The sequence below is a fragment of the Nonomuraea pusilla genome (assembly GCF_900109355.1).
GTDB lineage: Bacteria > Actinomycetota > Actinomycetes > Streptosporangiales > Streptosporangiaceae > Nonomuraea > Nonomuraea pusilla.
Window position 1 is genome coordinate 57,672 of record NZ_FOBF01000021.1, and the last position, 54,847, is coordinate 112,518.

A 54,847-nucleotide genomic window follows, 5' to 3' on the forward strand; every position below is an offset into this window, starting at 1 on the left:
GCCGAGGCCGCCATGTTCACGCCGTCGGCGGTGTCCCAGCAGCTCAGCGCGCTCGAACGGGAGGCCGGCGTGCCCCTGCTCGAACGCACCGGCCGCACGGTGACGCTCACGCCCGCCGGGCGCCTCCTGGTCGAGCACGCGAACGCCGTGCTCGGAGAGCTCGACCGGGCCGCCGCCGCGCTCGCCGCCGCGCGCGGCGGACCGTCGGGGCCGGTGCGCATCGGCGCGTTCCCGACGGCAGCGCGCGTGCTGCTGCCTCCCGCGCTGGCCGAGCTGACCGCCGCGCATCCCGGGCTGGAGCCGATGGTCTCCGAGATCGACCCGGCGGACGTCTCGGCCGCCCTGCGCGCCGGCGGGCTGGACGTCGCGCTCGTCCACGAGTACGACTTCGTGCCGCCCGTCACCGACGCGGCCGTCGAGACCGAGCCGCTGTTCAGCGAGGCCATGTACCTGACCGACCGGCCCAGCGTCGAGGCCGCCCGCGACGACGCCTGGATCACCAGCAAGCCCGGCACCCTCTGCCACACGATGGCGATCAGGGCCTGCCAGGCGGCCGGGTTCGAGCCACGGGTGCGCCACCACGTCGACGACTTCGACACCGTCCTCGCCTTCGCCGCCGCGGGGCTCGGGGTCGCGCTCGTGCCCCGGCTCGCGGCCACGGCCCCGCCGCCGGGGGTGACGCTGACCCGCCTGCCGCTCAGCCGCCACACGCTGGCCGCCTTCCGCAGGGGGTACGGCGACCACCCGGCGATCCGCGCCGCCGTGGCCGCCTTCCGCACCGCCCTCCCGGCCCTGACCCTGTAATCGCCCGCCGCGCACCACCCCGGCCGCGTCGATCCCGCCCGGCCGGTCGGGCGGGCGCGACGGGCCGCTTCCGAGGTGGCCGCGGCCGGGCGCTCAGGCGCTAACCGTCGCTCCGCCCTTCCTCTCCCAGGAGGGCTCTGACCAGGGTGGCGAAGGCGGCGGCGAGGCGCTCCGGCCGCCCCGCGCGCAGCTGGGCGGCGATGGGCTCCATGTGGAGCGTGCCGAGGAGCATGTGCGCGATCTCCTCGGCGTCGACGTCGGGCCGGGCCTGCGCGATCAGCCCCGAGACGTGCCGGTGCCAGGACAGGTAGATCGGGTTCTCCTGCCTGGGCTGCTCGGGCGCCTTCCTGGTGGCCACGGCGTGCTCGTGGGCGGCGATCAGGTTGCCGTTGCGGGCCGCCAGCCGGGCCACCGCGTCGAGGAAGGCGGCCAGCCGGTCGGCGGGGGCCGCGCCGGGCCCGAGGGGCGGCGGCCCTTCCGCGACGGCCTGCTCCAGCTCCCGCACCCGCTCGGCCATGAGCTCCCGCATGAGCCCGGTACGGCTGCCGAACCGGTGGAAGACGGTGCCCTTGCCCACACCCGCCGCGGCAGCCACCCGCTCGACGGAGACCTGCTCGGGCGGGTGCATGCGCAGCAGCTCCTCGGCCGCCCGCAGGATCGCCCGCCTGTTGCGCGCGGCGTCGGCCCGCTCTCGACGCTCCATCCGGCCATCTTCCCCCATGGACAAAGTTGACCAGTGGTCCATATATTAACTGGACCACAGGTCAAGTTACTGGAGGAAGAAGTGCGCGCGATCGTGATGCACCGGACGGGCGGCCCCGAGACGCTCGGCGTGGAGGACGTCCCGCGGCCCACGGCAGGGGCGGGCCAGGTGGTCGTCAGAGTCCTCGCCATCGCGGCGAGCTACACCGAGACGCGGGTGCGCGCGGGCGTGCTGCCGTTCCCGCTGTCGCTGCCGGTCGTCCCCGGGGCCGAGGTCGCGGGCGAGGTCGTCGAGATCGGCGAAGGCGCCGACCCGGGCCTCCTCGGCCGCCTCGTCGTGGGCGTCACGGGCGGCGTCGGGGCGTACGCCGAGTACGCCGCCATGCCCGCCGCCATGGCCTGCCCCGTGCCGGAGGGGGTGCGCCCCGAGGAGGCCGTGGCCGCGGCGGCGCCCGCCGCGCTCGCCCACGCCCTCCTGCACCGCGCCCGCCTCAGGCCAGGACACCCGGGCGGCGAGAGCACGCCGCCCCCGGCGGGCGGGGAGCCGGTGCCCGGCGAGACGGCTGGGGAGTCCGGCAGGACCGCCGGGGAGCCCTTGCCCGGCGGCGCCGGTGGGGAGACCGTGCTGGTCGAGGCGGGTGGCGGGTCGGTGGGCGGGTACCTCGTGCTGCACGCCAAGGAGTTCGGCGCCGGCACGGTCGTGGCCACCGCCGGGGCGGAGCCGAAGCGGCGCAGGGCCGCCGAGCTGGGCGCCGACGTCGTCCTCGACCACGGCGACCCCGGCTGGCCCGAGGCGCTGCCGCCCGTGGACGTCGTGTTCGACTCGATCGGCGGCGCGACGGCCGCCCGGGTGCTGGAGTCGGTCACCCCCGGCACCGGCCGGATCCTCTCGTACGGGCTGCTGAGCGGCGAACCGGCGGCCGTCACCGGCGCGGACCTCGTGCGCACCGGCGTGACCCTGGCCGGTTGCGGCGGCCCTGCCTGGGCCGCCGAGGTGTTCGGCACGCACTACCCGGCGGCGCTGGTCCGGCTCGGGGAGGGCCGCACCCGCGCCTTCGTCGAGGACGCGCTGCCGCTGGAGCAGGCCGCCGAGGCCCACCGCCGCCTGGAGAGCCGCACGCCCCTGGGCCGCCTCCTGCTCATCCCCTGACGCACCCGGCGGCCCGGGGGCTCACCTCCCCAGGACGGCGTCCAGCACGGCCGTGGCGCTGCCCTGGCCCTCGTCGTACTCGCCGGCCGTCACCGCCACCACCAGGTCCTCCTCGGGCGACACCAGCAGCCGCTGACCGCCGTTGCCGATGGCCTCGACCCACGGGCGCCCGCCGGTGGAGACGTACCACTGGTAGCCGTACCAGAAGCCGTCGGCGATCTCGACGCGCGGGCGGCCCAGCTCGCGCACCCAGGCGGCGGGCACCAGGTCGCCGCCGCCGTCGAGCACGAGGCGGCCGAGGGCGGCGAGGTCCACCGGCCGCAGCCGCAGCCCGGACGCGGCCATCGCCACGCCGTCGTCGCCCTTCGACCACTCGTACGCGGGGAAGCCGAGCGGTTCGAACAGCTCGGTCGCCGCGTACTCCTCCAGCGGCCTGCCGGTGCCGCGCGCGATGAGCGCGCCGAGCAGCGCGCTCGCGCCGCCGCAGTAGCGCCACCGCGTCCCGGCCTCCTCCACGACGGGACGTTCCAGGATGAACCGGTACCGGTCGGGGGCGAGCTCCATCGCGACCTCGCTGTTGTCCGGGCCGGTGTAGGGCACGTCCTCGTTCCAGTCGAGGCCGAGCGTCATGGTCAGCGCGTGGCCGACGGTGAGGTGGGCGCGCGCGGGGTCGTCCACGAGGTCGCGGTACTCGGGGAACTGCGGCAGGAGCGGCTCCCCGGGCTCGGGCACCAGGCCGCGGCCCAGCGCGACGCCGTACAGCAGGGCCACGACGCTCTTCGACACCGACCGCACGTCGTGCAGGGTGTCGCGGTCGAACACGACGTGGCCGAGCGGCTCGCCGAGCCGGTGGTCGGGGCCCTCGCCGTACCGTTCCGCCACGATCCGGCCGCCGCTGACGACCACGAGCCCGTGCAGCGCGGGGGCCTTCCCCTCGTGCAGCACCTCGTCGACCCGCTCGATCATTCCCATCGCGTCCTCCTCGTCGTCGCGCACCCCGGGATACCGCCTCACACGGTGTCAGGGTCAAGCGGCTGAGAGGCTACCCAACGGCTTCAGGCGGGCTTCGGCGCACCCGCCGATGTCAGGGGGGCGGCGATGGCCTCCAGGCCCTTGCGTTCCGCCTTGACGCCGAGGAACAGCTCGACCAGGCCCGCGCAGATCATCACCACGCCGCCGATGGTGAACGCCAGCGCGGTGTCCGCCGCGACGCCCGTCTGGACGAGGCCGGAGAAGACCAGCGGGCCCGCGATGCCGCCGACCGCCGTGCCGATCGCGAAGAAGAACGCGATGGCCAGCGCCCGCGTCTCCATCGGGAAGATCTCGCTCACCGTCAGGTACGCGGAGCTGGCCCCGGCGGAGGCCACGAAGAGCACCGCCGACCAGCAGGCCGTCAGCGTGACCGCCGTCAGCATCCCCTGATCGAACAGCCACGCCGTGCCCAGCAGGAGCAGCCCGGAGCCGACGTACGTCGCCGTGATCATGGGGATCCTGCCGATGGTGTCGAAGAGCCTGCCGAGCAGCAGCGGCCCGAGGAAGTTGCCCACGGCGATCACCGCGAAGTAGTACCCGGCATGCGTGTCGATCTTGTAGAAGGTGGTCAGGATCTGGGCGTAGCCGAACGTGATGGCGTTGTAGAGGAACGCCTGCCCGACGAAGAGCGACAGCCCGAGGATCGTACGTTTCGGGTAGAGCGCCACCATCGTGTGCGCGATGCGGAGGAACCCGATCGACTTGCGCTGGTGGATCGTCATCGACCCCTCGGGCTCGGGCAGCTCGTCCCCGCCGCGCCGGGCGCCGATCTGGTGCTCGATGTCGTCCACGATCCGCTCGGCCTCCCTGTCGCGGCCGTGGATGAACAGCCAGCGCGGGCTCTCGGGGACGTGGCGGCGGACGAACAGGATGCCGATGCCGAGCACCACGCCCAGGCCGAACGCGACGCGCCAGCCGACGTTCACCGGCAGGTCGCCGAGCAGCGGAACCGTCAGCAGCGCTCCGCCCGCCGCCCCCAGCCAGTAGCTGCCGTTGATCATGATGTCGATGCGCCCGCGGTGCTGGCTTGGGATCAGCTCGTCGATGGCCGAGTTGATCGCCGCGTACTCGCCGCCGATGCCGAAGCCCGTCATGAACCGGAACAGGAAGAACCACCACGCCTCGAAGGAGAACGCCGTCAGCAGCGTCGCCACGAGGTACACGACGAGGGTGACCAGGAAGAGCTTCTTCCTGCCGAACCTGTCGGTGAGCCAGCCGAAGAACAGGGCGCCCACGCAGGCGCCCGCGACGTAGAGCGCGGCGGCCGGGCCCGCCACCTGGGCCTGCGTGATGTCCAGGCCGCTGCCCGGCTTGGCGAGCTGCGCCGACAGGTTGCCGACGATCGTGACCTCCAGCCCGTCGAGTATCCAGACGGTGCCGAGGCCGATGACGATCATCCAGTGCCACCGTGACCACGGCAACCGGTCAAGCCGTGCGGGCACCTTGGTGGTAATCGTGCCGGTTTCCACGTCGCTCATAGGGGCATCCCGATACCCGGGAAACGACGGTTTAGCCGGAGGGCTTCCTGGCCTCCAGCATCACGGTGCGGAACCAGGGCCCGCCGTACCAGAACCGCCACCCCAGGTCGCGCCGGCGCACGTCGACGACGCCCAGCTCGCGCAGCGTCTCCTCGTACGCCGGGGTGTGCTGGAAGTCGGCGACCAGCATGAGACCGCCGGGTCTCAACACCCGGTGCGCCTCGCGCACGGCCTGCGCGCGGTCCTCGGAACGGGGGATGTTGTGGATGGCGAGACTCGACACGACCACGTCGTAGGAGGCGTCCTCGAACGGCAGCTCGCGCAGGTCGCCCGTGACCAGCTCGACCCGGTCAGCGACGCCTTCGGCCGCGGCGTTGGCCCTGGTGACCGCCTCGTCGTTGCCCGACTGGTCCACCGAGCGCCACAGGTCGATCCCGGTGGCGGAGCCGCCCGCGACGAGGCGGCGCGCGGCGAGGAGCAGCACCGCGCCTCTGCCGCAGCCCAGGTCGAGCACCCGCTCGCCGCCGTTCAGCCGGGCCAGCTCCCCTTCCCAGACCACGAACTTGCCCCATCGGGTGGTGTAGAGGTAGCTGGTGGCGCTGGCCAGCGTGTAGAGGCCGCCGAGCAGGAACGCCACACCCGCCAAGGGGATGTCGGCGGCGAAGGAGGCGGCGCTCAGCGCCAGGAGGACGAGCGCCCCGAAGGTCAGCCCGGAGAGCGCGAGGGGTGCGTCGAACCCGTAACCGCCGCGTCGATCGCTCACGATCACGTTATAACGCAAGACCCCCTTGACTGTGAATTGACCCGACACGACCGGTCCACCCCCTCCGCAGCGCGGCGGCCCGTTACTACGGTGAGGGAACTGCAGGGACAATGGGGGTTCGACCAGGCATGACGGGCAGGGAACGCGACTTCGGTCCGGGCGCGAGCATCGCGCTGACGATGGCGTCGGCACTGCTGTGGGGCGTGGCGCATCTGGCCGTCGACCGCAGGAAGACCGGGCTCGCGCTCATGACGGCCCACGTCCTGATGTTCGCCGCCGTGCTGACCATGCTCACCGCGTTCAGCGCCAACCTGCTCTCCCTGGCCGTCAGGCCCGCCTGGCTCACCGCCCTCACCGTCGTACTCGTCCTGGTCGCCCTCGCCTGGAGCGGGGTCATCATCTGGTCGTTCCTGCTGGTGCGTCCCGACCGGTCCCACAGCGTGGGCCGCCTGCTCACCACGACGCTCGCCGTGGCGCTCTGCGCGCTCGTCCTCGCCCCCACCGCGTACGCCACCCGCCTGGTCTACCTCTCGCGCGACGTCGTCACCACGATCTTCCCGACGAACACGGCGCCGATCGTGGCACAGGACCCGTGGAACGGCGCCGAGCGGGTCAACTTCCTGCTCATCGGCGCGGACGCCGCGCCCAGCAGGCCCGGCGTGCGTACCGACAGCATGACCGTCGCCAGCGTCGACACCGCCACCGGCGCCACCGTCCTGTTCGGGCTGCCGCGCAACCTGCAGCGCGTCAGGCTGCCCGAAGGCCCCGCCAGGGACCGGTTCCCGTACGGCTTCACCGGCGAGGGCCCCGAGACGCCCGGCCTGCTCAACGAGATCTTCCAGTACGCCGAGGACCACGCGGAGGTCGTGCCCGGCGTCCCGAAGGGCAAGCGCGGCCCCCACCTGCTCAAGCGCACCATCAGCGACATCCTCGGCATCCCCGTGAGCTACTACGCGATGGTGGACATGAAGGGCTTCGCCGAGATCATCGACGCGATGGGCGGCGTCCGCGTCAAGATCAAGGAGCCGATCGTCTACGGCAAGTACCGCGAGGGGCTCCTCCCCGCCGGCATCCGCAGGCTCTCCGGCGAGGAAGCCCTCTGGTACGGCCGCTCCCGCACCGACAGCGACGACTACGTCCGCATGGGCCGCCAGAAGTGCCTGCTCAACGCCGTGGCCAAGCAGGCCGACCCGGGCACCGTGCTCAACCGCTTCGAGCGCCTGGCCGACGCCACCAAGCGGGCCATCTCCACCGACATCCCGCAGGACCTGCTGCCCGCCCTCATCGACCTGTCCCAGAAGGTCAAAGCCACCAAGATCAAGAGCTTGAGCTTCGTCCCGCCGCTGATCAGCACCGCGTACCCGGACTGGAGCCTCATCAGGCACAAGGTCAGCCAGGCGCTCAGCGAGCGCCCGCCGAGCCGCTCCGCCACCGTCCCGCACGGCCCGTCCAGACCGGCCCCCCAGCAGACCGACTCCCCAGTCAACCTGGACGCCACCTGCACCTGACGCCGAACACCTGCCACCGGAGCCCAGACCCGGACGCCCGACGCCGGAGAACCGGGGACAGCCGCCACGGGAACTCCGGGGCGGCCGACGCGGGAGAGCCAGGGACAGCCGCCACGGGAACTCCGGAGCGGCCGACGCGGGAGAGCCAGGGACAGCCGCCACGGGAACTCCGGAGCGGCCAGCGGGTGGAGGCCAGACGGCGGCGTTCCCCGGCGGGGCCGTCCTGACGCGGCGCCCGCAGCATGGCCGCAACGAGCACGCCGACCAACGCGAGCCCGGCCGCCACACCCGGCCACGCGCAGCCCGGCACGAGCGCCACAGCGACCACCACGCGCGCCCACCCCCCTCCTGCGACCGCGCAGAATCGACCGGCCCCCTCCCGCAGCCGGGGCAGCCCGAGGGCCCGCCACCCGGCTCCCCTCCTGGGGCCGCGCGCCTGCCACCGGCTCCCTCCTGGGGCCCGGCAGTCCGCGGGCCCGCCGACCGACTGCCCTCCCGCGGCCCGGCAGTCCCGGGCCCACCGACCGGCTGCCCTCCCGCAGCCGGGGCAGCCCGAGGGGCCGCCACTCGGCTCCCCTCCTGGGGCCGCGCGCCTGCCACCGGCTCCCTCCTGGGGCCCGGCAGTCCGCGGGCCCACCGACCGGCTGCCCTCCCGCGGCCCGGCAGTCCCCGGGCCCACCGACCGACTGCCCTCCCGCGGCACGGCAGTCCCCGGGCCCGCCGACCGGCTGTCCTCCTGGGGCGGGCAGTGCGGGGGGCTGCCGGCCGGTCCCTTCTGGGGTGGGAGGTGGGGTGAGGGGCGTGTCCAGCACGTCCCCCCAAGGCCGATGGGGCTGGGGGCGCGGGACGTCGCCGGGCAGGGGCCGGGGTGCGAACAGGAGCTGTTGCGGGAATTCCCGGATGCCGGCCGTTCCCTGTGGCATGATGGTCCCGTCCAAGCGGAAATGATTTTCATCCCCAGCAGGAGTGCGCGCGTGAGAGTGGCGTTCGTCGGAAAGGGCGGCAGCGGCAAGACCACCATGTCGGCGCTGTTCGCGAGGTACGTGGCGAGCCAGGGCGGCCCCGTCGTCGCCATGGACGCCGACATCAACCAGCACCTGGCCCTCGTGCTCGGCCTCGACCGGCAGCCCGAGCCGCTGGGCGCGCACCTCACCGAGATCAAGGACCACCTGCGCGGCGACAACCCACGCATCCCCTCCGCCGAGGCCATGGTGAAGACCACGCCGCCCGGCCGCGGCTCCCGGCTCCTCGGCTTCGACGACCTCGCCGGCGGCGAGTACGCCCTGACCACCTCCGAAGGCATCCGCCTGATGGCCACCGGCCCGTTCAGCGAGGACGACCTCGGCGTGGCCTGCTACCACTCCAAGGTCGGCGCCGTGGAGCTGCTGCTCAACCACCTGGTCGACGGCCAGGGCGAGTACGTCGTGGTCGACATGACCGCCGGGGCCGACTCCTTCGCCTCCGGGCTGTTCACCCGCTTCGACCTGACCTTCCTCGTCGCCGAGCCCACGCGGCAGGGCGTCGGCGTCTACCACCAGTACCGTGAGCACGCCTCCCGCTACGACGTTGCGCTCGCGGTGGTCGGCAACAAGGTCCACGGCCCGTCCGACGTCGACTTCCTGCGCGACCAGGTGGGCGACGACCTGCTCACCTGGATGGAGCACTCGGCGGCCGTCCGGGCGATGGAGCAGGGCCGCCCGTTCACGCTCGACGACCTGGAGCCGGCCAACGCCGACGCCCTGGCCCTGCTGCGCAAGCGGCTCGACGAGCAGGAGAAGGACTGGGAGCGGTTCGGACGGCAGGCGGAGGAGTTCCACCTGCGCAACGCCCGCGCCTGGGCCAACGCCAGGACGGGCCTCGACCTGGAGGCCCAAATCGATCCCGAGTTCGTCTACGGCCGCCGCTGACCTGCGCGGCGAGGGCGATCACGCGAGTGTCGCCCTCCGGCCATATGGAGCCTTCTCCGGCGCCGACCTAGCGTCGGATTCGTTCCCTTCGAGAGGAGACAGCATGTCGCTGACCGTTCCGAACGAGCTGCTCGACCAGGCGAGGGCGGGGGACGTCGACGACGCGGCGTTCGTCGCCTGCGTACGCGACTCGTTGCCGTACGCGTGGTCGCTGATCAGCGGGCTCGCCGAGCAGCGCGAGACGACCGGCGCCGAGTTCGCCGACAACCAGACGCCGCCGCCGTCGGAGGAGGCGCGCGGCCAGCTCCTGCGCTGTCTGGCGAGCGACGCGATGCGCGGCGCGCTGGAGCGCCACTTCGGCGTGCGGCTGGCGTTCCAGAACTGCCACCGGGTGGCGGTGTTCGACCCGGCGGCGGAGAAGGCACTGCGCGAGTTCGTCACTCCGCGCGCGCAGCTCCTGAACCAGACGCCGGAACTGGTGGACTGCTGAATCCCACCGGATCCCGTCAGTTCCCGCCGAGACCGCCAGACGGCCGGCGGGCCGCTGGATCGCTGTAATGGCGCGTGCGGGCCGGCCCCCGGCCCGCACGTCCTCCCTGTTCCAGAACCTGGAACCACACGCTCCCGGCGGCATCCGGGTCAGCCGGTCGTGGGCGTAGGAGCGCCTGTGGCCCCGCCCCTCCTGAGCAGTGGGAGCACCTCCGCGCCCAGTCTGCGGACGTTCTCCAGCACCCTGCGGGGCTCTCCCGCGCCCTCGACCAGCAGGATGAACCGGTCGATCCCGGTCTCGCGGGCCGTGCGCAGCAGCGTCTCCGCGCAGTGCTCGGGCGAGCCGACCGGGTGGACGCGTGTCAGGAAGTCGACGTAGGCGGCGACGTCGCGCGGGGCGCGCGGACGGCCGTCCACCGGCACGTACCCGGCGAGTCCCGGCTCCAGCCACGCGGGCATCGCCGCCTTCAGCTCCTTCACGGCGGCGGCCGTGGAGTCGGCCACGTGCCCGACCGCGGCGGCCACATGCCCCGCGCCGGCCGCCCCGCCCCCTCCTGGTCCCGACAGGGCGGCGTACTCCGTGACCAGTGCCGCCTTGGCGGCGTCGTCGATGTGCATGCCGAGGAGCATCGGCAGCCCCCGCGCCGCCGCCAGGGCGATCGTCGGCGAGGAGGTGCAGGCCACCACGGGACGCAGCGGCGCGCGCGGCACCAGCTCGACCTCCCTGAAGCGGAAGAACTCGCCCCGTCCTGTGGCCCGCCCGGTGGCGAAGGCGGCGAGCAGCAGGTCGAGCGTCTCGGCGAAGCCGCGGTCGAAGCGCTCGATCCCCGTGCCGAACACCTCCAGGTCCACCCAGGGCCCGCCCCTGCCGACGCCGAGCGTGAACCGTCCGCCCGACAGGTGGTGCAGCATCGCGGCCTGTTCGGCCAGCGCCACGGGGTGCTGGGTGGACAGCACGCTGACGGCGGTGCCGAGCCCGAGGCGGCGCGTCCTGCCCGCCGCGGCGGCGAGGAGCGTCAGGGGCGACGGGCAGACGCCGTACGACATGAAGTGGTGCTCGGCGACCCAGGCGTCGTCGAACCCGGCCTCCTCGGCCGCGACGATCAACTCAAGGGTGTCGCGCAGCACCAGGCCGGGATCCCGCCCGGGAAACCCGGCCGCGACGAGGAAGACGCCGACACGCACGCCTCCACTATCGCCGACGGAGCCCGGCAGCCGAAGGGCGTCAGCCGAACAGGGTGGCCTGCCCCTCGCCGGCGAGCGGGTCGCGGTGCCGTTTCATGTGCCGCCACTGCGGCAGGTCGTCCAGGTACGACCAGGAGAGCCGGTGATGCTCGGTGGGCCCGAGCCTGGCCAGCGCCTCCTGGTGCGGCGGTGACGGGTACCCGGCGTTGTCGGCGAAGCCGTACGCGTCGTGGCCGAGCCCGGCCATGTAGGCGTCGCGCCGGACCTTGGCGAGCACGGACGCCGCCGCCACCGACACGCTCGCCGCGTCGCCCTTGACCTCCAGCCGCACCCGCCAGGGGGCGCCGATGTAGTCGTGGTTGCCGTCGAGGATCACCGCGTCGGGCCGGACGGGGAGCGCCTCCAGGGCGCGGCGGGCGGCCCTGCGCAGCGCCTCCGTCATGCCGAGCGTGTCGATCTCGTCGTGGCCCGCCTCGCCGTAGCCGATGCCGGTCGCCCAGGAGGCGAGCTCTCCGGCGAGCGCGGCCCGCTTGGACGGCGAGAGCCGCTTGGAGTCGGTGAGCCCGGCGGGCGGCTCGGACAGGTCGGTGACGACGGCGCACACGCCCACGGGCCCGGCCCAGGCGCCTCTGCCGACCTCGTCCACGCCGGCGACCAGGCGGATGCTCGGCTGGGACAGCAGGAGCCGTTCGATGTCGTACGTGGGGGCCATAGCCGCTGACGTTATCGCTCGGCGGGGCGTACGGGTTCCAGATCGGCGGCGATGTACCGGGCGGCGACGTGGATGGCCCGCAGGGTGACGGAGACGGACGGCCGGTGGACGCTGGAGCCGCGGGCGACGGCGTGGACGTCCCGGCCGACGGGGTTGCCGGGGAACTGCCTGACGGCGAGGCCGCGCACGCCGGCGGCGAGCGCGAGCGCGGGGACGGCGGCGATGCCGATGCCTTTGGCGACGAGCGACAGGATCGTCCCGAGCCCTTCGAACTCCCACGGGGTGGGCCTGGTGCCTCCGACGTCGACGAACAGCCGGTCCACGGCGAGCCGCGACGGTTCGCCGTCGGGGGTGGCCATCCACGGCTCGTCGCGCAGTTCGTGCAGGTCGAGGGGCACGGCGGGGTCGGCGAGGCGGTGCCTGCGCGGCACCACGAGGACGAGCGGGTCGTGCAGCAGGGGGAAGACGCGCAGGTTCTCGTTGTCGCGCACGCGCCCGTACCAGTCGTCCACGAGGGCGATGTCCACCTCGCCCGACTGCACCTCGCGCAGGCCCCGTCCCGACCTGCTCTGGCGCATCCGGAGGGTGAGGCCGGTGTGGCGGCGCAGGGTGCGGGCGAGCGCGGGCGCGAATGCGACGGCCGCCGTGGGGAAGGCGGTGAGCACGACCCTTCCCGCGGGGGTGCCGGCGTGGGCGGACAGGTCGGACTCGGCCTCCTCCACCATCGCCAGGATCCGTTCGGCGTGGGCGACGAGCCTGCGCCCGGCGTCGGTGAGTTCGGCGCTGCGCGCGGTCCTGTCGATGAGTGCGGTGCCGGTCTCGCGTTCCAGCGCCGCGAGTTGCTGCGACACGGCCGACGGGCTGTAGCCCAGCGAGGCCGCGGCGGCGGCGATGCTGCCCCTCCGTGCGAACTCACAAATCAACGTCAGACGCCGCAAATCGAGCATCGGAATTCCTTACGCCTACCCACAAAAAGCCTCGCTTGTGCTGATGCCTTCATCCAACCACCCTGGGAACGTGACAACCATGACCGTGACGCTGTCCGCCACGCTGGCGGCCAACGAGGACATCGAACGAAGACGACGCGCCGGGGAACGCGTGCTGCACCTCGCGTTCGGCGAAGCGGGTCTGCCGGTGCACCCGGCGCTGCGCGACAGGCTGGCCGCCGCCTCCGCGCGCAACGGCTACGGCCCCGTCGCCGGAGCGCCGGACCTGCGCGAGGCGGCGGCGGGCTACTGGCACCGGCGCGGGCTCCCCACCGACCCCGACCTGGTCGTCTGCGGCCCCGGCAGCAAGTCACTCCTGTACGGTCTGCTCCTCGCGATCGGCGGCGACGTCGTCCTGCCCATGCCGAGCTGGGTCAGCTACGCGGCGCAGGCCGACCTGGTCGGCTCCCGCCCGATCCTGGTACCGGTGCCCCGCGGCGAGGGCGGGGTGCCCGACCCCGGGCAGGTGGCCACCGCGGTGCGGCGGGCCAGGGCCGACGGCAGGACCGTCAGCTCGCTGCTGGTGACGCTGCCCGACAACCCGACGGGCCGCATGGCGTCGCCCGAGCTGATCGCCCGCCTGGTGGACGTCGCCCGCGAGCTCGACCTGATCGTCATCTCCGACGAGATCTACCGCGACCTGCTGCACGACGGGTCGCTCCCGTACACCTCGCCCGCCGACCTCGCGCCCGAGCGCACCGTCATCACGACCGGGCTGAGCAAGAGCCTGGCGCTGGGCGGCTGGCGCATCGGCGCGGCCAGGCTTCCCGAGGGCGCGTACGACCTGCGGGCCAGGCTGCTCGCCGTGGCCAGCGAGATCTGGTCGGCCCCCGCGGCGCCGGTGCAGGAGGCCGCCGCGTACGCGTTCACCGAGCCGCGCGAGCTGGCCGAGCGGGTGGCGCGCAGCCGCGTGCTGCACGGGACGGTGGCCCGCGCCGTGCACCGGTGCTTCGAGGAGATCGGGGCCGAGACCCCGGCGCCGCAGGGCGGCTTCTACCTCTACCCCGACCTGGGCCATCTCCGGCTGGGCGGCTCCGCCGAACTCACCAAGATCCTGCTCGACGACCACGGCATCGGGGTGCTGCCCGGGCACGCCTTCGGCGACGACCCGGCGGCGGCCCGCGTGAGGGTGGCGGTGAGCCTGCTGTACGGGGAGACCCCGGAGCAGCGCCTGACCGCTCTGACCAGCCCCGATCCGCTCGGGCTGCCGTGGATCTCGGCCAGTCTCGACCATCTGGCGACGGGCCTGAAGGATCTTTCGCGAGGCCGCCGGGAACCCGGGCGTTAACGCCGCCGGGCGGCCGTCCCGCCGCCATGTCACGGTTAGGCGAATCTTTCCCCAAGAGCGGGTTCGCCGCCCCCCAAATCAAGGCCCTGACCTGCGAAAACACCGCAGTCGCAGAAACCCGCGGAAGATGACCATGACGGCGTGGTTACACCTGCGCCAAGCAGCCCTCATCATGTGCTCATGCCCGCTCTTGTCACCTTGTCCGGGCGCCTCGTGCGCCTGGAACCTCTCAGCCTCGCGGCGATCGACGACCTCGTCGCCGCGGCGAGTGAAGACCGTTCCACGTACGCCTTCACTCGCGTCCCGCATGGGCGGGACGAGATGGTCTCCTATGTGGAGGCCGCCCTGGCTGAGCAGGCGGAGGGCCGCACGTTGCCCTTCGCCATCCGGTGGCTGCACACCGACCGTCTGGTCGGTGCCACCCGTCTCATGAACCTGGAGTACTGGCAGGGCCCCATGCCCTGGCCTCCGGGCGCACGGGGTGCGGTGGGCGAGGTCCCGTCCGTGGCGGACATCGGTTACACCTGGCTGGGCGCCTCCGCCCAGGGCACGGGTGTCAACAGGGAGAGCAAGTTCCTCATGCTCTCCCACGCCTTCGAGACCTGGAACGTCCACCGCATCACACTGAAGGCCGACGTACGCAACGTCAGATCCCGGGCCGCCATCGAGGCCCTCGGCGCACACTTCGACGGGGTGCGGCGAGCGGAAAGCCGAGGCGCCGACGACACGGTCCGAGATACCGCGTACTACTCGATACTCAACGCCGAGTGGCCGGCCGTGCGCGAACGGCTGGCCCTGCGGCTCGGACTGGTCGAGGCAGCGTAGGAATCGTCGGCTGAAGGCCCCGCCCGGAAGAAGATTCTGGGCGGGGCCTGTATTTTTCCGTGGCCCGGCCGGCTCTGCATGACACGCCCCCGCGTTGGAATCATGCCGAACCTGACTCCAGCCTCCGGGGGCGGGCTCAACACCTGATCAACGGCCGATCAACGCGGAGGTTGACGATCGGTCCGGGTCCGGGTGGGGAGCAGCCAGGGATCTATCATTTGGTCACAAAACGTGCCATTGAACATGGAGACAGACGGCATGGCTGGTCAAGGCGTCGAAGGCGGGCTGCGATTCGCCGTGCTCGGTCCCGTCCGGGCGTGGCGTGACGGCCGGGAGCTCGACCTGGGGACGCCGCTCCAGCGCTCGATCCTCGCCATGCTGCTCCTGCGCGAGGGCCGCGCCGTCACTCCCAACGAGATGATCGACGGCGTCTGGGGCGAGGACGCGCCGCCGCGCGCGCTCGGGGCGCTGCGTACGTACGTCTCGCGGCTGCGGACCGTGCTGGAGCCGGACCGGCCGGCCCGCTCGCGGCCCGAGCTGCTCACCTCCATCGGCAGGGGCTACGCGCTGCGCCTGCCCGACGGCGCGCTCGACCTGACCCGTTTCCAGCGGGACGCGCAGCAGGCCGAGGCCTCCCGCAGGTCGGGCAGGCTCGACGCCGCCGCCGAGTCGCTGCGCGGCGCGCTCGGGCTGTTCGCCGGCGAGCCGCTGGCCGGGGCGGTCGGCCCGTACGCCGAGCACCAGCGCGACCGGCTGGTCGAGCGCCGCATCAGCCTCGTCGAGGCCCTCATGGACGTGGACCTGGAGCTGGGCCGCCACGCCGAGGTGGTGTCGGAGCTGATCGCGCTGACCGCCGAGCACCCGCTGCGCGAGCGCCTGCGCGCCCAGCTCATGCTGGCCTACTACCGCTGCGGCAGGCAGGGCGACGCGCTCGCCGTCTTCACCGAGACCCGCGAGGCCCTCGTGGACGAACTGGGCGTCGAGCCCGGCCCGGAGCTGGCCGGGCTGCACCAGCGGATCCTGTCGGCCGACCCGTCGCTGACGCCCTCGGGCCCGGCGCCGGCCGCCGCGCACGGCGACGAGCAGGAGCGCGAGGAGGACACCCAGCCCGCGCCCGAGCTGCCCAGGCCCGCCCAGCTCCCCGCCGCCGTCACCGACTTCACCGGCCGCAGGGACGTCGCGGCGCGGCTGCGCTCCATGCTGGCGGCCCGCTCCGCGGGCGACGGCGTGCCCGTGGCGGTGATCTGCGGCATCGGCGGCGTCGGCAAGACCACGCTGGCCGTGCACGCCGCCCACGCCGCCGCCGACCTCTTCCCCGACGGCCAGCTCTACGCCGACCTGCGCGGACACAGCGACGAGCCGACCGCGCCCGAGTCGGCGCTCGGCGGGTTCCTGCGCGCCCTCGGCGTGCCGCCGGACGTGATCCCCGACGGGCTTCACGAGCGCTCCGCCTTGTACCGCTCCATCCTGGCCGAGCGCCGCATCCTCGTCCTGCTGGACAACGCCCGCGACGCCGAGCAGGTCGGCCCGCTGCTGCCCGGCTCGCCCGGCTGCGCCGCCCTGGTGACGAGCCGCGCCAAGCTGGCCGACCTGCCGTCGGCCCGGCTGATCGACCTCGACGTGATGGAGCCCGACGAGGCGCTGTCGCTGTTCGCGGCCGTGGCCGGCCCCGAGCGGGTGGCGGCCGAGCACGGCGCCGCCATGGACGCCGTCGCCGCCTGCGGGTTCCTGCCGCTGGCCGTGCGGATCCTGGCCGCCAGGCTCGCGGCCCGGCCCACCTGGACGGTCGCGTCGCTGGTGCCGCGCCTGGCCGACGAGCGGCGCAGGCTGGACGAGCTGCGCGTGGGCAACCTGGCGGTCGAGGCGACGTTCGCGCTCGGCTACGGGCAGCTCGACGCCGGGCAGGCGCGGGCGTTCCGCCTGCTGTCGCTGCCCACCGGCCCCGACGTCTCGCTGGGCGCCGCCGCGGCCGTGCTGTCGATGCGCGAGTTCGAGGCGGAGGACGTGCTGGAGTCGCTGGTGGACGCGAGCCTGCTGGAGGCCCCGGGCCCCGGCCGGTACCGCTTCCACGACCTGCTGAAGCTGTTCGCCAGGCGGGAGCTCGACAGGTCGGAGCCCGCGGAGGCCACGGCGACGGCGCTGCGCCGCCTGCTGGGCTTCTACCTGGCCTCCGCGCAGTCGGCGCACCGGCTCGCGTACGAGGGCAGCATGATCGCCGACAACCTGGCGGCCGTCGGCGAGGGACGCTCGTTCGCGTCGGCCGACGACGCGGTGGCCTGGCTGATCTCCGAGGGCGACTCCCTGTTCGCGGCCGTCCACCAGGCCGCCGCCTCCGCCCGCGCCGCCGACGAGCTCCTGCCCGCCGCCGACCTGCTTCTCGCCATGGAGCCGCTGCTGGAGTCGGGGACGCACACCCGCGAGTTCGACCAGAGCACCCGGGCCGTGCTGGCCGCCGCCACGCCACTCGGCGACCGGGCGGGCGAGCTGCGCGCCCGGTACGTGCTCGGGAGGGTCCTGTTCGCCGGCAACCGGCTCACGGACGCCGAGGAGCACTTCAGGACCGTGTACGAGCTCTCGACCGCGCGCGGCGAGAAGATCGTGACCGGCGAGGTGATGAACGCGCTGGCCGTGGTCGTCGGCCGGCAGCGCCGCCACACCGAGGCGCTGGCCTGGTTCGACGAGGCGATGCGCTACTACAGGGAGAACGGCGTGCCCGCGGGCGAGGCGCTCGTGCTCAGCTACTCGGCCCGCGACCACCTGGGCCTCGGCCGCGCCGAGGACGCGGTCGCCGCGGCGGAGAAGGGCCTCGCCCTGTTCACGGAGATCGGCAGCGGGGCCGGCACCGCGCGCGCCCGCTACCACCTCGGCATCGTCCTGTCGCGTGTCGGCCGGCTCGCCGAGGCCGTCCACCACCACGCCGAGTGCCTGGCGTTCTTCAGGGCGAGCAAGCAGCGGGTGTGGGAGCAGCGGGTCTGCTCGCGGCTGGCCGAGACGCTCATCGCCGCGGGACGGCACGCCGACGCGGCCCGCCACGCCGAGCAGGCGCTCACGGTGGCCAGGGAGATCGCCCACCCGTACGGGGAGGCGCTGTCGCTGGCCGTGCTGGGCAGGGCGCTGCGCGGACTCGGCGACGAGGCGCGGAGCGGCGACTGCCTACGCCAGGCGCTGGACGTCTTCACCAGGATCGGCGCCCCCGAGGCCGGAGACCTCAAGCTCCTGCTCGACGGCTCCCCCGCCGTCGGCTCCCCCGCCGGCCCAGCGCAGAAGTCCGGGCCCGTCCCCGTCGTCGAGTCCTGAGTACAGCTCGTCGTCCAGACGTGTCATCCACACATGGTTGATCAAGGCTGTCCTTAGGGTGTCCAGGTAAGGCAGCCCGGCCGGTCATCCTCGACCGCCACGCGTCGCCAGGGGGCCCGGTCATCGGGTTGCTCCACGCGGCGGCTAGCCGCCTCACACGGACGACCGGCCGGACCTGACGCCGCCCTCGAACCCCCCGGGCCGCGCGTCGTGCCAGCAGCGTGCACCCCGGCGGTCAACGTCGGATCAACACCGGATCAAAGGAGGAAGTACCCCTCGGCGATGAGCGGGCGCACGGCGTCGGCGTCGGGGATCTCCCTGCCGCCGACCAGCTCGGCGATCACGTTGAGCAGCGGCCCGAGGGCGAGCTCGCCGTCGCACACCCCGGCCAGCGCCGCCTCGACGGTGCCGACCTCCCTGCTGCGCCGCAGCCCCCTGGTCTGGCGCAGGACGATGCGCATCGGGTCCTCGGCGCCCGGCAGGCCGACGCGCTCGTCCAGCAGGCCCTCGGCGGTACGCAGGCGGGCCGCGTCGAGGTCGCGGGCCCGGTGGGCGGCGGCGACGGAGTCGAGCACGCCGTCGACGTACGCGCCGACGGGCAGCTCGACCTGGTGCGTGAGCCGTTCGACGCGCACCACCGGGTCGGAGGCGCCGGCGTTGCGCATGGTGATCCAGCCGAAACCGACGCCTTCCGCCTTGCGCTCGTCGAACCACGACAGCCAGCGGTCGTAGTGCTCGGCGTAGGCGGGGGTGCCCTGCTCGGCCGCGTCACGCAGCCACAGCTCGACGTACTCGGCGGGGTCCTGGACGTCGCGTTCGACCACCCAGGCGTCGCAGCCGGTCTCGCGCAGCCAGCCGCCCACGCGCTCGCGCCAGTCCTCGCCCTCGACGTGCAGCCAGTTGGCGAGGAGGTGCGCCTGGCCGCCGGGGGCGAGGTGGCGGGGCGTGCGCAGCACGAGGTCGCGGCAGAAGGAGTCGCCGCCGCCGCCCGACTCGCGGTAGGTCAGGGTGCGCTCGCCCGGCGGCGTGATGACGAACGGCGGGTTGCTGACGACGAGGTCGAACAGCTCGTCCTCGACGGGCTCGAACATCGAGCCGACCCGGGCGTCGACGCCGGTGACGCCCGACAGCCGCCAGCTCAGCCGGGCGAGCTCGACGGCGCGCGGGTTCAGGTCGGTGGCGGTGACGTGGCCGGCCCGCCCGGCCAGGTGCAGCACCTGGACGCCGCAGCCGGTGCCGAGGTCGAGCGCCCGCCCGACGTGCCGGCGGGTGACGAGCTGCGCCAGGTTGGCGGAGGCGCCGCCCGCGCCCACGACGTGGTCGGGCCGCAGCGCGGGGTCGCCCGGCCGCACCTTGCGGTCGGAGACGAGGTAGCCGCCCGGCCCCTCGGTCTCCCACGGCTGCAGGTGCACGGCGGCGGCCACGTCGTCGCCCTCGCGCCTGACGAGGCCCTCGTCGAGCGCCCCCTCCAGCACGTCGGCGGGCAGCGCCCGCGCGGGCACCGGGACCCCGAGCCACCACAGCCTGACGAGCGTGGCCAGGGGGTCGCCGTCGGCGGTCGCCCGCAGCGCCGGCACGAGCTCCTCGCGGGCCAGCGCCGACGCGGCGACGTCGCCCAGCCGCTCGCGTACCCCGTCGATCGTGTAGCCGGTTTCCAGCAGGTGATGGCGCAGTCGTTCCACGGGAACCATCCTTCCACCGCCCGCCCGTCCGCATGATCCGATACGGACTGTGCTCAGACTGTTACGTAACGGCCCAAGCATTCTGCAAGCGGGGGACAAGTGGTGCGCGATATCTCTTGAGGGGTCAGCCCGCGTACGAAGGAGCGGACCCCGTGCTGATCCCCTGCCTGGCCTGCGAGTCCCGTTTCGGGCCCGACGAGTACTTCAGCGCGTGCTCCGACTACAACCGCGGCCTCGACCTCGTGTCCTGGACGTGCCCGCGCTGCGGCAACCGCGACGACCTGCGCGTGCTGCCCGGCGAGCTGGGCTTCGGCTATCCCTCCAGGGGCAGGTTCGCGGTGCACGACAGGGTGCGGGTGCCCGGTCTGCGCAGGCAGCGCGGCGACCTGCGGCTCGACATCTCGCTCGACCGGTCGAGCTGGCGGGTGACCACCCGGCTGCGTCAGCCCGCCTGAGGGGCACGCCGGGCTCGTCAGGCGGGAAGGGCCGCCGTCACTCCGCGCGCCGGCGCAGGCTCAGCCAGGCGGCCTCGCCCAGCTCCTTGATCTCCTCGGGGGTGGGCGTGTGGGCGCCGGCGAACCACAGACGGCACATCTCCTGGGCCGGGCCCAGCCACAGCACGTAGCACATGGTGGCGTCGACCGGGCGCAGCAGCCCGTCCTTCATGTGGGGACGCCACCAGTCGGAGACCTGGCGGAAGAAGGCGCGGCGGGCCTCGGACACCTCGGCGCCGCCCGGCTCGTGCTTGCGCGGCGGCCGCTCGCTGACCAGCAGCCTGGCCCGTTCTGGGTGCTCGCCCGCCCACCGCATGTGGAACGCGACGACGGCCTCGATGCCGTCGCGGGCCTCCTGGTGCCTGACCAGTTCGGCGAGGAACGCCTGCTGGTAGGCGGTGAGGATCTCGGCGTACAGCACGCCGAAGACGTGTTCCTTGCTGGCGAAGTGGTGGTAGAAGCTGCCGACGCTGACGCCGCTCTCCTCCCGCAGGCTGGCCAGCGTGGTGGCCGAGACGCCGTCCTGACTGAATCGGCGGAGCGCGCCCTCGATGATGCGGGTGCGGCCGTCACGTCCGTTCTTGGCACTCTTCACACAGACAATGGTGTGCCACCAGAACCTTGTTCCGCAAATACGGCCGGCTGGTTGATCATAGCGGTGACTTCCACCGATCCGGAAGAGACCTTCGTCCTGGCGTCGGGCCAGGCCCTGCGGATGAGCCGCAGCACCCTCCTGTTCTCGCCCAGGACGTCCATGCCGACCGTCCTCGCGCCGCGCGCGGCGGCCCTGGACAGGAGCGCGTCGACGAGCTCGGGGCCGAGGCCCATGCCCTGCCAGGCGTCGGCCACGACGACGGCGACCTCGACGTCGGCGCACCCGCCCCGGTAGCTCATCGCGTGCCCGACGATCTCGCCGGCCATGGTCGCGACCAGGGCGTCCCTGCGGTCGTCCACGGCGAGCAGGGTGCGGACGAGCGAGGCCGCCGGCCTGCTGACGCCGGTGAAGAAGCGCAGGGTCTGGGTGTGGAGCGACAGGCCGGACAGGAAGCGTCTGACGCCCTCCTCGTCGTCGGGGCGGACCGGGCGAATCTGGGTTCCGAACATAGACTCAGACTGCCCCGGAAGGCTGAGTCTGTCAATCGAACTCAGGTATAATGCGCAAATGAACGTTCCCTTCCGGGTGGACAACTGCTCGATCGAGCGCACCCTGGACATCGTCGGGGAGAAGTGGACCTTCCTCGTGCTGCGCGAGGCGTTCAGTGGCGTCCGCAGGTTCGCCGACATGCAGGCCATGACCGGCGCCCCCAGGCAGGTGCTCAGCGCGCGCCTGGCCCGCCTGGTCGACGAGGGCCTGCTCCACAAGGCGCCCTACCGCGAGCCCGGCCAGCGGCAGCGCGACGAGTACCGGCTCACCGAGAAGGGCCGCGACCTCTACCCGCTGCTGGTCGCGCTGATGCACTGGGGCGACAAGTACCTCGCGGGCGAGGACGGCCCGCCGGTCCTGCTGACCCACCGCGACTGCGGCGCCCTCGTCGAGCAGCACTTCCGCTGCGCCGACGGCCACGAGGTGAGCGGGCCGCGCGAGGTGACGGCCATCCCCGGCCCCGGCGCCCGCCGCCACACCGCCTGACCCGCGACGCCACGACCCCTGATCGGCGGGCCTGGCGTGTGACGCCACGCCGCCTCCCGCGGGGCGCGTGAGGGAGCACCCTTCGCGCTGCCTACCCTTGGAGGCGTGTACCGGTTCCTGCTGACGCCCCGATGGCTGGCGCTCCACGTCGTGGTGCTGCTGGTCATCCCCTCCTTCGTGTTCCTGGGGCGCTGGCAGTTCGGCCGGTTCGAGGAGCGCTCGGCCAACAGCCACACGGTGACCGCCAACCTGGAGGCCCCGCCCGCCCCCCTGGAGCGGCTGGCCGCCCCCGGACAGCCCGTCCGCGAGGACGACCGGTTCAGGACCGTCACCGCCACCGGCACGTACGACGCCGCCCACACCCTCCTCGTACGCCGCCGCCCCCAGGAGGGACGCAACGGCTTCTACGTCCTCACCCCGCTCGTGACGGGCGCCGGGCAGGCGGTCATCGTCAACAGGGGCTGGGTCCCGGCAGGGGCGTCGGCCGACGCCGCGCCGCAGGTGCCCGCCGCACCCACGGGGCAGGTCCGGGTCACCGGGCGGCTGCGTCCGAGCGAGACCGAGGAGTCGAGCGGCATCCGCGAGCGCCCCGGTCTGCCCGCGGGCCAGGTGCTCCTCATCGACGCCGCGAAGATCGGCAAGGCGATGCCGTACCGGCTGGTGGGCGGGTACGTGGAGCTCGTCCGGGAGGACCCCTCCCCCTCTCCCGCGCCCGCGCCGGTCCCCGAGCCGGACGTCGGCTCGGGCGGCGGGCTCAACCTCGCGTACGGCGTGCAGTGGTGGCTGTTCATCGGCATCGCGATCGGCGGCTGGATCCTGCTCATCCGGCGCGAGGTGGCCGAGCGCAGGGCGGCAGGGGAACCCGGTGACGACGCCGAGGACGCCGAGGACGGCAAGAACGGCGAGGGCGGCGAGGGCGGACAGACCGGGGCCGGCGCGGGCGCGCCCAGGGAGGCCGGATCCCCCGCCAACTAGGGTGTGATCGTGATCCGCCACATCGCGTTCGCCAACCTCTGCAATTTCCGTGACATAGGTGGATATGCCACGCAGGACGGCAGGACCGTCCGGTGGCAGCGGCTGTACCGCGCCGACTCCCTCGGCTGGCTGGCCGGAGCCGACCTGGAGACCTTCCGGGCCCTCGGTGTCCGCACCGTGATCGACCTGCGCCACCCGTACGAGGTGGAGCGGGCGGGCCGGGTGCCGGCGACCGAGGAGCTGGCCTACTGGAACCTGCCCATCGAGGGCAGGCCGTGGAACCGCGACGACTACAGCGAGGACCTGGGCATCGCCAGGTTCCTGGCCGACCGGTACCTGGAGCTGACCGAGGACGGCGTGGACAACCTGCGGATCGCCGTCGAGACGATCGCGGCGACCGGCGGCACCCCGGCCGTCGTGCACTGCGCGGCGGGCAAGGACCGCACCGGCCTGCTCACCGCGCTGATCCTGTCGATGCTCGGCGTGGCCGAGGACGACATCGTCGCCGACTACGCGCTCACCGGCCTGGCCACGCAGCGCTTCCTCGACGGCTGGCGCAGGAGGAACCCGGGCAAGCCGCCGTGGCCGGGCTTCGGCCTGGCCCCGGCCGAGGCCATGCGGCTCCTCCTCGACGAGCTGGCCGGGCGGCACGGCTCGGTGGCGGCGTACGTGGCGGACGTGCTCGGCGTGGACGAGGACACCGTCGCCCTGCTGCGCGCGACGCTGCTGACTGAACCGGCCCCCGAGGGGTAGAGGGCACCCGGATCCGCGCCGGAAGCGTGGACGCGGCCGCGGATCCGCGTCATGACCCGGGATCGCCCACCATCCCCCTCCCGGCGGTCCCGGGTCCGGCGTGACCCGCAGACGGGGGCGAAGACCGCGCGAAGCCGCACACGGATATCCAACGGATACGTCGCAGCTTGTTCGACGTTATGCCGTCGTCGTACGGTTACCTGCGTGACTACGCCGCTGCTCCCCGAACCCGAACCCCGGCGGCGCGACTACGTGATCATCTCTGCCGATGATCACCTGATCGAGCCTCCGGACCTCTTCGAGGACCGGCTGCCGGAGAAGTACGCCGACGTCGCACCCAAGGTCGTGGAGACGGACGCCGGCCACCAGGTCTGGCGGTACGGCGGTGCCACCTACCCCTGCGCCGGCATGGACGTCGGCGCCGGCCTGCCGCGCGAGCAGCGGACCCTGGAGCCGGTCAGGTTCGAGAACATGCGCCCCGGCTGCCACGACATCGAGGCACGCGTCAAGGACATGGACGTCGCGGGCATCTGGGCCGCGCTGTGCTTCCCCGGCATGCTGGCCGGGCAGTCCGGCATGCCGTTCGCGAGGACCCGCGACAAGGAGCTCGGCCTGGCCCTGGTCAAGGCGTGGAACGACTGGCACATCGAGGTCTGGGCGGGCACCTACCCGGAGCGGATCATCGGCCTGCAGCTGCCCTGGCTGCCCGACCCGGACGTGGCGGCCAAGGAGATCCGCGCCAACGCCGCGCGCGGCTTCAAGGCCGTGGTGTTCCCCGAGTTCCCGACGCGGCTGCGGCTGCCGTCGATCCACTCGGGCCACTGGGACCCGTTCTTCGCCGCCTGCGAGGAGACCGGCACCGTCATCGCGCTGCACACCGGCGACGCGTCCTGGACGCCGGTGCCGTCACCCGACACGCCGATCGAGGCCATCACCACGCTGATGCCGACCACCGCGATGTTCGCCTGCGCCGACTGGCTCTGGTCGGGCGTGCCGCTGCGGTTCCCCGCGCTGCGCATCCTCATCGTCGAGGGCGGCGTGGGCTGGCTGCCGCTGCTCGCCGAGCGCGCCGACTACGCGCTCGACCACCCGGTGGCGGGCGAGGCGTCGTGGGACGGCGGGCTCAAGCCGAGCGAGGTGCTGCGCCGCAACTTCTTCTTCGGCACGCTCGACGACCACGCGCTGTCGGGGGTGCGGCTCGCGGTCGGCCTCGACCACGTGCTGCAGGAGAGCGGCTACCCGCACTCCGACTCCACCTGGCCCGACACCCAGAAGGCGGTGGCCAGGAACCTGGGCACGCTGCCGCCCGCCGACCTCGCCAGGGTCGCGTACGGCAACGCGGCCCGCCTGTTCGGGCATCCGCTGCCGTCGCGCGCCTGGCTCCGGATGGAGGAGATCTAGGGGGTCCGGCCTTCCACCCTGCCCTGGATGACCGCGCGCTCGTGCTCGACGTAGCGTCCGCTCTCGCCGAGCAGCGACGCGATCAGCCAGAGGAACACGCCGAAGTCGTCGGCGACCCCGATGAGCATGAGGAAGTCGGGGACGACGTCGATCGGCGAGAGGATGTAGACCACGCCGAGGCCCAGCAGGGCCAGCTTCCCCTTGCCCATGCCGGCGTACTCGCCGCGCATGACCGCGCGTACCAGGCGGGGGATGGCCCTGACCCTGGTCATGAGGGCCGGCGAGCCCGGCTTGGTCACCTCACGGTACGTCCGCCACGCCGCCGCTGCCCGTGCTGACTTCGCCATCATGCGGAACCTCCTACCCCCGGCTTCTCACGACATAACGCGTTGGCCGGAGGGGATGGTTCCCGCGCAGGTCAGCGGGGCATGGCGGCGTGCTCGAACGGCGCGGCCCGCTCGATCTGGGCGGCGACCCTGACGAGCACGTCCTCCCTGCCGGGCGCCGCCACGAGCTGGACGCCCACGGGCAGGCCCGACGCGGTGCGGTGCAGCGGCAGCGAGACGGCGGGCTGGCCGGAGGCGTTGACCGGCGAGGTGAACGCGAGGACGGGCGCCGACCTGGCGAACCCGGTGGCCGGGTCGTCGGGCGGGATCCAGCCGAGCGGGAACGGCGCCGTGCCTGCCGACGGCATCAGCAGCAGGTCGTGCCCGTCCCGCCACCAGGAGACCAGGCGGCGGCGGAAGGCGTCGATCCACTGCGCGGCCAGGATGTGGTCGGCGGCGCTCCTGGCGCGCCCGGCCGCGACCATCGCCTGGTTGCGCGGCTCCAGTTCCTCCATCTCGACGGGACGCCCGCGCAGCCGGCCGATCGCCTCCACCTGGGCGGCGATGTTGTCAGAGACGATGACCCCGAAATGATGCGGAAAATCGGGATCCGCGAGGGCGGGCGGGCCGCCCGGCGCGACGTCGTGCCCGAGCGATTCGAGCAGCGCCGCCGCCCGCAGCACCGCCTGGGCCGGCTCCGGCTCCCCGGGCACCCCCTCGCGCGGATGCCGCGTCACGAACCCGACCCGCAGCCGACCCGGCTCCCTGCCCACCTCGGCCGCGAGCGGCCCCGGCAGCGGCGGCGCCGCGTACGGGTCGCCCGGCTCGAACCCCGCGACCACGTCGAGCGCCGCCGCCGTGTCGCGTACCGTCCTCGTCACGAACCCCGGGCAGGACAGGCCGTTCCACCCCTCCCCCGCGTTCGGCCCGAGGCTCAGCCTGCCGCGCGACGGCTTGAGCCCCACCAGCCCGCAGAACGACGCCGGCACCCGGATCGACCCGCCGCCGTCGCTGGCCGTGGCCAGGGCCGTCATCCCGGCCGCCACGGCCGCCGCCGAGCCTCCGCTCGACCCTCCCGCCGAGTACCGCGGGTCGTACGGGTTGCGCGTCGGCCCGAACGCGGTGGGCTCGGTCGTGATCGTGCTGCCGAACTCCGGCGTGTTCGTCCTGCCCAGGATGACGAACCCGGCCGCGCGCAGCCGCCGCACCCCGTAACCGTCCTCCTCGACGGGGATGCCCTCGCGCACCCGCGAGCCCGCGTGGTACGGCTCCCCCGCCTGCCGCCAGCCGAGGTCCTTCAGCAGGATCGGCACCCCGCGGAACGGCGCGTCCGCACGCCCGTCACGGGCCCTTCCGAGCGCGCGGGCCTCGTCGAGCGCCCGCTCGAAACGCCGGTGGACCACCGCGTTCAGCCCGCCGTCGCGCTCCTCGACCGCGGCGATCGCCGCCTCCACCAGCTCCAGCGGCGAGACCTGCCCGTCCCTGACGGCCCGCGCCTGCCCGGTCGCGTCCAGCCCCAGCACGGCGTCCATCGCCGGCCCTCCCCGTCAGGCCTCGGGAGCCAGGTCGCGTACGGCCTGGTCGATCGGCACGTCGCCGCCCGGGATGGGGGCGAGCACCGGGGTGGTGAGGCCGCCCGCCACGTACTCGCGGATCCTGGCCCGGCAGGTGGCCGCGTCGCCGTGGACGACGAGGGCGTCCACCACCTCGTCGGGGATGGCCTTGACCGCGGCCCGCCGGTCGCCCGCCGCCCACGCCTCGTGCATCGGGCGCAGCGCCTCGCCCCGGCCGAGCCAGTCGTGGAAGGCGGCGTACACGGGGACCGTCAGGTACGCGGCGAGCATCCGCCTGGCCGTCTCCCGTACCAGGGCGGCGTCCTCGCTGACGCAGACGAACAGCCGGGCGATCAGCTCGGTGTCCTGACCGATCTCGGCCCGCACCGTGCGGACGTCCTCGGGCGAGAGCCAGTTCGTGATCGCGCCGTCGGCCTCCTCGGCGGCCAGGCGCAGCATGCGCGGACGCAGCGCGGCCAGCACGATCCTCGGCGCGACCCGTGGCGCCCGCTCCAGCTTGAACCCCTGGACCTCGAACGTCTCGTACCGCTCGGAGACCTTCTCCCCCGCCAGCGCCCTGCGCAAGAAGCGCAGCGTGTCGCGGGTGCGCGCGTACGGCTTGGCGAAGTGGCCGGCGTTCCAGCGTTCGACGATGGCGGGCGAGGACGCGCCGATGCCCAGCACGAACCGTCCGGGCGCGAGGTCGGCCAGCGTGGCGGCCGACATGGCGAGCAGCCCGGGCCCGCGCGTGGAGACGGGCACGATGGCGGTGCCCAGCCGCACGCCCGGCGCCCATTCGGCCGCGAGGGCGAGCGGCACGAAGCCGTCGGCGCCGTTGACCTCGGCGGACCACACGTCGGTGTAGCCGAGTCCGGGGAGTTCGGCGATCAGGTCGCGGGACTCGGCCGGCGAGCGGTCGGAGAAGGGGATGGTCATGCCCCAGTTCTGCGTCATCCTCGGGCCTCCAGGATCGGCGTCGATGACGTGACCATACCAACCGGACGGTATGGCTCGGCAGAGGCGCCGCTCACGCCCGCAGCTCGTGGACGGCCGCGATGAAGTCCTTGGTGATCCCCCGCAGGCCCGGCAGGTGCGACAGCCCCACGAGCCGGTCCACCAGCGGCACCGTCACCTCGATCAGCCGGTACGTGCGCGCGCACCCGGGCGAGGTGTCGTGCACCCAGAACAGCACCATGCCCATCGACAGCAGCCACAGCAGCTCGGGCAGTTCCCCGCGCAACTCGGCGTTCATCCGGTCCTTCGCCCCCTCGACCACCTGCCGGTAGATGGCGATGGACGCCTCCCTCGCGGGCGACGACTGGGCGCTGAACGGGCTGAGCGGGTTGGTCGGCTCGGCCGCGTGCTTGAAGAACTTCACCGCGAACTCGTGGTACGGCTCCGAGACCCGCACCCACTCGCGCAGCACCCCGCTCAGCCTGGCCGCGAACGCGTCCTCCCCGGCCAGCAACTCCCTGCAGGCGGCCTCGTGCTCGGCCTGCGCCCGGTCGTAGTACGCCTGGATCAACGCCTCCTTGCCGTCGAAGTAGTAGTAGGCGTTCCCGACGGACACCCCCGCCTCGGCCGCGATGGCGCGCATGGTGGTGGCTTCGAAGCCGCGCTCCCTGAACAGGCGCAACGCCGTCTCGACGATGACCTCTCGGGTGCTCTCCGATCCTCGGTTTCGGGCTTCGGACACGTTCGTCACTTTACGGCTTGATGCCCGGTTAGGTCATGAAGGCTCACGGTGATCGCCGACACAGAGCAAAGATACTTCTGCGACAGGGGTTATCAGCGGTGAATGGTGGGATTGTCGTTTCAGGCGGAAGGGCTATTTCCGCGAAAAGGCATCGACATGTGGATACGTGGAACACTGCGGCTTGTCACAGTCGCACTCCTCGACATTGAGATCTCCATAATCGCGCTGGCGTCCGCCGCCTCCGCCGCTCCCACGCCACCCGACGGCGGGACAGCGCGGACGCCACCACCCGTCATCCGCACCCACGACCCCGGCGAGCCCGCGTACGGGCCCTGGTGGTACGCGGACATCGAGCACCCGGGCGGCGACACCGCCGCCCAGATGGGAGACGTCCTCACGCGGACCGAGCGGGCCTACGAGCGCTACCTGACGGACTGGGGCCCCTACAACTGGCCCCAGCCGCTCCCCTGGCGCTCCCGGGCCCTCGACGACGCGTTCAGAGACGCGTGGGCGCCACGGCAGGACGCCGTGGGCAGCGCGCGTCACAGCACCGGCGAACAGGCCAGGGCCTCAGCGAGGGCTCTGACACAGGTGAACGCCGCCGCGGGCGAGGGGAAGCGTACCGCGGCGACCGCCACCGGGTCGGGCATTACCGAGGCACGGCGCGTCGGCGTCGCCGTGGTGAGGAGCCGTCCCGTCGCCCCGGCCGGGGCGGGCGTCGCCCGCAAGGTCCAGGCGGACGTGGCCGCCCGGACGAAGGCGGAGGCCCGCAAGGCCCAGGCGGACGTGGCCGCCCGAGCCAGGACGCAGGCCCGCAAGGGCCAGACCGGCCTCGCCGGCCAGGCGAAGGCCGAAGCGCGCAAGGGCCAGGCCGGCCTCGCCGGCCAGGCGAGGGCGGAGGCCCGCAAGGGGCAGGTGAACCTGCGGCAGGCCATGCCGCGCCAGGCGACCCTGCACCTGACGCACACCATCGCGAGCACCTGGCTCAAGCGGGCGGGCCTGCGGATGAAGTCGTCGGGGAACTGCACGAGCCGGCACGTCGGCACCTGCACGTCCCTGGACTCCGTCCGCACGAGCACCGTCGCGCGGGTCATCCAGCTCAAGCGGGCCAGCGGCTGCCCGGTGCTGGTCACCGGCGGCACGGAGACCGGCCACGCGCCCGGGCACTTCAGCCACGGCAACGGCTACAAGCTGGACATCACACACAACCCATGCATCGACCGCTACATCACGAAAAATCACGCAACAGCGGGAACTCGGAGTGACGGAGCCCGGCTCTACCGCTCACGCAACGGCACCGTCTTCGCCGACGAGATCGACCACTGGGACATCCTGTTCCGCTGACCTCTCCGCTCCGCGAAAGGGTGACGGGAACGAGAAAGGGTGACGCCGCGCACGCGACGTCACCCTTTCTCCACTCGTCCCAGGTGAGGCCGCACGGCGACGTCACCCTTTCTCCACCCGTTCCGGGTCATCCACCCGGTTCCGGGTTTCGCGTCAGAACTCGGCGGCCACCAGCTCGGCGATCTCGGCCGCGTTCAGGGCCGCGCCCTTGCGCAGGTTGTCGCCGCACACGAACAGGTCGAGCGTGTTCGGGAAGTCCAGCGCCTGACGGATGCGGCCCACGTACGTCGGGTCGGTTCCCACGACGTCCAGCGGCGTCGGGAAGACGCCGTTCTCCGGGTCGTCCACGAGCACGACCGTCGGCGCCGCCTCCAGCACGCGGTGCGCGTCGGCCACCGTGATCTCACGCTCGAAGCGGGCGTGCACGGCCAGCGAGTGCGTGGTGATGACCGGGACCCGCACGCAGGTCGCCGAGACCTTCAGGTCGGGGATGCCGAGGATCTTGCGCGACTCGTTGCGCAGCTTCAGCTCCTCGGAGGCCCAGCCGCCGTCCTTGTACGACCCCGCCCACGGCACCACGTTGAACGCGATCGGCGCCGGGAACGGCGACTCCTCGGGCAGCTTGTTGGCGAGGACCTTGCGCACGTCGCCGGCCGACTGGCCCACCGTGCGGTCGCCCGCCAGCGCCTCGACCTCGTCGTACAGCCGGGCCGAGCCCGCCACGCCCGCGCCGGAGACCGCCTGGTAGGAGGCCACGACGAGCTCCTTCAGCGTGAACTCGGCGTGCAGCGCGCCCATGGCCGCCATCATCGACAGGGTCGTGCAGTTGGGCGTCGAGATGATGTTGCGCGGCCTGTCGCGCGCGTCCAGCGGGTTGACCTCGGGCACGACCAGCGGCACGTCCGGGTCCATGCGGAACGTGCCGGACTTGTCGATGGCGATCGCGCCGCGCTCGGCCGCGATCGGCACCCACACCGCCGACACCTCGTCGGGCACGTCGAAGATGGCGATGTCGATGCCGTCGAACACCTCGGGCGCCAGCGCCTGCACGACGACGTCCTCGCCGCGTACCTTGAGCACCTTGCCGGCCGAGCGGGGGGAGGCGACGAGACGCACCTCGCCCCAGATGTCCTCGCGGGTCGAGACGATGTCCCGCATGACGGTGCCCACAGCGCCGGTGGCGCCGATCAGAGCGAGATTGGGCCTGCTGCTCATCGTCCTGAACCTCCATACACCACGGCTTCGACCTGGTCGGCGTCGAGATCGAAGGCCCGGTGGGCGGCCGCCACGGCCGCGTCGACACCGTCCTGGCCCACGATCACGGAGATGCGGATCTCCGAGGTGGAGATCATCTCGATGTTGACCCCCGCGTCGGCGAGGGCCGCGAAGAACGTCGCCGTGACGCCGGGGTGCGAGCGCATGCCCGCGCCGATCAGCGACACCTTCCCGATCTGGTCGTCGAAGAGCAGCGACTCGTAGGCGATCTGGCCCTGGATCTTCTTCAGCGCCCCCAGCGCCGTCTGCGCGTCGGCCGTGGGGAGCGTGAAGGAGATGTCCGTGCGGCCCGTGGCCGCGGCCGAGACGTTCTGCACGATCATGTCAATGTTGATCTCGGCGTCGGCGAGCGTTTTGAAGATCGCGGCAGCCTCGCCGACCTTGTCGGGAACCCCGACAACGGTGATCTTGGCCTCGCTCCGGTCGTGCGCGACGCCGGAGATGATCGGCTGCTCCATCTCGGTTCCTTCGGTGTAAGGGTCGGAGACGACCCACGTGCCTTCCCTGGTGCTGAACGAGCTGCGTACGTGAATCGGCAGGTTGAACCGGCGAGCGTACTCCACGCAGCGCAGGTGCAGGATCTTCGCGCCGCAGGCCGCCATCTCCATCATCTCGTCGTACGAGATCCTGGGGATCTGCTGGGCGGCGGGCACGATCCGCGGGTCGGCGGTGAAGACGCCGTCGACGTCGGTGTAGATCTCGCACACGTCGGCCTCGAGCGCCGCCGCCAGGGCCACCGCGGTCGTGTCGGAGCCGCCGCGGCCCAGCGTGGTGATGTCCTTGGTGTCCTGCGACACGCCCTGGAACCCGGCCACGATCGCGATGTGACCCTGGTCGATCGCCTCGCGGATGCGGCCGGGCGTCACGTCGATGATGCGGGCCTTGCCGTGGGTGGAGTCGGTGATCACACCCGCCTGCGAGCCCGTGAACGAACGGGCCTCGTGGCCGAGGTTGGCGATCGCCATCGCCAGCAGGGCCATCGAGATGCGCTCGCCCGAGGTCAGTAGCATGTCGAGCTCGCGGCCCGGAGGCAGCGGCGACACCTGCTCGGCCAGGTCGAGGAGCTCGTCCGTCGTGTCGCCCATGGCGGAGACGATCACGACGACGTCGTTGCCGGCTTTTTTCGTCGCGACGATCCGCTGCGCGACCCGCTTGATGCAGGACGCGTCGGCGACGGACGAACCACCGTACTTTTGCACAACGAGCGCCACGAGAGTCTCCCGGTTTGGACTGTGAGCTGCCAGTCTACTGGGGGCCTCTCATGCACCGGATGGTCCATACCACTATGTGGGAATCACACGGTGGTGACTTCCTCCGCGACGTCCAGACGGGAATGGGCGGCGAGCGCCTGAAGTGCCCGCATGGCCGCTCCCGCGTGGTTTCCCCAGGTGTTGAAGTAGGAGTACTGCCACCACCACAGCGCCTCGTGCGGGCGCCCCGCGTGGTAGTGCCGCAACCCGTGGATGAGGTCGGCCGCGACCGCCGTGAGGTCGTCGGACAGCCGGTACGGCGTCACCCCCGTGTCCTTGTACGGGTCGAACACCTCGGCGTAGTCGTCGACCGGCCCCAGCCGCTCGGCCAGGGCCGTGCGCACGCCGTCGATGTCGGGGTCCTCGCTCATGGGCGGCTCGGAGTTCTCGGACAGGATGACGTCCCGGTTGGCGCCGAGCTTGGCCCCCGCCAGACTCATCTGCGCGACCTCGACCAGGAGCAGCGACCAGATGGCGTCGCCGCCCTCGCCCCCGGCGACCCTGGTGAGGCCGTCCACGTAGTTCTGCGCGTGCACGGCGATCTCCGCCGCCAGCTCGCTCCACTGGTCAGACATCCAGCAGCCTCCGTCCTTCGAACGCGCGGCCCAAGGTCACCTCGTCGGCGTACTCGAGGTCACCGCCCACAGGCAGACCGCTGGCCAGTCGTGTCACTTTCACGCCCATCGGCTTGACGAGCCGGGCGAGGTAGGTGGCCGTCGCCTCCCCTTCGAGATTGGGGTCGGTGGCGAGGATCAACTCGGTGACGCGGCCGTCGGCCAGCCGGGTCATCAGCTCGCGGATGCGCAGGTCGTCGGGGCCGATGCCGTCGATCGGGCTGATCGCGCCGCCGAGAACGTGGTAGGTGCCGCGGAACTCGCGCGTCTTCTCGATCGCCACGACGTCCTTCGACTCCTCGACCACGCAGATCACGTGCGTGTCGCGTCGCGGGTCGCGGCAGATGCGGCACTCCTCCTCGGAGGCCACGTTGCCGCAGACCCGGCAGAACCGGGTCTTCTCCTTGACCTCCAGCAGCGCGTGCGCCAGCCGCTTGACGTCGGCCGGATCGGCCGACAGCAGGTGGAAGGCGATGCGCTGGGCGCTCTTGGGACCGACCCCGGGCAGCAGCCCGAGCTCGTCGATCAGGTTCTGTACGACACCCTCGTACATGCCTAGAACCCTGGCAGCTGTCCGAGGCCGCCGCCACCGAGGCCCTGGGCGAGCGGGCCGAGTTTCTCCTGCTGCAGCTCCGCGGCCGCCCGTACCGCGTCGCGGACCGCGGCGATCACCAGGTCGGCGATCGTGTCCGCGGTGTCCTGCTTGTCCCCGCTGTCGATCACGCTGGGGTCGATCTTGAGTTCCAGCAGCTCGCCCGAGCCGTTGACGATGGCCGTGACCAGGCCGCCGCCTGATGAGCCCTCGATCTGCGCGTCGTTGAGCTCCTGCTGGGCGCTCACGAGCTGCTGCTGCATGAGCTGAGCCTGCTCCAGCAGCTGCTGCAGGTTGACATCCCCTGGGTTCACCGTCGTGCGCTCCTCGTGGCTCCGCATGTATGACTGCCACGAGCCTACGGGGTTTGGGCCTCTGCATGTACTGCGGGCATCCCATGTCTTTTCCGTCATTGGCCGGGCCCCGGCCCCCCTCCAGTGTCCGGGACCCGGCCATCGCGCCTGACGGAGCGGCCGCACCACGCCGACGCGTTGCCATGAACGGTAGACCTCCCGAGGTTGCACACACGTTGCGTTCATTCAATCACCCTTCGCAATCCCCCTGAAGAGGTTGCGCCAATCGCCCATAAGACGGATGCTCTAAGCGACTACCTGGAGTGACCAATGAGTTACGCCCCTTTCACCGCGTACTCCCGGCTTCTGCGCGGAACGCACGAGCCCGCGGCGGCAGGCGAGGCGTGGTCGCAGCCCCGCCGGGTGATCACCACCTCATGGCGGCGCTCCATACGCGCCGGCATCGACCCCGACCTCGAAAGCGCCCCCCTCACCCACGACATGTCCCACGTCAACGACGCCCGCGACTCCCACCCCCTCCGCCCGCTGCTGCCCCTGCTCGCTCAGACGCTGTCCGGGCTCACCGACCACGTCGTCCTCGTGACCGACCGCGACGGCACCGTGCTGTGGCGCGACGGCAGCCGCGACGTCGCCCGCCGCGCCGACGACGTCGGACTCGCCGACGGGCACCAGTGGGCCGAGACCAGCGTCGGCACCAACGGCATCGGCACCGCGCTCGCCACCCGGCGGCCCGTGCACGTCTACAGCGACGAGCACCTCATGCGCGTACTGCACGTCTGGTCCTGCAGCGCGGCCCCCATCACCGACCCCGACTCGGGCGAACTGCTCGGCTGCGTCGACGTCAGCGACACCGCGGCCAGCCTCCACCCCGCCACCCTCGCCCTCGTCGCCGCCGCGGCCAAGCTGGCCGAGGCCCAGCTCGCGCTGCGCATGCACGAGCGCGACGAGCGGCTGCGCCGCCGCTTCGAGTCGCTGCGCGGCCGTCCCGGCATCCTGCTCTCACCCACAGGACGGGTCATCGCCGGCGACCCCGCCGGCACCCTCGGCGACCGCGTCCCCGTGCCGGGCGCCGGGCGCCGCACCGTGCTGCGCGACGGGCGCGTCGCCCAGCTCGAACCCTTCTCCGAGGGCTACCTCCTGCGCGCCGCGCCCGCCGCGCCCCCGGCGTCGCTGCGGCTGTCCTTCCTAGGCGAGGGCCCGCCCAGGATCAGGCACGGCGACCACGAGCGGCCGCTCTCGCTGCGGCACGCCGAGATCCTCGCCCTCCTCGCGCTCCACCCCCGCGGCCTCACCGCCGAGCAGCTCTCCTTCCACCTGTACGGCGACACCGGCAACCCCGTCACCATCAGGGCCGAGATCCACCGGCTGCGCACCTGGTTCGGCGACGCCGTCGCGGCCAAGCCGTACCGGCTGGCCTGCCCGGTCGAGGCCGACTTCCTGGCGTTGCGCGCGCTGCTGTCGTCCGGCGAACCTGCCGCGCTGGCGCGCGCCTACACGGGGCCGCTGCTGCCGCGGTCGGAGTCGCCCGAGATCAGGCGCGAACGCGACGAACTGGAGGTCCAGGTACGGTCCTGCCTGCTGCGCAAGGGCTCCCCCGACGACCTGTGGGCGTACGCGCAGACACCGAACGGACGCGACGACTACGAGGTGCTGGAACGCCTGGCCACCCTCCCCGGCCCACGCTCCGCCGCCGCCCAGACCCGCCTCCACTGACCACCGGCGAGTCCACCGGACACCCCTCCGCGGTCAGGACGACCTCCGCCGACCACGGGCAAACCCCCGAGACGCCCCTCTGCAGTGGCGGGCGACCTCCACTCCACCACCGACCGAACCGCCCCCACCGACCACCGGCAAACCCGCCAGACGCTCCCCCACAGCCGGGGGGGCGACCCCCGCCCCCGAGACGCTCCCCTGCTCTGACCCGCCGCCCCACACCCCCGACGGGCGCGGGTGACGCGGTGCGTGTCGGGCTCGAAACCGCGCGGCGGCGGATCGGGGCGGTGCAACCCCCGGGAGCGGGTGCCGGGCCGCGGCTGAAGGACTGCCGGGAGAGCGCCGCGCCACGTCCAGCAGCGACGCGAGGGCGCCGAGATTGGCCAGCGCCGCTCGGGCGCACCCGGCCGGGCAGCCCGGAGAGGCGGCGCGCCGCCGCAAGGGCACCAGGGTGGGCCTGCTCCACCCCTGCCGGTCGCCGGGGCGGATCACGGGCTAGGTGTGGTCGATCTCGCCGATGACCTGGGCTCCCAGCTCCCGTTGCAGGAGCGCCATGCCGGAGACGGCGTCCACGTCGGCGTCGGCGTCGTTCAGCGGGTCGACGTCGTCGACGTCAGCCTTGGAGCGTCCCGGGATCGCGTCGGGCCAGGCCGCCGCCGAGCCCCTGCCGCCGGCGGAACGCGGGCCGGCCTGCGCCGCCGCCTTCGCCGCCGAGCGCGCCGCCGCCAGCCCGCCGCCCCTGGGAGCGGATCCGTTGGCGGGTGCGGTCTTCGCGGCCACGGTCCTGGTGGGGTCGGGCATGGGCGGGGAGTCCTGCACGTAGTCGTCGGGCGCGTCGGGCCACGACTCGTCCGTGGTGGCGCGCGCCGCGTCGCCCGCGGCCGGAGGGCGGCCCGGGTCCTGAGCGCCGCCGCGGTCCTCCTGCGGCGCGCCGTGCGACCCCGAGCGCCCCTGCGGGCCGGGGTGCGCCCCCTGGCCGCCCTGAGCGCCCGCCGGGGCGCCCGCCGCGCTCTGCGGCTGCGACGCGGGCGGCTGGGCCGGCGCCTGGGCGGGCGGTCGTGCCGGGCCCCTGGACGCCTGCGGCGCCGGGGTACCGCCGACGACGGCCTCCACGCGCCACGTCCCGCCGAGGACGTCGCCCAGCACCCCGGCCACGACGGCGTCCTTGCCGCCGCCCGTGAAGTTCTTCATCGCGCCGACCTGGGCGAAGCCGAGCGTGACGATGTTGCCCTCGACGCCCACCACCTGGGCGTTGGTGCTGACGTTCGCCCAGACCACGATGCTGCGCTGCTTGAGGGCGGCGAGCACGGCCGGCCACTGCTGCTGGACGCCGCCCGTGCCGCCGGCCGCGGGAGCGGCGGGGGCCTGCGGGGCGTCGTACGCGGGCGCCGCAGGGGTGGAGGCCGGGGCGGGGGCGCCCGGACGGGCGGGCTCCGGCCAGTCGTCGTCACCCTGGCGGGCGGCGGGCGGCTGCGCGCCGGACGGCTCGCCCGCCCCCGGACCCGTGCCCGCCGGAGCCGCGGACCCCTGGGAGGCGGGCGCGGGAACGGAAGCCGGAGGGGACACAGGCGCCGAGGACGCCGGGACCGGCGCGGCAGCAGGAACGGCGACGGGGGCGGCGGCGGGAACGGTCGGGGCCGCCGCGCGCCCCGCCATCTGGGCCACCGCCGCGCCGCGCTCCAGCCGCTCCAGGCGGGCCAGCAGCGCCTCCTCGCCCTGCGCGGCCCCCGGCAGCAGCACGCGGGCGCACATCAGCTCCAGCAGCAGGCGCGGCGAGGTCGCGCCGCGCATCTCCGTCAGGCCCGCGTTGAACACCTCGGCCGCGCGCGTCAGCTCGGCCGGCCCCATGGACGACGCCTGCGCCACCAGCCGGTCCAGCTCGTCGGCCGGACGGTCGAGCAGCCCGCTCGACACCGCCTCGGGGACGTTCGCCAGGATCACCAGGTCGCGGAAGCGTTCGAGCAGGTCGGCGGCGAACCTGCGCGGGTCGTGCCCGCCCTCGATCACCCGGTTGACCGCGTGGAAGACGGCCGCGCCGTCGCGCGCCGCGAACGCGTTCACGACCTCGTCGAGCAGGTCGCCGTCGGTGTAGCCGAGCAGCGAGACGGCCTTGGCGTACGTGATGCCGTCGTCCTCCGCCCCCGCGAGGAGCTGGTCGAGGATGGACAGCGAGTCACGCGCCGAGCCCGCGCCCGCCCGCACGACGAGCGGCAGGGCGTTCGGCTCGAACGGGACGCTCTCGGAGGTGAGGATCTCCTCCAGCAGCGCCCTGAGCGTCGCGGGCGGCATCAGCCTGAACGGGTAGTGGTGGGTACGCGACTTGATCGTGCCGATGACCTTCTCCGGCTCGGTCGTCGCGAAGATGAACTTGAGGTGCGGCGGGGGCTCCTCGACGAGCTTGAGCAGCGCGTTGAACCCCTCGCGGGTCACCATGTGCGCCTCGTCGATGATGTAGATCTTGTAGCGCGCGGAGACGGGGGCGAAGAAGGCCCGCTCGCGCAGGTCGCGCGCGTCGTCCACGCCGCCGTGCGAGGCGGCGTCGATCTCGATGACGTCGAGGTGGCCGGGGCCGGTGGGAGCGAGCGCCACGCAGGACTCGCAGACGCCGCACGGGTCGGGCGTCGGCCCCTGCTCGCAGTTCAGCGAGCGGGCCAGGATGCGGGCGCTGGACGTCTTGCCGCAGCCGCGCGGGCCGCTGAAGAGGTACGCGTGGTTGATGCGGCCGCTGCGCAGGGCCTGCCGCAGCGGATCGGTGACGTGTTCCTGACCCTTGACCTCTGCGAACGTACCGGGCCGGTACTTGCGGTAAAGCGCGAGGCTCATGCGACCATCCCGCCTGCGAGGGGGCTCCCAACGAAGAGACCCCTCGCACACCCGCCAGAGCCCGCTTATCCTTGCTGCCTTCCGGCCCTGGGGAGGTTCACAGGATGACGCCGCGCGAGGGGTCCACGGACAGTCTAGCCGGACCCGGCAGTGCTCGCTCCCGCTCCACGGCTGCCAAATTCATGGTCTCGACAACCCGCGAAGTCCGGTAAGCTCGTCGGCGGAGGATTCGCCTAGTGGCCGAGGGCGCACGCTTGGAAAGCGTGTATAGGGCAACCTATCGGGGGTTCAAATCCCCCATCCTCCGCGCCTGGTTGAGGCAGTAAGTGCGAAGGGGCCGACCCCATCCAAGTCGGCCCCTTCGCCATGTCGGGCCCCAGCCGTGCGGGAACGGCGTCGTACGAAGGGCGCCGTCCTCCGGCCGGCGGTCGATCAGCCGTCGAAGACGCTCCACCTGATCCCCTGGTCGGCCAGTGGCCGTAACAGGCTGCGGTGTGTCGCGCCGAACTCGACACGGCACTCCTCGTTCTCCTCGTCGTCGTCGACGCAGGCGATGAGACCGGGCGCCACGTAGAAGGACGTCTGGTACATCGGCCACATCCACGTCTTGAGCGGCACCCGGCGCAGCGTGCCGAGCAGCTCGGAGGCGATCGGCGTCGGCACCGGACGGCTCCACGCGTGATAGGGCGCGTTCAGCATGGCCTCGTACAGGGAGAACTGCAGCAGGAAGCCGCTCAGGGGTTCACGTTCCACGTGGCGGAAGTCAGGCGCGTCGGACGTCCACACCGTCGGGTCGTCCTGCGAGAGGTCGAGCGACCAGGAGAAGCAGCCCTGGTTCTCGTGACCGAACTCCAGCAGGCCGTCGGCGCCGATGGTCAGATCGCCCGCGGGACGGATGAAGTTCTGGACTCCCAGGACTCCTGTCCGTCCCCGAGCGAGCCTGTAGAACGCGGCCAGGGCCTCAGGGACGACGACCGACGGCGTGTCCGGCTCCTCGTCGGGGTCGGGCGGCGGATACCACCCCTCGATGAACAGCCGGAGCGCCGTGGCCCGGTCGTCGTCGACATGGTCGAGCCAGTCCAGGCCCGGCAGGGTCGTGGGCGTGCCCGGTGGACGGACCCGGTCGAGCACGTCACGGCTGAGCGGCGGCTCGACCCGCAGGGTGCAGTCCTCCATCGTCCACACGTCGCCCGTCCACCCGCTCTGACTGTGGTGGACCGTGCCGAGGTACAGAAACGCCTGCCCGAGCCGCACGAACAGGTGAATCGAACCGAGCTCCGCCGACGGAGCCAGGGAAGGCCAGGCCCGAGCCGACCTCAGAAACCGCTCTGCCAGCGCCCCCGGCACCGGGCCGACGAGCCGGAACTCCTCGCTGCTCCACACCCCGCTCGCCCCGACCTGGTCGACGGGATCGGCGATGACCACGCTGCCGCGGGGACCGACCGTGACAGCGGCTCCCCCGGCCGTGAACGTCTCGGCAGGCGTACCGGCCAGGGCGAGCACATCGACGCGGGCGACCACATCCATGGGCGAAAGCTGCACGCCGGTGACTCTAGTGCCGTCGGGGGGAATTCGGTCCGCTGAGGATGTCGAGAATGCTCCGCCGGCTCCGTCCCAGGGACAAAGGAAGGGAACGACCATGCAACCGCACGAGATCACCGAGATTCTGAGCCGGCCGACCAGCCGGGAACTGCTGGCCCGCGACGTGACCCGCCTCGCCTACATCGCGAAGGACGGCACGCCGCGCAACGTCCCGATCGCGTTCACCTGGAACGGCTCGGAGATCGTCATGTGCACGTCGAAGAACGCCCCGAAGCTCCCGGCCCTGCGCCGGAACCCGATGGTCGCCCTGACGATCGACACCGAGGTGCACCCGCCCAAGATCTTGCTCATCCGGGGCCGGGCCGAGCTGGACGCCGTGGACGGCATCCCGGACGAGTACCTCCAGATGAACGGCAGCTACCAGATGACGCCGGAGCAGCGGGTCGAGTGGGAGGCGGAGGTGCGCTCGCTCTACCACGACGGCATGGTCCGGATCGTCGTGACCCCGACGTGGGCGAAGCTGATCGACTTCGAGACGACCCTGCCGACCGCGGTCGAGGAGCTGGTGCGGCAGCGCGAGGAACGCCGGCGCGCCTGAGCGGCCCGCCTGTCGCAGGCCGCGGAGATCCACCGCAAGAAAGTCGCGACGGGATGTCGAGAACCCGCTCGCGGCTCCGTCCCAGCAGTGAACACCGGCCACAATGGGCCGTACCGCACGAAGGAGAAAAGACGATGGCCAAGTACCTGCTCCTCAAGCACTACCGGGGCGCGCCGGCGGCGGTCAACGACGTGCCGATGGACCAGTGGACGCCGGAGGAGCTCTCGGCCCACCTCCAGTACATGCGGGACTTCGCGGCCCGGCTCGAGAGCACCGGCGAGTTCGTCGACAGCCAGGCGCTCTCCCAGGAGGGCACGTTCGTCCGCTACGACGGCGAGGGGCGTCCGCCGGTCACCGACGGCCCGTTCGCGGAGACCAAGGACCTGATCGCCGGCTGGATGGTGATCGACGTCGAGACCTATGAGCGGGCGCTCGAACTGGCCGCCGAGCTGTCGGCGGCTCCGGGCGCGGGCGGCGAGCCGATCCACGAGTGGCTGGAGGTGCGCCCGTTCCTGTACGCGTCCCCGACTATCACGGAGTGACGCACGGTGGACGAGTCCCTGCTGCGGACCCTCACCCCCACGGTGATCAGCGTCCTCGTCCGTCGCGGAGCCGACTTCGCGGCGGCCGAGGACGCCGTGCAGGACGCCCTGATCGAGGCCGTACGCGTGTGGCGGGACGATCCGCCGCGGGACCCCAAGGGCTGGCTGGTCACCGTGGCCTGGCGCAAGTTCCTGGACGCCGCCCGCGCCGACACCTCGCGGCGGCACCGCGAGGCGCTGGTCGAGGCCGAGCCTGAGCCTGGCCGGGGCGAGACGACGGACGACACGCTCCAGCTGTACTTCCTGTGCGCGCACCCGTCCCTGACTCCGGCCTCGGCCGTCGCGCTGACGCTGCGCGCGGTCGGCGGCCTGACCACGCGCCAGATCGCGCAGGCCTACCTCGTGCCGGAGGCGACGATGGCGCAGCGCATCAGCCGCGCCAAGCGGACCGTCTCGTCCGTGCGGTTCGACCAGGCGGGCGACGTCGCCACGGTCCTGCGCGTGCTCTACCTCGTCTTCAACGAGGGGTACTCCGGCGACGTCGACCTCGCCGCCGAGGCGATCCGGCTCACCCGGGAGCTCGCGGCCAGGACCAGGCACGAGGAGGTGGCGGGCCTGCTCGCGCTCATGCTGCTCCACCACGCCCGCCGCCCGGCGCGGACGGCCGCCGACGGCAGGCTGGTGCCTCTGGCCGAGCAGGACCGCGGCCTGTGGGACACCCGCCTGATCGCCGAGGGCGTCGACGTGCTGCAGGCCGCTCTCGCCCGCGACCGGCTGGGCGAGTTCCAGGCCCAGGCCGCCATCGCCGCGCTGCACGCCGACGCCCGAACGGCGGAGGAGACCGACTGGGTGCAGATCGTCGAGTGGTACGACGAGCTGGTACGCCTCACCGGCAGCCCGGTGGCCCGCCTCAACCGGGCGGTCGCGGTCGGCGAGGCGGACGGCCCGAGGGCCGGCCTGGCCGCCCTGGCGGAGCTCGACCCCGCCCTGCCCCGTCACACCGCCGCCGCGGCGTACCTGCACGAGCGTGACGGCGACCTGGTGACCGCGGCACGGCTCTACGCCGAAGCGGCCCGATCAGCGCCCAACCTCCCCGAACGCGACCATCTCACGCGACAGGCGGCCCGGCTCAACGCGAAGCTCCGCGGTTGACCGTGGGCGTGGTCAGGGGGTGGCGCCGAGGCTCGACAGGCCGTTGACCGCGATCTCGATGCCTCGCCGTCCGGCGTTCAGGACGTCCTCGTTCGAGCCGCCCTGCTGCTGGGCGACCAGTCCTGCCACGGCCAGCGCGCCCATGTAGCTCCCGACCGCCGCCCCGGCCGACACCGGATCGAGCTCGGGGTAGACCTCGCACAGCGCCCGGGCCAGCCGGGGCTGCACCTCCAGCATGAGCGTCAGCCCGCGGGCCCGCAGCGCGGGCTCGGTGAACAGCAGCCGGGCCCGCAGCGGCGACAGCGCGAAGTCCAGTTCGTCGTCCTCGGAGATGCCGCGTACCAGCGCCTCGAACACCCGGCCCAGCAGGTCTCCCAGGGGCTCTCCCGGTATCCGTCCGGCGATCACGTCCAGCATGACCCGCTCGCGGCTCTCGGCGTGGAGGAAGAGCACGTCCTCCTTGCTCGCGAAGTACGCGAAGAAGGTCCGCGGCGCCACGTCGGCCGCCGCCGCGATCTCGGCGACGGTGGTCTGCTCGTAGCCCCGCTCGTCGAACAGCCGTACCGCGGCCTCCAGCAGGGCACGGCGGGTGCGGATCTTCTTGCGTTCGCGATGTCCTTGCACGCCGCCACCTTACCGCACAGCCCGCGTTTATGCATACGTTGCAATTTCGCAGTCTGTGCGCTTTGCTGGCAGGCATGGAAACCCTCGACACGCTGCCGGTCGAACGGGAGGACCCGTTCCAGCCGCCTGCCGTACTGAAAGAGCTCCACGGAGCGCTGCACCGGATGACCTACGCCGACGGGCGCCCCGGCTGGCTGGTCACGGGCTACGCCGAGGCCCGCGCGGTGCTCGACGACCCGCGGTTCAGCAACACCTCCCAGGGCGCCGCGCCGCCGATCAAGGAGCTGGCGCCGCCGGAGGGCCTGACGGACCTGGTGGTCCCGCCGGGCTTCTTCCTCGCGATGGACGACCCCGAGCACTCCCGCTACCGCAGGCTGCTGACCGGGCACTTCAGCATGCGGAAGATGCGCAGCCTGGAGCCCAGGATCCAGGAGATCATCGACGGTCGGCTCGACGAGATGGCCCGCGCGGAAGCCCCCGTGGACCTGGTCCGCGCGTTCGCGCTGCCGGTGCCGTCGCTGGTGATCTGCGAGCTGCTCGGCGTGCCGTACGGCGAGCGTGCGCGCTTCCAGGAGACCACCGCGCAGGCGGTGAACCTCGACAACTCCATCGAACAGCGGGGCGCGGCGGGCGCCGAGCTGATGGGCTACCTGTCGGAGCTGGTCGGGCGCAAGCGGGCCGAACCCGGTCAGGACCTGCTCAGCGAGCTCGTCACCGGAGGCGAGCTCGACCACGAGGAGCTCACCGGGGTGGCCACGCTGCTGCTGACCGCCGGGCACGAGACGACCGCGAACATGCTGGGCCTGGGCACGTTCCTGCTGCTGTGCCGCCCCGAGCAGGCCGAGCTGGTACGCACCGATCCCGGCGTCGCGGGCACCGCGGTCGAGGAGCTGATGCGCTACCTCAGCATCATCCACATCGGCCCGATCAGGGTCGCCAGGTCCGACGTGCCGCTCGCCGGGCAGACGATCAAGGCGGGGGAGACCGTGACGATCTCCCTCCCGGCCGTCAACCGCGACCCCAGCCGCTTCCCCGACCCCGACCGCTTCGACGTCACCAGGGACGCGGGGCAGCAGCTGGGCTTCAGCCACGGCATCCATCAGTGCCTGGGCCAGCAACTGGCCCGGCTGGAGATGCGGCTGGCCTTCCCCGCGCTGCTGCGCCGCTTCCCCGGGCTGCGGCTGGCCGTACCGGCCGGGGAGGTGCCGCTGCGTCCGCGGGGCACCATCTACGGCGTGGCCGCCCTGCCGGCCACCTGGTAGCGGCGCCCGCTACGCGCGCCGATCTCCGCGATGGGCGCCGGAGGCGGTCCAGCTGCTCAGCAGCCGCAGCGCTTCGGCGGTGGCGGAGCCGGGTTCGGGGTTGTAGACGCACAGGAGCTGGTCGGGGTCGCCGGGCGGTTGGAAGGACTCGTAGGCGAAGTGGAGGTCGCCGACGACGGGGTGGCGGTAGTGCTTGGTGCCGTGGGTGCGGCGCAGGACGCGATGGTCGTTCCACCAGGTGCTGAATTCGGGTGAACGCAGGGTCAGCTCACCCACGAGATCGGCGAGCCGCCGGTCGTGCGGGTGACGACCCGCTTCGAGGCGGAGGATGGCGACGGTCTCGGCGGCGATCCGCGCCCAGTCCCCGACACGGTCGCGGGCCCCGGGGTCCAGGAGGTAGTAGCGGGCGAGGTTGCGCTGCGGCACGGGAAGGGCGTCGAAGTCGGTGAGGACCTCGCGCGCCAGGTGGTTGGCGGCCAGCACGTCGGTGCGCCGGCCGACGACGAAGGCGGGGACGTGCTCCAGGGTCTGGAGCATGAGGTGCAGGCCGGGGCGGACCCGCTGCGGAGCGGCGGGGGCGCGGCGCGCGGAGGTGGGGCGTACCAGCAGGTCGGTGAGGTGCTCACGCTCAGCTGGATCAAGGTTGAGGGCACGCGCGACGGCCTCGACGACCTCCGGGGAAGGGGTTCCGACGCGGCCCTGTTCGAGGCGGGTGTAGTACTCGGTGCTCACGCCGGCGAGGCGGGCGACCTCCTCGCGGCGGAGCCCCGGCACCCGCCGGGCGCGGCCGTCCTCCGGCAGCCCCGCCAGGTCGGGAGTGATCCGGGCGCGGCGGGAGCGCAGGAAGCCGGCGAGCTCGCTGCTGCGGTCCATGCCACCAGTGTGGTCCATCCGCCGGCGGCGGGCCTGCGTCCGGGTGGCCCTGTCAGTACCTGCCTCGACGGTGCCTGCCCGTGCAGGGCCTGCTCACAGCGGTCGTGGACGGCACGGAGGTGGTGTGCTGGACATGGGGCCGGCGAGACCGGTTCCTCCCTCACCCACAGACTCCTCAGGAAGAGGTCCGTCATGTCCGCGAGAGCTTCCGCCGAACCGCCGACCTTCCGATCCGCCCAGGTCGCCGAGGCCGGCGGCCCGTTCAGGCTGGTCGAACGCGAGCTGCCCGAGCCCCGCCGTGGGCAGGTCCGCGTGACGGTCGAGGCCTGCGGCGTCTGCCGGTCCGACGCGGCGTTCGTCGACGCCGCCTTCCCCGACGTGCGGTTCCCGCTGGTGCCGGGGCACGAGATCGCCGGACGCGTCGACGCGGTCGGCGACGGCGTCGAGGGCTGGGAGGTGGGCGAGCGGGTGGCCGTCGGCTGGTTCGGCGGCAACTGCGGAACCTGCCTGGCCTGCCGTGAAGGCGACCTCATCCACTGCGCGCACCTCCAGGTTCCCGGCTGGGCCTACCCGGGCGGCTACGCCGAGTCCGTGGTCGTCCCCGCGTCCGCGCCCGCCCGCATCCCCGACGAGCTCACCGCGGTCGAGGCCGCGCCCATGGGCTGCGCCGGCGTGTCCACGTTCAACGCGTTGCGGCGCAGCGCGGCCAGGCCGGGCGACCTGGTCGCCGTGCTCGGCCTGGGTGGGCTCGGCCACCTGGGCGTGCAGTTCGCCTCCAGGCTCGGGTTCGAGACCGTGGCCGTCGCGCGGGGCGCCGGCAAGGCCGACGCGGCGAGGACGTTCGGCGCCCACCACTACATCGACGCCGACGCCGGTGACGTCGCCGGTCGGCTGCGGGCCCTGGGCGGCGCGAAGGTCGTGCTCGCCACCGCAGCCAGCTCCGACGCCATGAGCGCCGCCGTCGACGGGCTGCGTCCCAACGGCACGCTCGTCGTGCTCGGCGCCACGCCGGAACCCATCCGGGTCAGCCCTTTCCAGCTCATCGCGACCAGCAGGTCCGTCCACGGCCACCCGTCCGGCACCGCGCGCGACGTCGAGGAGACCCTGCGCTTCGCGGCCCTGACCGGTGTACGGCCCATGACGGAGACCCGCCCCCTGGACGAGGTCGGCCTGGCCTACGACCGCATGCTGTCCGGCGACGCCCGCTACCGCATGGTCCTCACGACCGGCAGGTGAGTCCGCGCGCCGAGGGGGCGTCAGGCGGCGACGAGGGCCCTGGAGCGGTCGGTGGCCATGTGGACGGCGAAGACGCCGAGCACGGTGCCCATGGCGTACCGCTGGACGCGCAGCCACGTCGGGCGGCGGGCCAGGAACGCGGCGAGGCCGCCCGCCGAGACCGCGATGACGCCGTTGACCAGGGTGCCGATGGCGATCTGCACCGAGCCGAGCGCGAGACTCTGCAGCAGGACGTGCCCGAGCGCGGGGTCCACGAACTGCGGCAGCAGCGACAGGTACAGGATCGCGATCTTGGGGTTGAGCAGGCAGGTCAGCAGCCCCATGCTGAAGAGCTTGCCCGGACGCTCGACGGGCAGCTCGCGGGGCTGGAAGGCGGAGGTGCCGCCCGGCCGGACGGCGCTCCACGCGAGCCAGAGCAGGTACGCGGCGCCTCCGAGCTTGAGCGCGGTGTAGGCGGCGGGCACGTACGCGAAGACGGCGGTGAGCCCGAGGCAGGTGGCGGTCAGGTAGACCGTGAAGCCGAGCGCGACGCCGGTCAGGGAGATCAGGCCGGCTCTGCGGCCCTGGGTGATGGAGCGTGAGACCAGGTAGATCATGTTCGGCCCGGGGGTCAGGACCATCCCCAGGGACACCAGCGCGATGCCGATCAGACCACCTGTCATGGCGGCAGGGTATCCGGCATATCCATAAAAATCACCATGGTGTCACCGGGGAGGGGCACCCTGCCCGCGTGTCCCGGCCGCCCATCGGGGAAGCTCTTCTCCCGGCAGCACCGAGAAGGGACGTCAACGATGGACTTCAGGGACGACGTCAACCTCGACCCCTCCCAGGTGGAAGACGTCGGCGGGAGCGGCGGCGGAGGAGGAGGCGGGTTCCCCGGCGGCGTGATCGTCGGCGGAGGCGGCGTCGTCGGCCTGATCGCGCTGATCGTGGTGCTCGTCCTCAACAACCTGGGCGACGGCGGGGGCGGGAGCGGCGGCCGCCCCGTGCAGCGGCAGCCCAGCTCCAACCTCTCCGAGCAGTGCAGGACCGGCAAGGACGCCGACCAGTCCGAGAAGTGCCGCGTGGTGGGCGTGGTCAACAGCATCCAGGACTACTGGAAGCAGGAGGTCTCGGGATACAGGAACGCCAGGACCGTGCTCTACTCCGGCAGCCTGCGCACCCCGTGCGGCACCGCGAGCGCGGCCGTCGGCCCCTTCTACTGCCCGAGCGACCAGCGCGTCTACCTCGACCTGAGCTTCTTCGGCCAGCTCCACCAGCAGTTCGGGGCCAAGGGCGGTCCGTTCGCCCAGGCGTACGTGATCGCCCACGAGTACGGCCACCACGTCCAGGACCTCCTCGGCGACCTCAGGTCCGGCAGTTCGGTCCCGGTCGAGCTCCAGGCCGACTGCTACGCCGGAGTATGGGCGCACAACGCCGTGAAAACCGGCTTCTACGAAAAACCTTTCACGACGCACGAAATCGCCGAAGCGCTGGACGCCGCGGCGGCCGTCGGCGACGACAGAATCCAGCAGCGGACCCAGGGCAGAATCGACCCCGAATCGTTCACGCACGGCACGTCGAAGCAGCGCGTCGACGCCTTCCAGCGCGGCTACGAAAACGGCCGGGCGGGCGATTGCAACCAGTCTGACCTGGGCTGATGGGCGAGGATAGCGCGAAGGACCCGGTTCTCTCCTAAAATGAATGGGGTGATCTTCAAGCTGGTCGGCGACGGACGCCCATATCCCGAACACGGTCTGACGAACCGAGAGTGGGCTCAGATACCCCCGAGGCAGGTCCGGCTCGACTCTTTGATCACCACGAAAGCCATGCTGGACCTGCATTCCCTGCTCGCCGCCGACTCCACGTTCTACGGCGACCTGTTCCCCCACGTCGTGCAGTGGCAGGGCGAGCTGTACCTGGAGGACGGCCTGCACCGGGCGCTGCGCGCGGCCCTGCACCAGCGCACGATCCTGCACGCCCGCGTGCTCGACCTGCCGGCCTGACCACGACCCGAGGAGAAGGGGCCACCACCGCGGTGGCCCCTTCCCGCGCCCCCAGGAACTCCCGCGGAGCCGCGGCCGCCTTCCCCTCGCAGAACGCGGGCACGAGAACTCGCGGAACGCGGGCACGAAAAAGGGCCTCCGCTGACGCGGAGGCCCCTGGTGGCGGTGGTGGTGGGATTTGAACCCACGGATGAGTTGCCCCATCACACGCTTTCGAGGCGTGCGCCCTCGGCCACTAGGCGACACCACCGCCGACGAGCTTACCGGATCCTGCGAGTGGCAAAGAACGTCTTGAGGATCTCGGCGCTCTCGGCGGCCCGCACGCCCATCACGACCTCGGGCCGATGGTTGAGCCGGCGATCGCGTACGACGTCCCAGAGCGAGCCGACGGCCCCGCCCTTCTCGTCGACCGCGCCGTACACGATGCGGGCCACCCGGGCGAGCACGGCGGCTCCCGCGCACATCGTGCAGGGCTCCAGGGTCACCACGAGCGTGCAGCCGTCGAGCCGCCACCGGCCGCGCGCGGCGGCGGCGCGCCTGAGCGCGAGCACCTCGGCGTGGGCCGTGGGGTCGGCGCCCGCCTCGCGGTCGTTGCCCGCGGCCGACAGGACCTCGCCGCCGGGCCCGAGCACGACCGCCCCGACCGGCACCTCACCCCTGTCCGCGGCGGCGGACGCCTCGGCGAGGGCGAGGGCCATCGCCTCGTCGTCGGTCACCGCAACCGGTCGAGCTCGTCGGCGAACGACAGCCGCTCGGCGATCACCGAGAGGATGTCGGCCGGGAGCATGCCCTCTTCCATGCTCAGTTCGAGCAGTTCCTCGGAGCTGACGCCGAGGTCGTTCAGCAGCTCGAAGTCGCCGGCCGGGCGCACGCCGAGGCCGTTGCCCTCCTTGTCGGGGACGACCCCGGCGAACTCGGCGAACAGCTCGCCCAGCCGGTCGGAGAGCACGGCGTGGGCGTCGGAGAGGAAGACACGGGGCTCGTCGTCGTCGCGGTAGCGGACGATGGCGAACCACTCGTCCTCGACCTCGACGCAGAGCAGCGCGAGCTCCTCGCCGGTCAGGCCCAGGGCCTCGGTGACGGCGTCGCCCAGGTCGTCGACGATCTCGGCGTCGCGCAGATCGACCTCGGCGCCGCTCCAGCCGGTAGGGGTCCTGACGAAAGCCGCAGAGAAGGTGTTCGACGCCATGTCCGCGCTCCAGGGGTCAGCCGAAGACCGATTCGATGGCACGCTCGAACGGCTCTGAGAAGCCGAGCCGCGCGGCGATGCTGGACAACACATCTTCGGGCATCAGGTCGATGTCGCCGGAAAGGATGCCCAGCTCCATCTCGTCCAACCCGAGATCGGCGAAGATCGACAGATCGCCCGCGGGCAGCACCGTCTCCTCGTCCTGGAGGATCTCGTCGAGCTCCTCCTCGTCGGGGACCGGCACGTCGAGGTAGTCGAGGACCTGCCGCGCCAGGGGGTAGTCCCAGGACGCGGCGATGTCGGAGAGGAACACGTCGACGCGCTCGCCCAGCACGCGCAGGGCCACGAAGAACTCGTCGCCGACGGCGACCAGGCCGATCGTGCCGCTCTCGCTCGGCTGCTGGCGCAGCGCCTGGACGAGGCCCTTCAGGTCGGACGTGAGCGCCACGGGGAGCAGCTCCGCCTCCCAGCGGTCATCCTCGCGATACACCACGATGGCGAAGTCGAGCGCGTCTTCGTCTGTCATCGCCATCCCCACCCGACCCTCTGACACGACAGAGTTTCTACAGGCTCCAATCGTTCCAGAACCCGCCACCACCCGTGTGCCTCTCGGACCAAATTGTGATCAAAACCCATACCGGGAGCGTTGCCGCTTGTCCCACAAGATAGCGTTGTCCCTTATGGAAACCCTCGTCGTCGACCATCCGCTCGTGGCGCACAAGCTCACCACGCTGCGTGATGTCCGCACCGACTCGCCGACGTTCCGCAGGCTCGCGGACGAACTGGTGACGCTGCTCGCGTACGAGGCCACCCGCGACGTGCGGGTCACCGAGGTCACGGTGGAGACGCCCGTGTCCACGGCCAGGGGCGTGCGCCTCGCCAAGCCCTCCCCGCTGGTGGTGCCGATCCTGCGCGCCGGGCTGGGCATGCTCGACGGCATGACGAGGCTGCTCCCCACCGCCGAGGTCGGGTTCCTCGGCATGATCCGCAACGAGTCCACGCTCCAGGCCGAGACGTACGCCACGCGGCTGCCCGACGACCTGTCGGGGCGGCAGTGCTTCGTCGTCGACCCGATGCTGGCCACCGGCGGCACGCTCGCCGCCGCCGTGCAGTTCCTGTTCGACAGGGGCGCCGTGGACGTCACGGCCATCTGCCTGCTGGCGGCGCCCGAGGGCCTCGCGTACATGGACGAGGTCTTCGCCGGATCCGGCAAGCCCGTGCGGGTGGTCACCGCGGCTCTGGACGAGCGGCTGAACGAGTCGGGCTACATCGTCCCCGGCCTCGGCGACGCCGGCGACCGCCTGTACGGCGTGGTCTGACCCTCCCCCGCTCCCCCCTCGGCCGGCCTTCATCCAACCTTCGGTCGCCCGAAAAACCCCATTCTCGGCACGCGCAGCCTCCTGTCCGTTACATACTGTAGTCGTGTGGGTACACAGAGACAGGAAGGCAACTTCCGCATGCGTGTGGGGGAGCACGATGAGCGACAAGCCCGGTGCCGAGGTGTTCCGTGAATGATCACATCGAGCACGACCAGAGTCCGTACGCCGACGTCGAGTCGGCGCTGCGCGACGAGTTCGCGGGGATCCACTCCGCGATCACCGTAACGCGATGCGTCGAGGCGGCGCACTACGGCGCGCTGGAGGTCACGGGTTACGCCCATCCGAGTCTCGTCGAGCGCATCGCGCGCAAGCATCTTCACGTGCTGGCCCTCGTGGCCAGCGAACGCGGTTAGCCAAGATCAGGACTATCCCGTCGAGCCACCTTTACCCGGCCTTGAGGATGGGTAATGTAGACGGCGGGTGGAGTGGAAGTGGTACGGAGGCGACAGTGCAGGTCAAAAAAGTCCTCACATACGGTGGTATCGCATTTGTGGCGTACTACCTCTTCGCACGACCAGCAGACGCCGCTGACGCGGTGAGAGGGGCGTTCGACACGATGTTCAACGCGGCCGACTCGCTGGCCCAATTCGTGAACAACCTCGCATGAGACTTGTGACCCACGGGGACTCTGCTCCGTCGTCGGTCAACCGCTACCTCCTCCCCCAGGAACAACAAGTCATCATGGTGCGCCGGCACCCCGCCGTGCTGCTCCGCCCGGTCGCCGAGGTGCTCGGCGGCCTGATCGTCGCAGGTCTGCTGAGCAAGTTCTTCAGCGGCGGCGAGGCGGGCGGCACGGCGCTGGTGGTCGTCTGGTGGTTGTGGCTGCTGCTGCTCATCCGCTTCGTATGGAAAGTCGCCGAGTGGTCGGTCGACTACTTTGTGGTGACCTCGAAGCGGATGCTGCTGACCACCGGGCTCATCACCCGCAAGGTCGCGATGATGCCGCTCGCCAAGGTCACCGACATGAGCTTCCAGCGATCACTGCTGGGGCGCATGCTCGGTTACGGCGAGTTCATCCTCGAGTCGGCCGGCCAGGACCAGGCTCTGTCCACGGTCGAGTACATTCCGTATCCGGAGACCTTGTACCTGGAGGTCTGCCAGATGCTTTTCCCTGGCAAGGACGACGGCGACGATTAATCTCCCGGCCCGGTTTTCTTCACGCGGGGATACCAGATTCGGCGACTTCATGCAATCATTGCGTGTTGTTGACCCCCTCCCGCCTTGAGAGATGAGATGCCGAGTCAGGGAACCATCGGTGACCGCGTCCGCGGACTGCGGCTGAACAGGCGGATGTCCCAGGCCCAACTGGCCGGGCCCGACCTGTCTGACAGTTATGTCTCGCTCATCGAGTCGGGCAAGCGCACGCCGACTCCCGTCGTCGCGCGGCTTCTGGCCGAGAGGCTGGGCTGCACCACCGAGTTCCTCCTCCACGGGATCGAGCCTCGGCAGCGCATCGACACCGAACTGGGCCTGCGCCACGCCGAGCTCGAACTGCAGCACGGTGACCCCGGCGTCGCCGCCGACCGGTTCACGGAGATCGTGAAGGCGGCCGACGAGGAGAACGCGATGCTCACCGCGCACGCCCGGTTCGGCCGGGCGCGCGCGCTGGAGGCGCAGGGCCGGCTCGGTCAGGCGGTGGAGGCGTACGAGCGGCTGCGCAAGGAGGCCGCCGCCCACCCCGAGCGCCTGGCCGACCTCCCCATCACGATCGCGCTGAGCCGCTGCTACCAGCGGGCGGGCGACCGCCTGCGGGCCCGCGACCTGGCCGCCGACGCGCTGCGGCAGGCCGAGCGGCTGTCGATCACGCAGGGCGAGATCGCCGTCGACCTGGCCGCCGCGCTGGTCGAGACCGGCAGCGAGAACGGCTTCCCGCACCTCTCGTACGTCAAGGACGTGCTCGACGTGAGCGGCCCGCCTGAGGTTGTGGACCGTTCCGGAGAAATTCTCGCACTGTGGAACGCGAGCATCGCGGCGTCCGCCGGCGAGGACTCCGCGCTGGCCGTGAGGCTGGCCGACGACGCGATCACGGCTGGGCGGCAGACGCGGCTCGCGCTGCAGCTCGCCAGGGCGGCGATGCACTGGGCGCGTCTTGAGTCGTCGCCGATCGACGAGGCCGAGCGCCTGGTCGCGGGCGCGACGCGGGCGTTCGCCGCGGTCCCGGCCGCGGCCGCCGAGCACGGCGAGAGCCTGGTCGTCCACGGCAGGGTGCGGCTGCGGGCGGGCGACCCCGCGAAGGCGGGCGAGCTGGCCGCGGCGGCGCTGGAGCTGGCGCAGGACGGCTCGGGCACCACGCCGGTGGAGGCGCGGCTCGTGCTGGCCACGGTCGCCCTCGACCTGGGCGGCGACGCGGGCGAGCACCTGCTGCGGGCGGGCGAGCTGCTCGACGAGCTCGACCGTCCGGTGTTCGGCTCCGACCGGCAGGCGGCGCGGTGCTGGCGCGAGCTGGGCGACCTGTACGGCCGGGCCGGGTCCCGGCCACAGCAGACGGCCGCATATCGTAGGGCACTCGAAGCCGCCGGGGTCCGCTCGGTCATGGCCGGAGTCACCGTCGACGCCGCGATTGCCCGCTGACCCGCCCCCTCCAGACTTGGCGGCCAGAGTCTGGAATATACTAGGGTCTACCAGTCATTGACTCATAGGATGATTGGTTTCCCCGGAGGAGGCGGACTGTGAGTCTGCGTACGGCGCAGCGAGCTTCGCTCGTCGACCAGGTGATCGATCAGCTCAAGGAGCAGATCACCTCAGGGTCGTGGCAGATGAACGGCAAGATCCCCACCGAGACCGTGCTGGCCGAACAGCTCGGGGTGGGGCGCAACACCGTCCGCGAGGCCGTGCGCGCGCTGACCCACGCGGGTCTGCTCGAATGCCGCCAGGGCGACGGCACGTACGTCCGGGCCACCAGCGAGCTGTCCGGGGCGATGCTCAGGCGCCTGCGGCAGGCCGAGCAGCTGGAGATCCTGGAGGTCCGGCGTGCGCTCGAGGTCGAGTCGGCGCGCCTGGCCGCCACCCGCCGCACTGACGAGGACATCGTCCGCATGGAGGCGGCGCTGGCCGAGCGCGACCGGGCGTGGGAGCTGGACGATCCCGACCTGTTCGTCGAGGCCGACCTCGCCTTCCACATGGCGGTCGCGCACGCCACCCACAACCTGGTGCTCATCGACCTGTACGAAGACTTCTCGGCCGCGCTGCGGGCCAGCATCACGGCCGCGGGCACGTCGCTCGACAGGAGCTTCATCCCCCACGACGCGATCGTGCGGGCCATCGCGGCGGGCGACGCCACGGCCGCCGAGCGGGCCGGCCACGCCTGCATGGAGCACATCCTCATCGCTCTCACCGAGTCCTGACCTCTCCAGGACCACAGCCCGCCCCCGCCCCTGCCGCGTGGGGGCGGGTTTTTTGACGCCCGAAGAGCTTCCGCACCCGGTCAGGGGCGCAGCAGGCCGGCGTGGTCCCTCGCGAACTCGGCGAACGGACGCGCCGGACGGCCCACGACCTCGGCGAAGTCGGGAGTGGTGAAGTCGCCCCAGCCCGCGGCGTACGCCACGAGGTACTCCTTGGTGACGGAGGCGATCCACTCCGGCGCCCCGGACTCCAGCATGGCGCCGCGCACGTCGTCGGGTGACAGCGGCTGGTACGTGACGGGCTCGCCGTACACGGTCGCCAGGTCGGCGGCGGCGTCCCGCAGCGACAGGGCCGCCGGGCCGGTGATCGTGTACGTCCTGCCGTGGTGCGGGGACGGGTCGCGCAGCACCGCGGCGGCGAAGTCGCCGATGTCCCGGACGTCGATCATGCCGACCCGTCCCTCGCCGAGCCGCCGTACAGGGTGGCGCCGGCGACGGAGCCGAAGAGGTTCTGCATGAAGAAGGCCGGCCGGATCACGGTCCAGCCCAGGCCGGAGGCGGCC

Annotated in this window: 56 protein-coding genes, 2 tRNA genes and 1 other RNA gene (2 of these 59 only partly in view); 28 read left to right on the plus strand and 31 right to left on the minus strand. The window is 72.4% G+C overall.

Annotated features, from left to right (window positions below; translation table 11 throughout):
• Window positions 1-804, plus strand: partial view of a LysR family transcriptional regulator gene (locus BMX74_RS33250; RefSeq protein WP_055508905.1) — the 3' portion only. It extends 66 nt beyond the left edge of the window; 804 of the gene's 870 nt are visible here — the last part of the coding sequence; its start codon lies beyond the left edge, outside the window; the stop codon is at window positions 802-804.
• Between the two features lie 100 nt (window positions 805-904).
• On the opposite strand, the gene BMX74_RS33255 is transcribed toward BMX74_RS33250, so the two are convergent.
• The gene (locus BMX74_RS33255; protein WP_218154128.1) at window positions 905-1,507 is read right to left on the minus strand and encodes a TetR/AcrR family transcriptional regulator; all 603 of its coding nucleotides are present in this window, start codon (window positions 1,505-1,507) and stop codon (window positions 905-907) included.
• Between the two features lie 81 nt (window positions 1,508-1,588).
• On the opposite strand from BMX74_RS33255, the gene BMX74_RS33260 reads away from it, so the two are divergent.
• On the plus strand, window positions 1,589-2,656 hold the full coding sequence (locus BMX74_RS33260; RefSeq protein WP_218154129.1) for a quinone oxidoreductase family protein: 1,068 nt from the start codon (window positions 1,589-1,591) through the stop codon (window positions 2,654-2,656).
• 21 nt (window positions 2,657-2,677) lie between these two features.
• On the opposite strand, the gene BMX74_RS33265 is transcribed toward BMX74_RS33260, so the two are convergent.
• The 3 genes from BMX74_RS33265 to BMX74_RS33275 form a co-directional block, all read right to left on the minus strand.
• Window positions 2,678-3,670 carry a serine hydrolase domain-containing protein gene (locus tag BMX74_RS33265; protein ID WP_256257416.1) on the minus strand — a complete coding sequence of 331 codons (993 nt, stop codon included), beginning with the start codon at window positions 3,668-3,670 and terminating at the stop codon, window positions 2,678-2,680.
• Window positions 3,671-3,711: 41 nt separating this feature from the next.
• Window positions 3,712-5,085, minus strand: a complete 1,374-nt coding sequence (locus BMX74_RS33270; RefSeq protein WP_256257417.1) for an MFS transporter — start codon at window positions 5,083-5,085, stop codon at window positions 3,712-3,714.
• Between the two features lie 112 nt (window positions 5,086-5,197).
• Window positions 5,198-5,929, minus strand: coding sequence for a class I SAM-dependent methyltransferase (locus tag BMX74_RS33275; protein WP_091104601.1), 732 nt, complete (start codon window positions 5,927-5,929; stop codon window positions 5,198-5,200).
• A gap of 128 nt (window positions 5,930-6,057) precedes the next feature.
• Here BMX74_RS33275 and BMX74_RS33280 point away from each other — a divergent pair, with 128 nt between their 5' ends.
• The 3 genes from BMX74_RS33280 (at window position 6,058) to BMX74_RS33290 (ending at window position 9,834) form a co-directional block, all read left to right on the plus strand.
• Complete coding sequence (locus BMX74_RS33280; RefSeq protein WP_055508915.1) at window positions 6,058-7,437, plus strand: LCP family protein; 1,380 nt, start codon at window positions 6,058-6,060, stop codon at window positions 7,435-7,437.
• A 974-nt stretch (window positions 7,438-8,411) separates the two neighbouring features.
• Window positions 8,412-9,344, plus strand: coding sequence for an ATP-binding protein (locus BMX74_RS33285; protein WP_091104540.1), 933 nt, complete (start codon window positions 8,412-8,414; stop codon window positions 9,342-9,344).
• Between the two features lie 103 nt (window positions 9,345-9,447).
• Complete coding sequence (locus BMX74_RS33290) at window positions 9,448-9,834, plus strand: SCO5389 family protein (protein ID WP_055508920.1); 387 nt, start codon at window positions 9,448-9,450, stop codon at window positions 9,832-9,834.
• Between the two features lie 149 nt (window positions 9,835-9,983).
• Here BMX74_RS33290 and BMX74_RS33295 read toward each other — a convergent pair whose 3' ends face one another.
• The 3 genes from BMX74_RS33295 to BMX74_RS33305 are packed head-to-tail and all read right to left on the minus strand — an operon-like array spanning window position 9,984 to window position 12,677.
• Window positions 9,984-11,018 (minus strand): LLM class flavin-dependent oxidoreductase, encoded by a 1,035-nt coding sequence (locus BMX74_RS33295; protein WP_091104541.1) that lies wholly within the window; start codon window positions 11,016-11,018, stop codon window positions 9,984-9,986.
• Between the two features lie 40 nt (window positions 11,019-11,058).
• A complete protein-coding gene (locus tag BMX74_RS33300; RefSeq protein ID WP_055508930.1) occupies window positions 11,059-11,730 on the minus strand; it encodes a ribonuclease HII in 672 nt (223 codons plus the stop codon).
• A gap of 11 nt (window positions 11,731-11,741) precedes the next feature.
• The gene (locus BMX74_RS33305; protein ID WP_055508934.1) at window positions 11,742-12,677 is read right to left on the minus strand and encodes a LysR family transcriptional regulator; all 936 of its coding nucleotides are present in this window, start codon (window positions 12,675-12,677) and stop codon (window positions 11,742-11,744) included.
• A 79-nt stretch (window positions 12,678-12,756) separates the two neighbouring features.
• Between BMX74_RS33305 and BMX74_RS33310 the strand changes: the two genes are divergently transcribed.
• From BMX74_RS33310 to BMX74_RS33320, 3 genes are all read left to right on the plus strand, one after another.
• Window positions 12,757-14,004, plus strand: a complete 1,248-nt coding sequence (locus BMX74_RS33310; RefSeq protein WP_091104543.1) for a pyridoxal phosphate-dependent aminotransferase — start codon at window positions 12,757-12,759, stop codon at window positions 14,002-14,004.
• Between the two features lie 180 nt (window positions 14,005-14,184).
• The gene (locus BMX74_RS33315; protein ID WP_055509533.1) at window positions 14,185-14,829 is read left to right on the plus strand and encodes a GNAT family N-acetyltransferase; all 645 of its coding nucleotides are present in this window, start codon (window positions 14,185-14,187) and stop codon (window positions 14,827-14,829) included.
• A 258-nt stretch (window positions 14,830-15,087) separates the two neighbouring features.
• Window positions 15,088-18,126 (plus strand): AfsR/SARP family transcriptional regulator, encoded by a 3,039-nt coding sequence (locus tag BMX74_RS33320; RefSeq protein WP_091104544.1) that lies wholly within the window; start codon window positions 15,088-15,090, stop codon window positions 18,124-18,126.
• A gap of 257 nt (window positions 18,127-18,383) precedes the next feature.
• Here BMX74_RS33320 and BMX74_RS33325 read toward each other — a convergent pair whose 3' ends face one another.
• Window positions 18,384-19,817, minus strand: coding sequence for a DUF7059 domain-containing protein (locus BMX74_RS33325; protein WP_091104546.1), 1,434 nt, complete (start codon window positions 19,815-19,817; stop codon window positions 18,384-18,386).
• A 143-nt stretch (window positions 19,818-19,960) separates the two neighbouring features.
• On the opposite strand from BMX74_RS33325, the gene BMX74_RS33330 reads away from it, so the two are divergent.
• A complete protein-coding gene (locus tag BMX74_RS33330; RefSeq protein ID WP_236715116.1) occupies window positions 19,961-20,263 on the plus strand; it encodes a hypothetical protein in 303 nt (100 codons plus the stop codon).
• A 37-nt stretch (window positions 20,264-20,300) separates the two neighbouring features.
• Here the strand turns inward: BMX74_RS33330 and BMX74_RS33335 are convergent, their stop codons facing one another.
• Both BMX74_RS33335 and BMX74_RS33340 read right to left on the minus strand, forming a co-directional pair.
• The gene (locus tag BMX74_RS33335) at window positions 20,301-20,897 is read right to left on the minus strand and encodes a TetR/AcrR family transcriptional regulator (RefSeq protein WP_055508942.1); all 597 of its coding nucleotides are present in this window, start codon (window positions 20,895-20,897) and stop codon (window positions 20,301-20,303) included.
• On the minus strand, window positions 20,894-21,406 hold the full coding sequence (locus tag BMX74_RS33340; protein ID WP_091104547.1) for a GNAT family N-acetyltransferase: 513 nt from the start codon (window positions 21,404-21,406) through the stop codon (window positions 20,894-20,896). Before BMX74_RS33340 ends, BMX74_RS33335 begins: the two co-directional genes overlap by 4 nt.
• 58 nt (window positions 21,407-21,464) lie before the next feature.
• On the opposite strand from BMX74_RS33340, the gene BMX74_RS33345 reads away from it, so the two are divergent.
• The 4 genes from BMX74_RS33345 to BMX74_RS33360 all read left to right on the plus strand — a co-directional run bounded on the left by BMX74_RS33345 (window position 21,465) and on the right by BMX74_RS33360 (window position 25,061).
• Entirely contained in the window at window positions 21,465-21,932 is a 468-nt protein-coding gene (locus tag BMX74_RS33345; RefSeq protein ID WP_055508948.1) for a winged helix-turn-helix transcriptional regulator, read from the plus strand.
• A gap of 105 nt (window positions 21,933-22,037) precedes the next feature.
• Window positions 22,038-22,907 carry an SURF1 family cytochrome oxidase biogenesis protein gene (locus tag BMX74_RS33350; RefSeq protein WP_091104549.1) on the plus strand — a complete coding sequence of 290 codons (870 nt, stop codon included), beginning with the start codon at window positions 22,038-22,040 and terminating at the stop codon, window positions 22,905-22,907.
• Between the two features lie 9 nt (window positions 22,908-22,916).
• A complete protein-coding gene (locus tag BMX74_RS33355) occupies window positions 22,917-23,660 on the plus strand; it encodes a tyrosine-protein phosphatase (RefSeq protein WP_091104603.1) in 744 nt (247 codons plus the stop codon).
• A 204-nt stretch (window positions 23,661-23,864) separates the two neighbouring features.
• Window positions 23,865-25,061, plus strand: coding sequence for an amidohydrolase family protein (locus tag BMX74_RS33360; RefSeq protein ID WP_091104550.1), 1,197 nt, complete (start codon window positions 23,865-23,867; stop codon window positions 25,059-25,061).
• On the opposite strand, the gene BMX74_RS33365 is transcribed toward BMX74_RS33360, so the two are convergent.
• From BMX74_RS33365 to BMX74_RS33380, 4 genes are all read right to left on the minus strand, one after another.
• A complete protein-coding gene (locus BMX74_RS33365) occupies window positions 25,058-25,411 on the minus strand; it encodes a YkvA family protein (protein WP_236715117.1) in 354 nt (117 codons plus the stop codon). The genes BMX74_RS33360 and BMX74_RS33365 overlap by 4 nt on opposite strands.
• Before the next feature lie 68 nt (window positions 25,412-25,479).
• Window positions 25,480-26,919: an amidase gene (locus BMX74_RS33370; RefSeq protein WP_091104552.1), complete on the minus strand. Its 1,440-nt coding sequence runs from the start codon at window positions 26,917-26,919 to the stop codon at window positions 25,480-25,482.
• 15 nt (window positions 26,920-26,934) lie between these two features.
• The gene (locus tag BMX74_RS33375; RefSeq protein WP_091104554.1) at window positions 26,935-27,894 is read right to left on the minus strand and encodes an LLM class F420-dependent oxidoreductase; all 960 of its coding nucleotides are present in this window, start codon (window positions 27,892-27,894) and stop codon (window positions 26,935-26,937) included.
• Between the two features lie 73 nt (window positions 27,895-27,967).
• Window positions 27,968-28,636 carry a TetR/AcrR family transcriptional regulator gene (locus BMX74_RS33380; protein WP_055509541.1) on the minus strand — a complete coding sequence of 223 codons (669 nt, stop codon included), beginning with the start codon at window positions 28,634-28,636 and terminating at the stop codon, window positions 27,968-27,970.
• 156 nt (window positions 28,637-28,792) lie between these two features.
• On the opposite strand from BMX74_RS33380, the gene BMX74_RS33385 reads away from it, so the two are divergent.
• Complete coding sequence (locus tag BMX74_RS33385; protein WP_143078852.1) at window positions 28,793-29,980, plus strand: hypothetical protein; 1,188 nt, start codon at window positions 28,793-28,795, stop codon at window positions 29,978-29,980.
• Window positions 29,981-30,133: 153 nt separating this feature from the next.
• Here the strand turns inward: BMX74_RS33385 and BMX74_RS33390 are convergent, their stop codons facing one another.
• From BMX74_RS33390 to BMX74_RS33410, 5 genes are all read right to left on the minus strand, one after another.
• Window positions 30,134-31,195, minus strand: coding sequence for an aspartate-semialdehyde dehydrogenase (locus BMX74_RS33390; RefSeq protein ID WP_091104555.1), 1,062 nt, complete (start codon window positions 31,193-31,195; stop codon window positions 30,134-30,136).
• Window positions 31,192-32,466: an aspartate kinase gene (locus BMX74_RS33395; protein ID WP_055508957.1), complete on the minus strand. Its 1,275-nt coding sequence runs from the start codon at window positions 32,464-32,466 to the stop codon at window positions 31,192-31,194. The genes BMX74_RS33390 and BMX74_RS33395 overlap by 4 nt, the downstream gene beginning before the upstream one ends.
• A gap of 83 nt (window positions 32,467-32,549) precedes the next feature.
• Window positions 32,550-33,080, minus strand: coding sequence for a DUF5063 domain-containing protein (locus BMX74_RS33400; protein ID WP_055508958.1), 531 nt, complete (start codon window positions 33,078-33,080; stop codon window positions 32,550-32,552).
• Window positions 33,073-33,672, minus strand: coding sequence for a recombination mediator RecR (recR, locus tag BMX74_RS33405; RefSeq protein ID WP_055508960.1), 600 nt, complete (start codon window positions 33,670-33,672; stop codon window positions 33,073-33,075). Before recR ends, BMX74_RS33400 begins: the two co-directional genes overlap by 8 nt.
• A 2-nt stretch (window positions 33,673-33,674) precedes the next feature.
• A complete protein-coding gene (locus tag BMX74_RS33410; RefSeq protein ID WP_082535604.1) occupies window positions 33,675-34,025 on the minus strand; it encodes a YbaB/EbfC family nucleoid-associated protein in 351 nt (116 codons plus the stop codon).
• A gap of 309 nt (window positions 34,026-34,334) precedes the next feature.
• On the opposite strand from BMX74_RS33410, the gene BMX74_RS33415 reads away from it, so the two are divergent.
• On the plus strand, window positions 34,335-35,738 hold the full coding sequence (locus tag BMX74_RS33415; RefSeq protein ID WP_091104557.1) for a GAF domain-containing protein: 1,404 nt from the start codon (window positions 34,335-34,337) through the stop codon (window positions 35,736-35,738).
• A gap of 495 nt (window positions 35,739-36,233) precedes the next feature.
• Here BMX74_RS33415 and BMX74_RS33420 read toward each other — a convergent pair whose 3' ends face one another.
• Both BMX74_RS33420 and ffs read right to left on the minus strand, forming a co-directional pair.
• Window positions 36,234-38,561: a DNA polymerase III subunit gamma and tau gene (locus tag BMX74_RS33420; protein ID WP_091104559.1), complete on the minus strand. Its 2,328-nt coding sequence runs from the start codon at window positions 38,559-38,561 to the stop codon at window positions 36,234-36,236.
• Window positions 38,562-38,592: 31 nt separating this feature from the next.
• Window positions 38,593-38,688: signal recognition particle sRNA small type (ffs, locus tag BMX74_RS33425), an RNA gene on the minus strand.
• A gap of 95 nt (window positions 38,689-38,783) precedes the next feature.
• Between ffs and BMX74_RS33430 the strand changes: the two genes are divergently transcribed.
• Window positions 38,784-38,868: transfer RNA gene (locus BMX74_RS33430), tRNA-Ser, on the plus strand.
• A gap of 125 nt (window positions 38,869-38,993) precedes the next feature.
• On the opposite strand, the gene BMX74_RS33435 is transcribed toward BMX74_RS33430, so the two are convergent.
• Complete coding sequence (locus BMX74_RS33435) at window positions 38,994-40,103, minus strand: hypothetical protein (RefSeq protein ID WP_143078853.1); 1,110 nt, start codon at window positions 40,101-40,103, stop codon at window positions 38,994-38,996.
• A 97-nt stretch (window positions 40,104-40,200) separates the two neighbouring features.
• On the opposite strand from BMX74_RS33435, the gene BMX74_RS33440 reads away from it, so the two are divergent.
• The 3 genes from BMX74_RS33440 (at window position 40,201) to BMX74_RS33450 (ending at window position 42,395) form a co-directional block, all read left to right on the plus strand.
• A complete protein-coding gene (locus tag BMX74_RS33440; RefSeq protein ID WP_055508969.1) occupies window positions 40,201-40,701 on the plus strand; it encodes a pyridoxamine 5'-phosphate oxidase family protein in 501 nt (166 codons plus the stop codon).
• Between the two features lie 134 nt (window positions 40,702-40,835).
• On the plus strand, window positions 40,836-41,243 hold the full coding sequence (locus BMX74_RS33445; RefSeq protein WP_055508970.1) for a YciI family protein: 408 nt from the start codon (window positions 40,836-40,838) through the stop codon (window positions 41,241-41,243).
• Window positions 41,244-41,249: 6 nt separating this feature from the next.
• A complete protein-coding gene (locus BMX74_RS33450) occupies window positions 41,250-42,395 on the plus strand; it encodes an RNA polymerase sigma factor (protein ID WP_091104563.1) in 1,146 nt (381 codons plus the stop codon).
• A gap of 12 nt (window positions 42,396-42,407) precedes the next feature.
• Here the strand turns inward: BMX74_RS33450 and BMX74_RS33455 are convergent, their stop codons facing one another.
• On the minus strand, window positions 42,408-43,019 hold the full coding sequence (locus tag BMX74_RS33455; protein ID WP_091104564.1) for a TetR/AcrR family transcriptional regulator: 612 nt from the start codon (window positions 43,017-43,019) through the stop codon (window positions 42,408-42,410).
• A gap of 74 nt (window positions 43,020-43,093) precedes the next feature.
• Here BMX74_RS33455 and BMX74_RS33460 point away from each other — a divergent pair, with 74 nt between their 5' ends.
• Complete coding sequence (locus BMX74_RS33460) at window positions 43,094-44,281, plus strand: cytochrome P450 (protein ID WP_091104566.1); 1,188 nt, start codon at window positions 43,094-43,096, stop codon at window positions 44,279-44,281.
• A gap of 9 nt (window positions 44,282-44,290) precedes the next feature.
• Here BMX74_RS33460 and BMX74_RS33465 read toward each other — a convergent pair whose 3' ends face one another.
• On the minus strand, window positions 44,291-45,154 hold the full coding sequence (locus BMX74_RS33465; protein ID WP_055508978.1) for a helix-turn-helix transcriptional regulator: 864 nt from the start codon (window positions 45,152-45,154) through the stop codon (window positions 44,291-44,293).
• 192 nt (window positions 45,155-45,346) lie between these two features.
• Between BMX74_RS33465 and BMX74_RS33470 the strand changes: the two genes are divergently transcribed.
• Window positions 45,347-46,390, plus strand: coding sequence for an alcohol dehydrogenase catalytic domain-containing protein (locus BMX74_RS33470; protein ID WP_055508980.1), 1,044 nt, complete (start codon window positions 45,347-45,349; stop codon window positions 46,388-46,390).
• Window positions 46,391-46,410: 20 nt separating this feature from the next.
• On the opposite strand, the gene BMX74_RS33475 is transcribed toward BMX74_RS33470, so the two are convergent.
• Entirely contained in the window at window positions 46,411-47,052 is a 642-nt protein-coding gene (locus BMX74_RS33475) for a LysE family translocator (RefSeq protein WP_055508982.1), read from the minus strand.
• A gap of 129 nt (window positions 47,053-47,181) precedes the next feature.
• On the opposite strand from BMX74_RS33475, the gene ypfJ reads away from it, so the two are divergent.
• The gene (gene ypfJ / locus BMX74_RS33480; RefSeq protein WP_091104567.1) at window positions 47,182-48,030 is read left to right on the plus strand and encodes a KPN_02809 family neutral zinc metallopeptidase; all 849 of its coding nucleotides are present in this window, start codon (window positions 47,182-47,184) and stop codon (window positions 48,028-48,030) included.
• Between the two features lie 39 nt (window positions 48,031-48,069).
• Window positions 48,070-48,375 carry a type II toxin-antitoxin system VapB family antitoxin gene (locus BMX74_RS33485; RefSeq protein WP_439951533.1) on the plus strand — a complete coding sequence of 102 codons (306 nt, stop codon included), beginning with the start codon at window positions 48,070-48,072 and terminating at the stop codon, window positions 48,373-48,375.
• A gap of 160 nt (window positions 48,376-48,535) precedes the next feature.
• Here BMX74_RS33485 and BMX74_RS33490 read toward each other — a convergent pair.
• The 4 genes from BMX74_RS33490 to BMX74_RS33505 form a co-directional block, all read right to left on the minus strand.
• A tRNA-Ser gene (locus tag BMX74_RS33490) sits at window positions 48,536-48,625 on the minus strand.
• 10 nt (window positions 48,626-48,635) lie between these two features.
• On the minus strand, window positions 48,636-49,091 hold the full coding sequence (locus BMX74_RS33495; protein ID WP_337959870.1) for a nucleoside deaminase: 456 nt from the start codon (window positions 49,089-49,091) through the stop codon (window positions 48,636-48,638).
• Window positions 49,088-49,564: a tRNA adenosine deaminase-associated protein gene (locus BMX74_RS33500; RefSeq protein WP_055508987.1), complete on the minus strand. Its 477-nt coding sequence runs from the start codon at window positions 49,562-49,564 to the stop codon at window positions 49,088-49,090. Before BMX74_RS33500 ends, BMX74_RS33495 begins: the two co-directional genes overlap by 4 nt.
• Window positions 49,565-49,580: 16 nt before the next feature.
• Complete coding sequence (locus tag BMX74_RS33505) at window positions 49,581-50,096, minus strand: tRNA adenosine deaminase-associated protein (protein WP_420538157.1); 516 nt, start codon at window positions 50,094-50,096, stop codon at window positions 49,581-49,583.
• A gap of 148 nt (window positions 50,097-50,244) precedes the next feature.
• On the opposite strand from BMX74_RS33505, the gene upp reads away from it, so the two are divergent.
• From upp to BMX74_RS33530, 5 genes are all read left to right on the plus strand, one after another.
• Window positions 50,245-50,883 carry a uracil phosphoribosyltransferase gene (upp, locus tag BMX74_RS33510; RefSeq protein WP_055508992.1) on the plus strand — a complete coding sequence of 213 codons (639 nt, stop codon included), beginning with the start codon at window positions 50,245-50,247 and terminating at the stop codon, window positions 50,881-50,883.
• Between the two features lie 188 nt (window positions 50,884-51,071).
• Entirely contained in the window at window positions 51,072-51,296 is a 225-nt protein-coding gene (locus BMX74_RS33515; RefSeq protein ID WP_055508993.1) for a hypothetical protein, read from the plus strand.
• Window positions 51,297-51,546: 250 nt separating this feature from the next.
• Entirely contained in the window at window positions 51,547-52,080 is a 534-nt protein-coding gene (locus BMX74_RS33520; RefSeq protein WP_055508995.1) for a PH domain-containing protein, read from the plus strand.
• A 96-nt stretch (window positions 52,081-52,176) separates the two neighbouring features.
• A complete protein-coding gene (locus tag BMX74_RS33525) occupies window positions 52,177-53,514 on the plus strand; it encodes a helix-turn-helix domain-containing protein (protein WP_055508997.1) in 1,338 nt (445 codons plus the stop codon).
• 98 nt (window positions 53,515-53,612) lie between these two features.
• Complete coding sequence (locus BMX74_RS33530) at window positions 53,613-54,287, plus strand: FadR/GntR family transcriptional regulator (protein ID WP_055508999.1); 675 nt, start codon at window positions 53,613-53,615, stop codon at window positions 54,285-54,287.
• 80 nt (window positions 54,288-54,367) lie between these two features.
• On the opposite strand, the gene BMX74_RS45945 is transcribed toward BMX74_RS33530, so the two are convergent.
• Both BMX74_RS45945 and BMX74_RS45950 read right to left on the minus strand, forming a co-directional pair.
• Window positions 54,368-54,733, minus strand: a complete 366-nt coding sequence (locus BMX74_RS45945) for a Rossmann-fold NAD(P)-binding domain-containing protein (protein WP_256257420.1) — start codon at window positions 54,731-54,733, stop codon at window positions 54,368-54,370.
• On the minus strand, window positions 54,730-54,847 hold the 3' end of the coding sequence (locus BMX74_RS45950; RefSeq protein WP_256257421.1) for an NAD(P)H-binding protein. The gene runs 356 nt beyond the window's last position; the window shows 118 of its 474 coding nt (coding positions 357-474); its start codon lies beyond the right edge, outside the window; the stop codon is at window positions 54,730-54,732. Before BMX74_RS45950 ends, BMX74_RS45945 begins: the two co-directional genes overlap by 4 nt.

Coding starts and splice junctions, on each gene's coding strand:
- BMX74_RS33255 (WP_218154128.1), bottom strand. CDS start 1,507: ATGGAGCGTCGAGAGCGGGCCGACGCCGCGCGCAACAGGCGGGCGATC.
- BMX74_RS33270 (WP_256257417.1), bottom strand. CDS start 5,085: ATGATCGTCATCGGCCTCGGCACCGTCTGGATACTCGACGGGCTGGAG.
- BMX74_RS33280 (WP_055508915.1), top strand. CDS start 6,058: ATGACGGGCAGGGAACGCGACTTCGGTCCGGGCGCGAGCATCGCGCTG.
- BMX74_RS33290 (WP_055508920.1), top strand. CDS start 9,448: ATGTCGCTGACCGTTCCGAACGAGCTGCTCGACCAGGCGAGGGCGGGG.
- BMX74_RS33300 (WP_055508930.1), bottom strand. CDS start 11,730: ATGGCCCCCACGTACGACATCGAACGGCTCCTGCTGTCCCAGCCGAGC.
- BMX74_RS33305 (WP_055508934.1), bottom strand. CDS start 12,677: ATGCTCGATTTGCGGCGTCTGACGTTGATTTGTGAGTTCGCACGGAGG.
- BMX74_RS33310 (WP_091104543.1), top strand. CDS start 12,757: ATGACCGTGACGCTGTCCGCCACGCTGGCGGCCAACGAGGACATCGAA.
- BMX74_RS33315 (WP_055509533.1), top strand. CDS start 14,185: ATGCCCGCTCTTGTCACCTTGTCCGGGCGCCTCGTGCGCCTGGAACCT.
- BMX74_RS33320 (WP_091104544.1), top strand. CDS start 15,088: ATGGCTGGTCAAGGCGTCGAAGGCGGGCTGCGATTCGCCGTGCTCGGT.
- BMX74_RS33325 (WP_091104546.1), bottom strand. CDS start 19,817: ATGGTTCCCGTGGAACGACTGCGCCATCACCTGCTGGAAACCGGCTAC.
- BMX74_RS33340 (WP_091104547.1), bottom strand. CDS start 21,406: ATGTTCGGAACCCAGATTCGCCCGGTCCGCCCCGACGACGAGGAGGGC.
- BMX74_RS33345 (WP_055508948.1), top strand. CDS start 21,465: ATGAACGTTCCCTTCCGGGTGGACAACTGCTCGATCGAGCGCACCCTG.
- BMX74_RS33365 (WP_236715117.1), bottom strand. CDS start 25,411: ATGATGGCGAAGTCAGCACGGGCAGCGGCGGCGTGGCGGACGTACCGT.
- BMX74_RS33370 (WP_091104552.1), bottom strand. CDS start 26,919: ATGGACGCCGTGCTGGGGCTGGACGCGACCGGGCAGGCGCGGGCCGTC.
- BMX74_RS33375 (WP_091104554.1), bottom strand. CDS start 27,894: ATGACGCAGAACTGGGGCATGACCATCCCCTTCTCCGACCGCTCGCCG.
- BMX74_RS33385 (WP_143078852.1), top strand. CDS start 28,793: ATGTGGATACGTGGAACACTGCGGCTTGTCACAGTCGCACTCCTCGAC.
- BMX74_RS33390 (WP_091104555.1), bottom strand. CDS start 31,195: ATGAGCAGCAGGCCCAATCTCGCTCTGATCGGCGCCACCGGCGCTGTG.
- BMX74_RS33400 (WP_055508958.1), bottom strand. CDS start 33,080: ATGTCTGACCAGTGGAGCGAGCTGGCGGCGGAGATCGCCGTGCACGCG.
- recR (WP_055508960.1), bottom strand. CDS start 33,672: ATGTACGAGGGTGTCGTACAGAACCTGATCGACGAGCTCGGGCTGCTG.
- BMX74_RS33415 (WP_091104557.1), top strand. CDS start 34,335: ATGAGTTACGCCCCTTTCACCGCGTACTCCCGGCTTCTGCGCGGAACG.
- BMX74_RS33420 (WP_091104559.1), bottom strand. CDS start 38,561: ATGAGCCTCGCGCTTTACCGCAAGTACCGGCCCGGTACGTTCGCAGAG.
- BMX74_RS33440 (WP_055508969.1), top strand. CDS start 40,201: ATGCAACCGCACGAGATCACCGAGATTCTGAGCCGGCCGACCAGCCGG.
- BMX74_RS33445 (WP_055508970.1), top strand. CDS start 40,836: ATGGCCAAGTACCTGCTCCTCAAGCACTACCGGGGCGCGCCGGCGGCG.
- BMX74_RS33460 (WP_091104566.1), top strand. CDS start 43,094: ATGGAAACCCTCGACACGCTGCCGGTCGAACGGGAGGACCCGTTCCAG.
- BMX74_RS33465 (WP_055508978.1), bottom strand. CDS start 45,154: ATGGACCGCAGCAGCGAGCTCGCCGGCTTCCTGCGCTCCCGCCGCGCC.
- BMX74_RS33470 (WP_055508980.1), top strand. CDS start 45,347: ATGTCCGCGAGAGCTTCCGCCGAACCGCCGACCTTCCGATCCGCCCAG.
- BMX74_RS33475 (WP_055508982.1), bottom strand. CDS start 47,052: ATGACAGGTGGTCTGATCGGCATCGCGCTGGTGTCCCTGGGGATGGTC.
- ypfJ (WP_091104567.1), top strand. CDS start 47,182: ATGGACTTCAGGGACGACGTCAACCTCGACCCCTCCCAGGTGGAAGAC.
- BMX74_RS33485 (WP_439951533.1), top strand. CDS start 48,070: ATGAATGGGGTGATCTTCAAGCTGGTCGGCGACGGACGCCCATATCCC.
- BMX74_RS33500 (WP_055508987.1), bottom strand. CDS start 49,564: ATGGCGTCGAACACCTTCTCTGCGGCTTTCGTCAGGACCCCTACCGGC.
- BMX74_RS33505 (WP_420538157.1), bottom strand. CDS start 50,096: ATGGCGATGACAGACGAAGACGCGCTCGACTTCGCCATCGTGGTGTAT.
- upp (WP_055508992.1), top strand. CDS start 50,245: ATGGAAACCCTCGTCGTCGACCATCCGCTCGTGGCGCACAAGCTCACC.
- BMX74_RS33520 (WP_055508995.1), top strand. CDS start 51,547: ATGAGACTTGTGACCCACGGGGACTCTGCTCCGTCGTCGGTCAACCGC.
- BMX74_RS33525 (WP_055508997.1), top strand. CDS start 52,177: ATGCCGAGTCAGGGAACCATCGGTGACCGCGTCCGCGGACTGCGGCTG.
- BMX74_RS45945 (WP_256257420.1), bottom strand. CDS start 54,733: ATGATCGACGTCCGGGACATCGGCGACTTCGCCGCCGCGGTGCTGCGC.